Here is a 57101-nt window from a genome sequence, read left to right on the forward strand (position 1 = left end):
GCTGAAGCCTTGGGCATGACTGATTTGAATGGTGGCGCGCTCTTCAACGCTGAGTTCGGTATAAGACATAGGGGCAGCACCGTACCGGAAAGGTCAGGTGTTGCACTCAGTTTTTGCCGCCGCCGTTTATAAAAATTGCAATCCCCTCCCTCTTATTTTAGGGGGAGTCAAATAATGAGCTTCAAACTCCAAAATTCAACGGCAGGGTGCGCGTGGGCGGGCGCTGCAACAGCTTGTGACTGTCGCCGTCGGTCATCACTGCCAAAATCTCCATGGCGCTGTGCCCCTGTTCGATGGCAATGCCAAATTGCACGCTTTGCACCAGGCGTTTGAGGCGTTGTGGGTCGTTGCGCTGTTCGGCGCTGATCATGCGTTTGGCAACCACGCCGCTGTCGTCGGAGAGGGTCAGCATGATGCTGCCGTCCAGGCGCTGGATGCTCAGGTTGACCCGGTATTGGGGGGTGAACGTGTCGGTGATCAGCTGAAAAGGATTGTCCATGGTGCGTTACCGCCTGATAAGAACATGCACTGATTGACGACCGGTATGGCGATTGGTTCGTGTTGCCTGACCACCGGTCGCAAGCTCCGTTTTCCTTCATGGGGTGTACAGCAAGGGCCGTGCCGTACAGCTATCTTTCTGACAACGAGTTGTCCCTGTGGGAGCGGGCTTGCCTGTGATTGCGGTGGATCAGCCAACCATTGCGTGACTGATGCAGCGCTATCGCGGGCAAGCCCGCTCCCACAGGTTGACCTGTGCAGTGGGCTGTTTCAGGGCACCAGCGAGAAAATGACCGCAGACAGCGCAATCAGCCCCACCAACACCACAAACACATTCGACACCTGGCCCGAATACTGGCGCAAAGATGGCACGCGCCGGATTGCGTACATCGGCATCAGGAACAGCAAACACGCAATGATCGGCCCGCCGAGGGTTTCGATCATGCCCAGGATGCTTGGGTTGAACGTGGCCACGGCCCAGCAGCTGAGGATCATGAACACCGCGGTGCAGCGTTCCAGCCAGCGCGCCGACAGGGTGCGGTTGCGGCCACGCAGGGATTTGACGATCAGGCCCTGGAAGCCTTCGCTGGCGCCGATGTAGTGGCCGAGGAAGGATTTGGTGATGGCCACCAGCGCGATCAATGGCGCGGCGTAGGCAATAACCGGGGTTTGGAAGTGGTTGGCCAGGTAGGACAGGATCGAAATGTTCTGCGCCTTGGCGGCGGCGAGGTCGGCGGGCGACAGTGCCAGCACGCAACTGAAGCAGAAGAACATCACCGTCAGCACCATCATGCCGTGGGCCATGGCCAGGATGCCGCTGCTCTTGCGTTCGGCTTGGGCGCCGTACACGCGTTTCTGGTCCACGGCGAAGGCCGAGATGATCGGCGAGTGGTTAAACGAAAACACCATCACCGGGATCGCCAGCCACAGTGTCTTGAAGAACACCGGCAGGGGCATGCCCTCGCTGGCCGAGGCGAAGAACGCGCCGTTCCAGTTGGGGATCAGGCTCAGCGCCAGCAGCAGCAAGGCGGCGACGAACGGGTAGACCAGCACGCTCATGGCCTTGACGATCACGCCCTGGCCGCACCGCACAATGGCCATCAGACCGAGGATCAGCACCAGGGACAGGATCGCCCGTGGCGGTGGGGTCATTTGCAGTTGGTGTTCCATGAAGCTGCCGAGGGTGTTGGTCAGCGCGACGCTGTACACCAGCAGGATCGGGAAGATGGCGAAGAAGTACAGCAGGGTGATCAGCTTGCCGGCACCGACGCCGAAATGTTCTTCCACTACGTCAGTGATGTCGCCGGATTTGCCTGACAGCACAAAGCGCGTCAGCCCACGGTGGGCGAAGAAAGTCATGGGGAAGGCCAGCAGCGCCAGCACGATCAGCGGCCAGAAGCCGCCGACCCCGGCGTTGATCGGCAGGAACAGGGTGCCAGCACCGATGGCGGTGCCGTAGAGGCCCAGCATCCAGGTGGTGTCGTGTTTGCTCCAGCCGCTCGTTACGGTTTGTGTGGTAGAAGCGGGATTTTCGGCAGCAGGTGTACGTACATCGGTCATCGTTATTGCCTCGTTATTATTTTTGCGCGGGCTCACGTATGGGGCGGGTAGGCGTGCTCCTCAGCACTCCACCCAGCTGACCGCCAGGCCGCCCCGTGAAGTTTCTTTGTATTTGTCATGCATATCGGCGCCGGTATCGCGCATGGTGCGGATCACCCGGTCGAGGGAAATGAAGTGCTTGCCATCGCCGCGCAGGGCCATTTGCGTGGCGTTGATGGCTTTGACGGCGGCAATGGCGTTGCGCTCGATACAGGGCACCTGGACCAGGCCGCCCACGGGGTCGCAGGTCAGGCCAAGGTTGTGCTCCAGGCCGATTTCGGCGGCGTTTTCCAGTTGCTCGGGGGTGGCGCCAAGGATATCCGCCAGGCCAGCGGCGGCCATGGCACAGGCCGAGCCGACTTCACCCTGGCAGCCGACTTCGGCACCGGAGATCGAGGCGTTTTTCTTACACAGGATGCCGACGGCGGCTGCGGCCAGGAAGAAGTTGACTACATCGTCGTCGGACGCGTCGGCATTGAACTTCATGTAGTAGTGCAGCACTGCAGGGATGATCCCGGCCGCGCCGTTGGTCGGTGCGGTGACCATGCGCCCACCGGCGGCGTTTTCTTCGTTGACCGCAAGGGCGAACAGGTTGACCCATTCCATGGCCGACAAGGTCGAGGTGATCACATTCGGTTTGCCGATTTCCAGCAGGCTGCGGTGCAGCTTGGCGGCGCGGCGCGGCACATCCAAACCGCCGGGCAAGATGCCTTCATCGCGCAGGCCTTGCTCGACGCACTCGCGCATCACCGACCAGATATGCAGCAGGCCGCTACGGATTTCTTCGTCGCTGCGCCACGCGCGTTCGTTGGCCATCATCAATTCAGAAACACGCAGGCCATGCTTGTTGCACAGGGCCAGCAGTTCGACGGCGCTGGAAAAGTCGTAGGGCAGTTCTACATCGCTGGTGGGAGCAATACCCGACTCGGCTTCCGCAGCCTCGATAATGAAACCACCGCCCACCGAGTAGTAGGTCTGTTCGCTCAGCAGGCCGCTTTCGCCGTAGGCATGCAGGGACATGGCGTTGGGGTGGTAGGGCAGGCTTTCCTCCAGCAGCAGGAGATCGTGCTGCCAGTTGAAGGAGATTTCTTGGGTGCCGGCAAGCAACAAGCGGCCAGATTCGCGCAACTGCTGGATGCGCGGCCCGATGGAGGTAGGGTCCACTCGATCGGGCCATTCTCCCATCAACCCCATTACGCAGGCACGGTCGGTGGCATGGCCTACGCCGGTAGCCGACAGTGAACCGTACAGGCGCACTTCCACGCGCTGGGTTTGCTCCAGCAACTGTTGGTCGGTGAGGGCCTGGGCGAAGGTTGCCGCTGCCCGCATGGGGCCGACGGTATGGGAGCTCGACGGGCCAATGCCCACCTTGAATAGATCAAAAACGCTGATAGCCATGCTAAAGCCTTACAAGCAATGGAGTAGGAATCGCTGCCATGTTTTGTAGGACAAGCGGAAGTGGCGCGATACTGAGCCTCTAGATCGGCACTGACCAACGAATTATCCTAAGACACCCTTTAGCAGGACTAAACTCTATGGCTCGCCCGCTTCATGCCCAGACCTATGTCTGGTTGCACGTATTTGCCTGCGCCGCACGGCATTTATCCTTCACGCGCTGCGCCGAAGAACTGCACATCACGCCGGGGGCGGTCAGCCAGCAGATTCGCCAATTGGAAGAACGCCTGGGCTTTCGCCTGTTTCATCGCCGGGCGCGTGGCGTGGAGCTGAGTGCCGAGGGGCAGCGGTTGGCGATTACGGTGAGTGAGGCCTACGGCAGCATCGATGCCGAGTTGCAGCGCCTGGATGCGGGGATGATCAGCGGCACCTTGCGCCTGCGCTCGATTCCGTCATTTCTCGGTAAATGGCTGACACCGCGCCTGCCGCGTTTGCAGCAGCGTTTCCCGGATATCCAACTGCGCCTGGTGGCCGAAGACAGCAGCATTGCCCTGCACGAAGGCGACTTCGACCTGGCCATCGACCTTAACGACGGCAGCTATCCGGGTTTGTTATCCACAGCCTTGCTCGATGAGCAGATATTCCCGGTGTGCGCGCCGAGCCTGCTGCGCGGACGGCCGCCGTTGCACGGCCCGGCCGACCTGGCCCACTTCCCGCTGTTGCACGACATCACAGCCTGGCGTGGGAGTTATGAGTACGCCGAGTGGGAGTTTTACCTGAATGCTATCGGCTATCACGACGCCGACGTGCGGCGCGGGCATACCTTCAACCGCAACCACCTGACCATCGAGGCCGCCATTGCCGGCATGGGCGTGGCGATTGCCCGGCGCACCCTGCTCAATGACGAATTGGAGCGCGGCACCCTGATCGTGCCGTTCGGGCTCGCGGTGCCGAATCACAAGCGCTACGTGCTGTTGTATGCGCCAGGCGCGCTGAACCATCCCGGCGTGCGTGCGGTGCATGACTGGCTGGTGGAAGAGGCGGGGATTTTTCGCGGATTGCACCCCTTGGGAGAGGGGCAATTGTGAGGATTTGCCCGGGTGGGCGGGTGCACCCAACTCCCGACCATAACAGCGCTTTGGGCGATTGTCAGACTTAATTTGTAATGTAGGATTTATCTTTGAATAGGGGTTGAATTGTTCCCTCAGGTGCTCAATTGTGTAATCAAGAGGTCATGGTTTCACCGCATCGGTGTTGCAGTTGTGACCTCTGGCGAGCTAGCTGAAATAAGGGAAACACTATGCAAATCCTAGTCAACAGCGATAACCATATTGAAAGCAGCATCCGACTGGAGGAGTGGGTACGTACTACCATTGAGAGCACGCTCGAACGTTATGAAGAAGACTTGACCCGCATCGAAGTCTTTTTGAAGGATGAGAACGGCGACAAGCCGGGCCCACACGATTTAAGTTGCCGCCTGGAAGCGCGGCCAAAGGGTCATCAACCGATTTCGGTCATCCATAAAGCCGACACCCTGGAACAAGCCATCGACGGGGCGGCCACCAAGCTGGATAACGCGCTGGAGCATCTGTTCGGCAGATTGCAAGGCAAGCCGCGTGCAGAGAAACGCACGCCCAACAACCAAGTCGATGAAGCCGGGCTTGAAGAGGAATTCCTGGAAAACGAACAGGCTGCGCTTAACAGCTGATTGCTGAATGTTTTTCAACCCCATACAAAACGGGCCTGCAGATGCAGGCCCGTTTTTTTGTGGCGAATATATATCAAATGTGGGAGCTGGCTTGCCTGCGATGGCGATCTGCCATTTACTGAAGTTGCAGCTGACCCACTGCCATTGCAGGCAAGCCAGCTCCCACATAAGCCAAGAGTGTATTCAGGCTATTCGTCAGAACGCGACCGAGGTCTGCACATACACCGTGCGCGGCTCACCCACGTATTTGCCCTTGTTGTTATCGTCAAACGAACGGGTGAAGTACTGGGTGTTGAAGATGTTCTTTACCCCCACCGCCACATTCAAATCCGACAACTGCGGGCCGAAGTCGTACGCCGCGCGGCTGCTGAACAGCATGTAGCCGGGGATGCGCCCATTGCTGCCATCCACGCTTTCGGCCTGGGTGTTGGCGTTGTCGGCGAACTGGCTGCTCTGGTAGGTGCTGTCCAGGTTCAACTTCCATTGGCCCTCGGTGTAGCCCACGCCCAGGGTGCCTTTGTGCTTGGACGAGAAGGGCACGCGGTTGCCTTTGTTCGGGCCGTCTTCGCGGATGGTTGCATCGACATAGGCGTAGCTTGCGTACACATCAAAGCCGGCCAGCGCGGGGCTCAAGCCGTCGAGGGCGTAGTTGAGGCTGGATTCGATGCCCTGGTGCCGGGTTTCACCCCGGGCGATCACCGAGTCGTTGGTCTGGTTGCTTTCATACTGGTTGTCGAAGTTGATCAGGAACGCGCCGATTTCTGCGCGCAGCGCGCCATTGTCGTAGCGGGTGCCGACTTCCCAGGTGCGGGCCTTTTCCGGCTTGACCGCGCCGCTGCTCACACGGTTGGGCATTTGGCTGTACTGCACGCTGCCAAAGGAGCCTTCGGTGTTGGCGTACAGGTTCCAGTCGTCGGTCAGGTGATACAGCACGTTCAACGCCGGCAGGGCGGTGTTGTAGTCGCCCTTGTATTTGACGTCGGTCAGGTTGTTGGTTTGCTGGGACTTGATCATCTCGTAGCGGATGCCAGGGGTTACGGTCCACTTGCCGATATCGATGCGGTCGTCGATAAAGAATGCGTTGGCTTCGGTGCCGCCGCGGGTGTCGCGGTCGTTGCGGCTGTCGGTATTGGGCAGTTGCTGGTTGGCGCTGATCGGCGTGCGGTAGCGCAATTCGTGCCCGGCCTCGTTGATGTAGCGGTAGCCCACGCCCACCTCATGGCTGGTCGGGCCGAGGTCGAAGCCTTGGGCCAGGCGGGTTTCCAGGCCGCGTACCCAATACTCGCGCGGTGACAGCGAAAGGAAGCTGCCCTGGTCCAGATAGCCGCTGCGCAGGGTCTTGGTAAAGAAGCTGTTGACGGTGAATTCCCGGCGATCTTCCTGGTAGCGATAGCCCACGTTAAACATCGTACGGCGGCCCCAGAATTTGTCGTAGGGGCGGGTGGACTGATACGGGTCGGCCTTGTAGGCCGCCGTGCTCAAGCCACCGGGCATATCGGCCTGACCTTCGTAGTACTGGGCCATGGCATTGAAGCTGTTGGCTTCGTCCAGTTGGTAATTGCCCTTGAGGATCAGGTCGTCGATTTGTGTGTCGCTGTGTTCGCGCCAATCGCCGCCGCGGGTGCCGGAATACAGCAGCGCGCCGCCCAGGCCATTGTCGGCGGTGCCGCCGGCCAGCAGATTGCCGGTGGTCTTGAAGCCATCGTGGCTGGAAGACGGGCTGGTCTCGGTCTGCAGGCCGCCCTTGACCGTCGGTGCATCAGGAATTGCCCGGGTCACGAAGTTGACCACGCCGCCGACGTTCTGCGGCCCGTAACGCACCGCGCCACCGCCGCGTACCACGTCCACTGCATCCATGTTGCCCATGCTGACCGGCGCGAACGACAACTGCGGCTGGCCATACGGCGCGAAAGGCACCGGAATGCCGTCCATCAATACCGTCGAGCGCGACGCCAGGCGCGGGTTGAGCCCGCGAATACCGAAGTTCAGCGCCATATCGTGGCTGCCGGTGCCGTTGTTTTCCGGCGCGTTGACCCCGGGAATACGATTGAGCACGTCACGGGCCTGGGTCGCCCCCTGGCGCTCGAATTCTTCGCGGCGAATCACATCACGGGCGCCGGGGTGTTCGAAGACGTTGGTTTGCGCCGCGTCGCCCAGCCAGTCGCCCACCACATTGGAGGTGCCCAGCTCCAGGGTGGCCGGCGCGTTCAGTGGTTGCAGGCTGTAGGCATTGTTACCTTCGGCGCGGGCTTGCAGGCCGGTGCCCTTGAGCAATGCGTTCAAACCTTGCAAGGTGGTGTAGTTGCCCTGCAGGCCCTGGCTTTGCGCGCCGGCGGTCACTTCGGAACCAAACGAAATCAGCACGCCGGCCTCGCGGCCAAACTGATTCAGCGCCGCTTCCAGGGACGTCGGGGCGATGTGATAAGGCTTGGTCTCGGCCGCCATGGCGTAGGGCAGGGCGCTGAAACTGAGGCTGGCGCCCAGCAGCAAGTGGCGCAGCGTACGGGCAAGTGGCGTCAGGCGAGTCGGTTGCTGGGGCATGAAGAACGTTCCTCAGAGGTGGGAAACAGGGTGGCTTTCCCTCTCTGTCACGCGAGGTACGGAAAACGGCTCACGGGTGGCGAAAATAATTCAGGCGCGGGCTTCGACACTGACCCAATAGCGGGTAAAACGCCGAATTTTGACCGGCAGGCTGATTTGCAGCAGGTCGAGGATGCGTTCGCTGTCGTCCAGCGGGTAGCTGCCGGAGATCAGCAGGTTGGCCACTTGCGGATCACACTGCAATTGGCCCCGGCGATAACGGCTCAGTTCCTCGAGGAAATCTGCCAGGCGCATGTGCGACGCCACCAGCATGCCGTCGGCCCAGGCCCCGGTGTTGGCATCAGTGAGGCGCGGCGTATCCCAGCCTTTGCGGGTGAGGTTGGCCTGGCGGGATTTTTCCAGGGTCAGCGGTAAGCCGCTGTAGGACCTGGGTGCAATCTCGACCTGGCCATCCAGCACGGCGACCTGGGTGTGATCGTTGAACTGGCGCACATTCACCTGCGCTGCCCGGGCGGTGACGATGCCCTGGCCGGTGATGATCTGCAACGGGGTGCTGGCGCGCAGCAGTATCTCGCCTTCGAGCAGGCGGATCAGGCGCTGTGGGCCATCGAATTGCACATCCACCGCACTGGCGGTGTTGAGTTGCAGGTGGCTGCCGTCGGCCAGTTGGACCTTGCGCCGCTGGCCGAAGGGGCTGCGGTAGTCGGCGGTCAATGGCGCGATCAAGTGCTGCTGGCGCAAGCCCCAGGTCGCTGCCGAACCGGCGCCGAGGATCAGCAACAGCTTCAGCGCCTGGCGCCGACTGTTCGATTGCGGTGCGTTCAGTGCCGCGTGGGCCAGGGGCGAGGGCATTGCGCGCAAGCGCTGGTTGACCCGCTGTATATGCTCCCACGCCCGTTGGTGCTCGCTGTGGGCATCCAGCCAGCGCTGCCAGTTTGCCTGCTGGCGCGGGTTGAGCGGGCCTTGCTGCATTTGCATCAGCCACTGCACCGCCTGTTCGGCGACCTGGGTCGAGAAGTTCGCGGCGCGGTTCATAGGGCGAAATAGCAGCGCATGGCGGCTTTATTCAAATGTCGTTTGACGGTGGCGATGGAGATCCCAAGTTCGGCAGCGATTTGCCCGTAGGTCAGGCCGTCGAGCTGGGCCAGCAGGAAGGCGCGCTTGACCGGCACGGGCAAACCGTCGAGCAACTGGTCCAGTTCCATCAGGGTTTGCAGGATGATCGCCCGCTCTTCTTCCGATGGTGCCGCAAGTTCCGGCATTTGCGCCAAGGCGTCGAGGTAGGCGCGCTCCAGGTCCTGGCGGCGGTAATGGTTGAACAACACGCGCTTGGCGATGGTGGTGAGGAAGGCGCGGGGCTCGATCAGTGTCGGGGTTTCGCGGCCGCTCAACACCCGGATAAACGTGTCCTGGGCCAGGTCGGCGGCGCTGTGCGGGCAGCCGAGCTTGCGTCGCAACCAGCCGGTCAGCCAGTGGTGATGGTCGTGATACAGGACTTCGACGGTATTGGACGGCCGCAACGCGAACACTCCGGCAGCATCAGCATGCTTTAGATAACGAGAATTGTTCGCATTGTAGGGTGGGCGGGTGGCATTCGGCAATCAGCATAAGACCGATAGCCGCTTTTATCGCCACAGAACCCTGTGGGCTGGCTTGTGTGGGAGCTGGCTTGCCTGCGACAGCATCATCTTGTTCTGCCAGACACACCGAGGTGGCTGCATCGCAGGCAAGCCAGTTCCCACACAAGCCCCACCTCTGTTTTTGGTGCCCGCTTCATCCGTTCTCTTTTGCTTATGAGAATATTTATCATTAGACTCTCGCCCCTGACGAACCAGGCGCCACTGGCATGAAAAGCAAAGCATCACTTCCTCTTTCCTACCGGCTCGGTGTGACGTCGCGGCTGCTGGCGGCTGTTGTCGGCGGCTATGTGCTGGCGTCCCTGGCCAGCGTGTGCCTGACCTTCTGGCTGCCAATCTCCCGCGCCGATGCGGTGGTCAGCGGCATGCTCAGTTCCTTTGTGTTCTACCTGCTGGCGGTGATCTGGTGCTTTGCCTGCCGCAGTGCGGCCCGCGCCTGGTTCGGCGTGCTGGTGCCCTGCGCGATACTGGCCACCCTGGCTGGCCTGGCCTATTGGATGGCACGCCCATGAAAGAGGGTTTCCGTCAGGCCATGGCCTGGTTGCACACCTGGGCCGGGTTGATTTTCGGCTGGTTGCTGTTCGCGATTTTCCTCACCGGCACCCTGTCTTACTTCAAGGGTGAAATCACCCACTGGATGCAGCCCGAAGTGCCAGCCCATGCGGTGGACGATGCGCGCAGCGTGGCCGTGGCGCAAAGCTACCTGGAGCAGCACGCACCCACGGCGGCCCGTTGGTTTATCGGCTTGCCCAACAGCCGCGACCCTGGTTTATCGGTGATGTGGCAAGACAAGATCGACCCTGGCCGGCGCGGCAATTTCATCGAGAAAATGCTCGACCCGGTCTCCGGCGAACAACTCCAGGCCCGGGAAACCATGGGCGGCGAGTTCTTCTACCGGTTCCACTTCCAGTTGCAGATGCCTCATCCGTGGGGCCGCTGGTTGTCGACCATCGCGGCGATGGTGATGTTCGTCGCGCTGATCACCGGGATCATCACCCACAAGAAAATCTTCAAGGACTTCTTCACCTTCCGCCCGCGCAAGGGCCAGCGCTCCTGGCTCGATGGGCACAACGCGGTGGGCGTGCTGGTGTTGCCGTTCCACCTGATGATCACCTACAGCAGCTTGGTGATTTTCATGACCATGGTCATGCCTGCCAGCATCCTCGCGTCTTATGACGGCGACACCCGTGGGTTTTTCAATGAGTTGTTCCCGGCCACCGACAACGCCCCGGCCCTCGGCCAGCCGGGCAAGCTGCTGCCTTTGGCGCCGCTGGTGGAGCAGGCCCGGGCGCAGTGGGGCGGTGGTCATGTGGGGCGGCTGGCGGTGAACAACCCTGGCGATGTGAATGCCTCGGTCAACGTCTCCCGCGCCGGCTCTGACCGGGTGGTGCATGATTTCGGCAGCACCGTGTCCTTTAATGGCAGCACCGGCGAATTGCTGCGGGTCAGTGCCGAGCAGTCGCTGCCGATGGCAATCAGCGGCAGTTTCTACGGCCTGCATATGGGTCACTTCGCCGGCCCGGTGCTGCGGTGGTTGTACTTTATCTGCGGCCTGGCGGGCACGGCGATGATTGGCACCGGCCTGGTGATCTGGCTGGGCAAGCGTCAGCTCAAGCATGCCAAAACCGGGGTGATGCCGTTTGAGTTGCGCCTGGTGGAGGTGTTGAACCTTGCCAGCATGTCCGGGCTGGTCATCGCCATTGCTGTGTTTTTCTGGGCCAACCGCCTGCTGCCGGCGAGCTTCGCCGAACGTTCGGACTGGGAGGTGCAGAGCTTCTTTATCGCCTGGGGCCTGACCTTGCTGCACGCCATGCTGCGCCGTGGCCGCCGCGCTTGGGTCGAGCAACTGGGCCTGGGCGCCGTACTGTTTATGGCGGTGCCGCTGCTCAATGCGCTGACCACTTCCCAGCACCTGGGCGTGTCGCTGGCCAAGGGTGATTGGGCCATGGCCGGCTTTGACCTGACCTGCCTGGGCAGCGGCCTGTTCCTGGCCTGGGCCGCCTGGAAGATGCAGCACCGCAGCGCCGCCCAACCCCGTGCCGAGCGGGCCCGCCCACTGACCCTCAAAGGCGAGGTGCACTGATGTTGCTGGCCTTGTTGCTGTGCTACGCAGGCTTTGTTGCGCTGTGCCTGTCCCTGGACCGTCACCATGGCGAGTTGCTGCACAGCAAACCTTCGCCACGGCGGCGCCTGGGGTTGCGCGTGGCTGGCTGGCTGCTGTTGGGGCTGTCGATCTGGCCGGCGGTGCACCTGGCCGGCTGGAGCCGGGGCCTGGTGGACTGGTGCGCGGTGCTGATGCTCAGTGGGCTGTTGCTGGTGTTGCTGTTGCCGTATCGGCCAAGGCTGGCCTTGATCCTCGCGGGCGTTGGCCTGCTGGCCAGCCCCGTTGCGGCCTTCGCGACCCTCTGAGCACCGTTGATGATCACCACGCCGCCCGAGCCCCAGGATCACCCTCACGCTGAATCGTCGGGCGGGCGCGCACATTTCCTACAGGTGTTTTTGTCCCAGCGCTCACAGATGGAGGCGTTGGTCAGCCGCCGCGTAGGCTGCCGTGCGACGGCGGCGGACCTGGTGCAGGATTTGTTCCTGCGCTTCTGGCGCCGACCCCTGGTGCAGGTCGAAGAACTCAGCACCTACCTGCTGCGCTGCGCCGGCAATATTGCCATCGACCACCTGCGCAGCGAAAACGCGCGGGTGCGCGGCACTGAAGGCTGGTTGCCGCAGCAGCAGGATCATCATGGCTCCGAGCCCCAGGCTGCGCTGGAAGCGGGCAACGATCTGCGCCATGTGGAAGCGGCGCTGCGCAGTTTGCCGGAGCGTACGCGGCAGATCTTTTTGCTCAACCGCATCCACGGGCGCAAATACGCAGAAATCGCCAAGGCCATGGGCCTGTCCCAAAGTGCCGTGGAAAAACATATGATGCGTGCCCTCGAAGCCTGCAAAGCCAGCCTTCGGCAAGCCCATCCGCCACGCTCGCCAGGGAAAGCACCGTGAACGTCACCCCGACGCCCGCCCAGGAACAGGCCGCCCTGGCCTGGCTCAGCCTGTTGCACGATGCGCCCAGCAGTGGTGACCAGGCCACCTTCAGCCACTGGTTGCGCGCCGACCCGGCCCACGTCGAGGCGTATGCCCAGGCCCAGGTGCTGTGGGAATTGAGCGAAGTGCCGGCGCGCACCCTGGCCGCCGAAGACGCGTTGGCCCTGCAGCGTTACCTCAAGGCCATGGACGGCGCAAAACGCTCCCGTATGCGCCGCTGGTCGGCGGCACTGGCGATGGCGGCCTGCCTGGTGCTGATGGTGTCGATGGGCGCCGGTTGGCAGCCACAGCGCTGGGTCGATGACCTGGGCGCCGATTACGTCAGTGCGCCGGGTGAGGTCAAAACCGTGACCCTGGCCGATCAAAGCCAAGTCACCCTGGATGCCGACAGCGCGATTGCCGTGGATTTCAGCCACGGCGAGCGGCACATTCAACTGCGCCGTGGCGCCGGTTTTTTCAGCGTGACCCACACCGGGCAAGCCTTTGTAGTGCACGCAGGCAGTGGCGAAGTGCGGGTGTTAGGCACGCAGTTCGAAGTGCGCCTGCAACCGGCGGGCGCCCAGGTGACGGTGTTGTCGGGGCGGGTCGGGGTTACACCCTCGGCCCAGGGTACTCAGCAAATTCTGACGGCCGGCCAGCAAGTGGCCTACGCCGAGGGTGTGGCTGATGAGCGGCATGCGGTGGACAGTGAATCGCGCCTGGGCTGGCGCGACGGCTGGCTCAACTACTACAAGACCCCGCTGGCCGATGTGCTCAAGGACCTTGGCCGTTACTACCCTGGCCGCATCCTGCTGCTTGATGACGAACTCGGCGCCCGCCGGGTCAGCGGCAGCTTCCCGAGCAAGGACCCGGAGGCGGTGCTCAAGGCATTGCAAGCGGTGCTGGGTTTTGAGCAGCACAATGTGTTGGGGCGGTTGATCGTCGTCCGCTGAAAACCAGCCACCCCCTGTGGGAGCGGGCTTGCCCGCGATGGCGTCTGGAAGAGCAGCGCAACCCTTCAGGGGCCATCGCAGCATGAGCATCGACACAACTCGCTCTGTGTACATATCCATTCCTGCGGTCACGGCCACTTAGGGTTCCGCCCTTACGGCGGGTCACTTTTGGGACCCAAAAGTAACCAAAACGTCCTCGCCCCACCACTCGGTGCCTCGCCTAGGCTCGGCATGCCCGCAGTCAGGCATTGCTCCGTGGGCCCGCCGCGATCGGCCATCCCCGGCCGTGTCGCGGCTACCCCGGCATCCATGCCGGGGTGCCCACTGCGCAATACCTGCCTGCGGCCAGCGTGGTTTAACGGGGCGCCTGAGATCAAAAGCCAGATTAAAAGCACAGCAACAGCAACAGCAACAGCAGAGCCAGAGCGCGAAGCTGCGTTCCTGTGGGAGCTGGTTTAGGGGATGGTCCGAACAAAGGTTGATAACTATTCTTATTTGCATTTATGATATGTTATTACATCCCTATCAAGGAGCCACCCCATGAAAGTCCTGTCCTCACTCAAAGAAGCCAAGAACCGCCATCGCGACTGTCAGATCGTCAAGCGCCGGGGGCGGATCTATGTGATCTGCAAATCCAACCCACGCTTCAAGGCCCGGCAGGGCGGGGCGAAAAACAAGAACAAAGGCTGAGGGTGAAATTATTTTCAATTTCACCTGAGGTAAAACCCCGCGCCATTCGTGTAGTGCTTGAAACTGCGATCAATTCGCATTAACAGCGTTCTCTACACGGGTTCTCAAGTATGAAGTCCAGGGCAAAGTCGGCGGCAGGCAGTTCGGTTAAACAGTGGCTGGGAGCCTCCCTTCTGGCCGCTTCCGGCCTGGCATTACAGCCCCTGAGCCTGGCGCAAGCGGCGCAGGAGCAGAGCGCAGTCTTCAGTTTTGCACTGCCGGCCAAGCCGTTGCCCCAGGCGCTGAGCGATTTCAGCCGGGTGACCGGCATCAGCGTGGTCTACACCGACGAAGCTCCCTACAACCTCAACGCCCCGGCCGTCAGTGGGCGGATGAGCGCCGCCCAGGCCATGCAGCGCCTGTTGGGTAACTCCGGCTTGACCTTCCGCCAGATCGACGCCCGCACCCTGGCCCTGGAGCCGCTGCCTAGCGAAGGCGCGGTCAATCTTGGCGCCACCACCATCAGCGGCGTCAACCAGCAGCAAGCCACCAGCTACCAGCCACCGCCCACCAGCTCGGTCATGCGCTCCCAGGGCCTGTTGCTGGAAACCCCGCAAACCGTGAACATGGTGCCGGCCCAGGTGATGCGCGACCAGGTGCCGCGCAACCTCGACGATGCCTTGGCCAACGTCAGCGGCATCACCCAGGCCAACACCTTGGGCAGCACCCAGGATGCGGTGATGCTGCGGGGCTTTGGCGACAACCGCAATGGCTCGGTCATGCGCGACGGCATGCCCGTGGTGCAGGGCCGGGCGCTGAACGAAACCGCCGAGCGCGTCGAAGTGCTCAAGGGCCCGGCGTCGTTGCTGTATGGCATCCAGGACCCCGGCGGGGTGATCAATATCGTCAGCAAGAAACCCGAGCTGACCCCATCCACCGCCCTGACCGTGCGCGGCTCGACCTATGGCAGCGGCAAGAACGGCAGCGGCGGCAACCTCGACACCACCGGCCCGATTGGCGACAGCGGCCTGGCTTATCGTTTGATTCTCGACCACGAAGATGAGGATTACTGGCGCAATTTCGGCACTTACCGCGAAAGCCTGATCGCGCCATCCCTGGCCTGGTACGGCGACGCCACCAAGGTGTTGCTGGCCTACGAGCACCGCGAGTTTCTCTCGCCGTTCGACCGTGGCACGGCCATCGACCCCACGACCAATCACCCCCTGGATATCCCCGCCACGCGCCGCCTGGATGAGCCGTTCAACAATATGGAAGGCCGCTCCGACCTGTATCGCCTTGAGGTCGACCATGACCTGAACGACGACTGGAAGGCCCACTTCGGCTACAGCTGGAACCGCGAAACCTACGACGCCAGCCAGGTGCGCGTGAGCAAGGTCAACGCCAACGGCGTGCTGACGCGCAATATGGACGGTACCCAGGGCGCGCTGACCACCGACCGCTTCACTACCGTCAGCCTCGAAGGCAAGGTGGACGTGGCCGGCATGCGCCATGACCTGGTGTTTGGCCTGGATGACGAATACCGCAAAATCTACCGCGCCGACCTGATCCGCCAGGCCAGCCGCAGCGTGTTCAACTACAACGACCCGGTGTACGGCCGCGAAGTGGCGGGCACCACCGTCAGCGCGCCGGACAGCAACCAGACTGACCTGCTGCGCAGCGACTCGGTGTTTTTCCAGGACGCCATCCACCTGACTGACCAGTGGATCCTGGTCGGCGGTGCGCGTTTCCAGACGTACGACCAGTACGCCGGCAAGGGCCGCCCGTTCACGGCCAACACCGACAGCAACGGCCAGAAGTGGGTGCCCCGCGCCGGCCTGGTGTACCGCTACACCGATGAGCTGTCGTTTTATGGCAGCTACACCGAATCGTTCAAACCCAACTCCACCATTGCGCCGCTGGACAACAAGATGGTGATCGACGGCAGCATCGCCCCGGAACAGTCCAAGTCCTGGGAGCTTGGGGCCAAGTTCGATATGCCGGGGCGCATTACCGCCAACGTGGCCGTGTTTGATATCCACAAACGCAACGTGCTGGTGTCGATCACCGAGGGCGCGACCTCGATCTACAGCGTCGCCGGCAAGGTGCGCTCCCGTGGCCTGGAAATGGACCTGAGCGGGCAGTTGACCGACCAGTGGAGCCTGATCGGCAGCTATGCCTACACCGATGCCGAAGTCACCGAGCACCCGGCCTACAAAGGCAAAGGCCTGCAAAACGTGGCGAAAAATTCCGGTTCTGTTTCAGCCGTGTACGACTTCGGCACTATCGTCGGCGGCGACCAGCTGCGCGTCGGTGCCGGTGCGCGTTACGTCGGCGAGCGGGCCGGCGATGCACTCAATAGCTTCGACCTGCCGGGCTACACCGTGGCCGATGCGTTTGCCACCTATGACACCAAGGTCGACGGGCAGAAGGTCAAGTTCCAGCTCAATGTGAAGAACCTGTTTGACCGCACCTACTACACCTCGGCCGTCAGCCGGTTGTTTGTGTCCATGGGCGATGCGCGCCAGGTGTCGTTGTCCAGCACGTTGGAGTTCTGACCGTCGGCGATGACGCTGGCGGCCTGAGCTGCTAGCGTTGCGCTCTTTGAGGATTGCCGGGACGGTTTGATGCAGTTGGGACGATGGATACACACCAGCGCCATGCTGGTGGGCGTAAGCCTGTTGTTGGGTGGCTGTGCCAGCCCTTCGAAAACCGGCGAGCAGGCGCTGGAGCAATTGCTGGCCGATCCGGCCCTGGCCGGGGCCAGCGTTTCGTTGGTGGTGCGTGACGCCCGCAGCGGCAGCACGCTGTACCAGCACAACCCCCGCACGCGGCTGGTGCCGGCCTCCAGCCTGAAACTGCTGACCACGGCGGCGGCCATGGATGTACTGGGCCCGCAGTATCGGTTTTCTACGCAGTTGCTGAGCACCGGCAGCCGACAAGGCTCGCGCCTGCTGGGCAATCTGTACCTGCGAGGCCTGGGCGACCCGACGATCCAGTGGGCGGATTACCAGGCCCTGGCGGCGAACCTGGCCGCGCAGGGCATCCGGCAGATCGACGGCGACCTGGTGTTCGATGACAGCTGGTTCGACGCCGAACGCCTGGGTGTGGATTGGGCCCACGACGACGAAGACAAGTATTACGGCGCGCAGATTTCCGCACTGACCGTGTCGCCCAATGCTGATTTTGATGCGGGCACCTTGATCGTCACGGCCAAGGCGCCCATGGCGGTCGGCCAACCGCTGGGCGTCACCCTCAGCCCGCCTACTGATTATGTGCAACTGAGCAACCTGGCGCTCAGCGGTCCGGGCAACAGCTATGGGCTCAATCGCCAGCATGGCAGCAACCTGCTGCGCCTCAGTGGCACGCTGACGCCGGGGACGCAAAGCCGGCAATGGGTCAGCGTGTGGGAGCCGACGCAACTGGTGGCCAATCTGTTTGCCCAGGCCTTGGCGCAGCAGGGGATCAGCGTGCAGGGTCGGCGCGTGATCGGTGGTGTCAGCCCGGCCACCGCCACGGTGTTGGCGACGCACCAGTCGGCGCCGTTGCAGGAACTGATCAGGCCCTTGCTCAAACTGTCCAACAACAGCATGGCCGAAGCGTTGCTCAAGGCCATGGGACGTCAACAGGCGAATGCCGGCACGGCGGCGGCCGGTGTTGCGGCGGTGGCTGACTTTCTCAAGCGCCAGGGCCTGGACCCGGCAACATTAAGCCAGGTGGATGGCTCGGGTTTGTCGCGACGTAATCTGGTGTCGGCGCAGAACTTCACCGACCTGTTGCTGGCCATTAACAAGCAGCCGTGGTTCAACGCCTGGTACGACGCGCTGCCCATCGCCGGTAACCCGGATCGCCTCGGTGGCGGCAGCCTGCGTTACCGCCTGCGCGGGACTGCGGCGCAAAACAACCTGCAGGCCAAGACGGGGTCGATGGGTGGGGTGTCTTCGTTGACGGGCTACATCACCGATGCGGGGGGGCGGCGGTTGGTGTTTTCGATGCTGACCAACAACTATGTGGTGGAGGGGAGTCGGATCAAGGCGTTGGAAGATCGAGTGGCCGTGGTCCTGGCGCAAAGCCGCGATTGAACAATGTGGGAGCAAGCCCGCTCCCACAAAATCCCATGCCCACATTAGTTTTGTGTCAAGGCAACTAGGGTCGGAACGCCTGCCGATATTCCCCCGGTGTCGCTCCCATCGCCTGGCGAAACCGGTTGGTAAAGTGGCTGGCGCTGGAGAACCCGCATGCCAGGGCAATCTCCCCCAGCGGCATTGACCCGCTGCGCAACAGGGCCTGGGCCTGCGCGAGGCGGCGGGTCAGCACATATTGGTGGGGCGGCAGGCCAAAGCTTGTGCGAAACATCCGCGCAAAGTGGTATTCCGACAAGGCGCACAGCCCCGCCAGTTGCCCCAGGCTGATCGGCTCGGCCAGTTGCTGCTCGATGTAGTCCACTAACTGGCGGCGTTGATGCGCCGCCAATCCGCCCTTGAGCCGCAAGCCTTCGCGCAGGCCGACCTGGCTGAGCAGGGTGTGGCTGAGCATTTCATGGGCCAGGCTACTGGTCAGCAGGCGTTCGGCGGGTTCCTGCCAGTTCAGGCCGATGAGTTGGTGAAAGCGCCGGGCTTGCTGCGGGTCTTCCAAAAACGTGCTTTCGCGAAGTTGCAGCGCCCTGGGTTCGCGGTCCAGCAGGGTGATGCAACCCAGGGCAAATTGCTCTTGGCTGAAGTACACGTGGGCCAGGCGGATCTCGCCGTTGATCACCCAGGCCGACTGATGTTCGGCGGGCAGGATGCACAATTTATCGGGGCCGCCCTTGGTGCCGGGCTGGCCACGGCGAAATGTCTCGGTGCCGCCGCCCACGTAGCAGGACAGGGTGTGATGGCTGGGCGCTTCGTAGTCCTGGGAGTCGTGGTGGTTGCTCCACAAAGCCGCAGACAAGCCGTCACCGAGCTCGGCGCACAGCTCAAGGCGAGCGTTGGGCGAACTGTTCAGGGCTTTGAAGACTTGTAGGTTTTCCAGTGCAGGCATGGGGTTCTCTCCGACGCCTTGCATCCTACTCCCGGCGGCCGGCGCTGTGATCCCTCGGCCCGACAAAAGCGCAAGAATCTGCAAGTGCCTGGCAGCAAGGCGGGGTGAAACTGTGGCTCAACCACCGGAGTACGCCATGAACCTATCTTTGTATTTACTGACCGTGCTGATCTGGGGCACGACCTGGATCGCCCTCAAGTGGCAGTTGGGCGTGGTGCAGATTCCGGTCTCGATCGTCTATCGCTTCGGCCTGGCGGCGCTGGTGCTGTTTGTGTTGCTGCTGCTCAGCCGCAAATTGCAGGTGATGAACCGCCGTGGGCACCTGATCTGCCTGGCCCAGGGCTTGTGCCTGTTTTGCGTGAACTTCATGTGCTTCCTCACGGCCAGTCAGTGGATCCCCAGCGGCCTGGTGGCCGTGGTGTTCTCTACCGCGACGTTGTGGAATGCGCTGAATGCCCGGGTGTTCTTCGGCCAGAAAATCGCGCGCAATGTATTGCTGGGCGGTGGCCTTGGTTTGCTGGGCCTGGGGTTTTTGTTCTGGCCCGAACTGGCCGGGCATACCGCCAGCCCCGAGACGCTGTTGGGGCTGTGCCTGGCGCTGTTGGGGACCCTGTGTTTCTCGGCGGGCAACATGCTGTCGAGCCTGCAACAGAAAGCCGGGCTCAAGCCGTTGACCACCAACGCCTGGGGCATGGCCTATGGCGCCTCGATGCTGGCGCTGTACTGCGTAGTGCAGGGCATTCCATTTGAGATGGAGTGGAACACCCGCTACATCGGCTCGTTGCTGTACCTGGTGATCCCCGGTTCGGTGATTGGCTTTACCGCCTACCTGACCCTGGTCGGCCGCATGGGCCCGGAGCGGGCGGCGTATTGCACCGTATTGTTCCCGGTGGTGGCGCTGAACGTCTCGGCGCTGGTCGAAGGCTACCAATGGACCGCCCCGGCGCTGGCCGGGTTGGTGCTGGTGATGCTGGGGAATGTGTTGGTGTTTCGTAAGCCCAGGGCGGTTGCACCTGTGAGCCCACTTTTTCAGCCGAAGCAAACCTAATGTGTAAGAAGATCTAATGTGGGAGCTGGCTTGCCTGCGATAGCGGTGAATCAGCAATGCCTATGCTGACTGACCCACCGCTATCGCAGGCAAGCCAGCTCCTACAGGGTGATCCGCGTTACTTCAGGCCCAGGCGCTTGGCCATGCGCCCCAGGTTGGCGCGGTCCAGGCCCAGTTCGCGGGCGGCGCTGGCCCAGTTGTGCTGGTGGCGCTCCAGGCAAGCGCCGATGACTTGCCTTTGGTAGTGCGCGGTCGCCTGGCGCAGATCGCCGGTCACCGGTGCGAGTTCCACGGGCGCTTCGATCAATGGCGCAGACTCATTGGGTAGGTCGAGGTCCTTGGCACTGAGGCTGAGGATCTTCGGCCGCTCGCGGCAATTGCCCAGGGCCTTCAGCGCGCTGCGGCCAATCAAGTGTTCCAGCTCGCGTACATTCCCGGGCCAGCCATAGGCCAATAACGCCGCCTGGGCATCGCTGGTCAGGCGCAGGCTGCCCAGGCCCATGCGCGAGCGGTTCTGCTCAAGGAAAAAGCCTGCCAGCAGCAACACATCGCGCCCGCGTTCACGCAGGGCCGGCACTTGCAGGGGGTACACGCTCAAGCGGTGATAGAAGTCGGCGCGATAGCGGCCGTTGCGTACTTCCTCGGCGAGATCGCGGTTGGTGGCGGCGATCAGGCGCACGTCCACTTGGTGCTCCTTATCCGAACCGAGCCGCTGCAACTGCCCGCTTTGCAGGACCCGCAGCAGCTTGGCCTGGACCGTCAGCGACAACTCACCCACTTCATCGAGGAACAGGGTGCCGCCATTGGCTAATTCAAACTTGCCCCGACGCTCATTCAGCGCGCCGGTAAACGCGCCGCGCACATGGCCGAACAACTCGCTTTCCACCAGGGTTTCCGGGAGGGCGGCGCAATTGAGGCTGATCAGCGGTTTCTCGGCGCGGGGCGAGGCCGCGTGGATGGCCTGGGCCACCAGCTCCTTGCCAACCCCGGTCTCGCCGGTGATCAACACGGTCAGGTCGCTGCCGCCCACCAGTTTGATTTCTTCCACCAGGCGTTTGTGGGTCTTGCTCTGGCCGATCATTTCCTTGTGCTGCTGGCCGCTGGCCTGGCGATAGATTTCCGCGCGCTGGTGTTCGTCCTCGGCACGCAGGGCCAGGTGTTCCATGCGTTCGGCCACATTGACCGTGGCGGCGGCGAGGCTGGCGAAGGCCTGCAAGGCGTCCAGTTCGACGCGCTCGAAGCGTTCGGTGTCCAGGGCGTCCAGGGTCAGCAGGCCCCAGGGATGATCATCGACAAACAGCGGGCAGCCCATGCAGTCGTGGACCTCCAAGTGCCCGTGCAGGCCATCGACCAGGCCGTCGTAGGGGTCGGGCAGTTCGCTGTCGCTGTCGAAACGGGTCGGACCGGGGCCGCTCAGCAGCACGGCAAAGCGCGGGTGTTCGCTGATCTTGAAGCGCCGGCCCAGGGTGTCCGGGCTCAGGCCGTCCACGGCCAGCGGCACCAGCCATTCGCCGTCCAGGCGCAACAGCGCGGCGGCGTCGCAGGGCAGCAGGGTGCGCATGGCTTGCAGCAGGCGTCGGTAACGTTCGCCTTCCGGCAGTTCGCGGGACAGGTCAGCCACCAGTGGCAGCAGGGTGGTGAGCAGGGAGTGTGCAGTCATAATGACTCCTTGTAGTCCTAGTGACTATAAAGTGTAGGAGGTCATATTGACTACTTCTAAATTAAATCACTGATAAATATAGGTTTATTAGTTGGCACGAATACTGAGTGCTACAGGGTAATCATTCAGAAGCCCCAAAGGCTCAGGAGTCTCCCCATGCTTAGCGTTCAAGACCGTGCCATCGTCAAGTCCACTGTGCCGCTGCTGGAAAGCGGTGGCGAAGCCCTGATCACCCACTTCTACCGCATGATGCTGTCCGAATACCCCGAAGTGCGCCCGCTGTTCAACCAGGCCCACCAGGCCAGCGGCGACCAGCCCCGTGCCCTGGCCAACGGCGTGTTGATGTACGCGCGGCATATCGACCAGTTGGACCAGTTGGGCGACCTGGTGGCCAAGATCATCAACAAGCACGTGGCCCTGCAAATCCTCCCGGAGCACTACCCGATTGTCGGCAACTGCCTGCTGCGGGCGATTTCCGAGGTGCTGGGTGACGAAATCGCGACCCCAGAAGTGATGAGCGCGTGGGGCGCGGCCTATGGTCAGTTGGCCGACATCCTGATCGGCGCAGAAAGCGCGATCTACGACGAAAAAGCCCAGGCCGTTGGCGGCTGGCGTGGGGCGCGCCCGTTTTTGCTGGTCAAGCGTGTGGAGGAGAGCAGTGAAATCATCTCCCTGTACTTTGCCCCGGTGGACAACGGCCCAATCCTCGCTGCCGAGCCCGGCCAGTACATCGGCCTGAAGCTGATCCTCGATGGCGAAGAAGTGCGCCGCAACTATTCATTGTCGGCGCGCACCGACGCGGGCCTGTACCGCATCAGTGTCAAGCGCGAAGCGGGCGGGCGCGTGTCCAACTATCTGCATGATCAGATGCATGTGGGCGCGACCATCGACCTGTTCCCGCCATCGGGGGAATTCACCCTGGTGCCCAGCGACAAGCCCCTGGTGCTGATCAGCGGCGGGGTGGGCATCACTCCCACCCTGCCGATGCTGGAAGCGGCGCTGGCCACCGAGCGCCCGGTGCACTTTATCCACTGCGCGCGTAATGGCGGCGTGCATGCGTTTCGTGATTGGGTCGATGCCCTGGCTGCACGTCATCCGCAATTGCAGCGCTTTTACTGCTATGCCGAAGACGACGGCATCAGCCCGGCGGCGGACAAGCTCGGCATGCTGACTCAGGAGCAACTGGCGGCCTGGTTACCTGAGGAGCGTGATGTGGATGCCTACTTCCTGGGGCCGAAGGGCTTCATGAGTGCGATCAAGCGTCACCTCAAGGCGCTCGGTGTGCCTGAGAAGCAGAGCCGGTATGAGTTCTTCGGGCCGGCGGCGGCGCTGGAATAAGCGGCAGGTCTTTAAACCGCATTGGCTTCATCGCAGGCAAGCCAGCTCCCACAATTTGATGTGTGAATACATTCAAATGTGGGAGCTGGCTTGCCTGCGATGGCGTCCGAACCCCCCCACATTAATGTGTCGTTAACCCGCCTGCGCCTAAGATGCCGACGCCTACTGCTAAATTTTCACCTCCTGTGTGTAAACTTGCGGCCATTGGCACACCCATCATTAGGCAAAGGGAAACGGGGATGATTGACGAAATGCGGTTGGGGCGGGAGCGGCGCTTCCTGGTGTTGCTGGGGATCATCTGCCTGGCGCTGATCGGTGGCGCACTCTATATGCAGATAGTGCTGGGTGAAGCGCCATGCCCGCTGTGCATCCTGCAGCGCTATGCCTTGCTGCTGATTGCGCTCTTTGCCTTTATCGGCGCGGCCATGCGTACCCAACGCAGTGTCACGATCTTTGAAGTGCTGGTCGTGCTCAGCGCCCTCGGCGGTGTCGCTGCCGCCGGGCATCATGTGTACACCCAGTTCTACCCGGCCATCAGTTGCGGCGTCGATGTGCTGCAGCCGATTGTCGATGACCTGCCCCTGGCGAAGATCTTCCCCCTGGGCTTCCAGGTCGATGGTTTCTGCAGCACGCCATACCCGCCGGTGCTGGGCTTGTCCCTGGCGCAGTGGGCGCTGGTGGCGTTCGTGTTGACGGTGATCCTGGTGCCCCTGGGCATTTACCGCAATCGCAAGCACAGCGCTTAAATCGTCCTACAAAACGCCCCGGTCCTGCTGATGCAGGCCGGGGCGTTTTTGTGTGCGGGGATTTTGTGAAAGGACCGTGACGCCGGACAAGATTGGCGGCGCGCAACGTGCGACACGTTGTCACACTGAGGGCGTCGCAGGACGTTTCCCACCCCGCGCCAGGGCGCTTAATCGACCATTGGTCGGGGGCTGCTGCCTGTCACTTTCCACCCCGGCCGACCCCGCGCACGGCGTGCTCTCGAGAACTTCTGGTGATCGGCGAATGCCTTGTTTTTAGCGGGCTTGCCTGGGGTTTGGCGACCCTGAAAGGGGCCTTGAGGTGCGACACATTAGGCAATAACACAGCATTTTTTGTGGTTTTTGTTGAGAATCAAACGCGATAGGATCCCGAACCTTTGCAACAATGGCGCAGGATTATTGCTGGAATCGATAAAAATTATTTCTTTATAAGTCATGGTTTATACATCGCTAGCTAACTACAATCGCCCGCACTGAGTGTCCGGTGCTGCTCAACCCTGAGCAAATAGGGCGGTCGAGAGGCGAAAACATTGCTTCATGCGACCCCAGGTGCCGGCAGCCTTTCAACTATCCGCACCAAATGGAATTGGTCTGTAACAAGGCCTTTGACCAACGAAATCGAATAAGAATTCACCGCCAGACCTGGACGTGTCGATCAGCGCATGAAGCGCCGGGCAGGCCCTTATTCAATCGAAGAGAAATGCCAACCCTTGGCAGGGTGAAGTGTTGGCGATCAAAACCCAACTGCATTGCGCAAGCTGCTTTAGAGGTCGTGAGATGAGTAAAAACAGGTACACCCGATTACTAGGCATAGTGCCGCTTTTCGGCATGTTATTGCTGGGAGGCTGCAACTGGACGCTGCTCGACCCTGTGGGTCAGGTCGGCGTGGAGCAACGTAACCTGATCATCACGGCCACTTTGCTGATGCTGTTGGTCGTGGTGCCGGTGATCGTGATGACCTTCGCGTTCGCCTGGAAATACCGCGCGTCCAACACCAAGGCCACCTACGCGCCGAAGTGGTCGCACTCCACCAAGATCGAGATCGCGGTGTGGCTGGTACCTGTACTTATCATCATCGCCCTGGGTTACATCACCTATAAGTCGACCCACGAGCTGGACCCTTACCGTCCGCTGGAATCCGACGTGCCGCCAATCACTATCGAAGTGGTCGCGCTGGACTGGAAGTGGCTGTTCATCTATCCCGAGCAAGGGATCGCCACCGTCAACAAGATCGTGTTCCCGGCCAACACCCCGATCAACTTCAAAGTGACCTCGGATGCGGTGATGAACTCGTTCTTCATCCCGGGCCTGGGTGGCCAGATCTACGCGATGGCGGGCATGCAGACCAAGCTGCACCTGATTGCCAACCAGAACGCCGAGCTCGACGGTATCTCCGCCAACTACAGTGGCGCGGGTTTTACCGGCATGAAATTCAAAGCAATCGCCACCACCCAGGAAGACTTCAATGCCTGGGTACAAGAAGCCAAGAGCTCACCAAAACAGCTTGAAAAAGCTGAATACGAAGCCCTTGCCAAGCCAAGCCAGAACAACCCTGTAGAGCTGTACTCCTCGTACACGCCGGACCTGTTTCAGAAAATCATCGATAAGTATGAAGGGATGAAACCAGGCAAGCCGGTCAAGCACGAGAAGAAAGAAGTGGCTGCTGTGGAAGGGACGGACGCAAATTCGCATTCAGCTGCCGGGGCAGAGGAGTAAACGATGTTTGGTAAATTAAGTTGGGAAGCGGTCCCATTCCACGAGCCGATCGTGATGGTGACCATCGCCATGATCGCGCTGGGTGGTCTGGCGCTGTTTGCGGCAATCACCTACTTCAAGAAGTGGACCTACCTGTGGACCGAGTGGCTGACGTCGGTCGACCACAAGAAAATCGGCGTGATGTACATCATCGTCGCCATGGTCATGCTGCTGCGTGGTTTTGCCGACGCCATCATGATGCGTACCCAGTTGGCCATGGCCACCGAGGGTTCGCCTGGCTACCTGCCGCCTGAACACTATGACCAGATCTTCACCGCCCACGGTGTGATCATGATCATCTTCATGGCGATGCCTTTCTTCACCGGCCTGATGAACCTGGCAGTGCCGCTGCAGATCGGTGCGCGTGACGTTGCGTTCCCGTTCCTCAACTCCCTGAGCTTCTGGCTGCTGGTTTCCGGCGTCGTGCTGATCAACCTGTCCCTGGGCGTCGGCGAATTCGCCAAGACCGGTTGGGTTGCCTATCCGCCATTGTCGGGGCTGCAATACAGTCCGGGCGTGGGGATGGATTACTACATCTGGGCGCTACAGCTATCCGGGCTGGGTACGACGCTGACGGGGGTCAACTTCCTGGCCACCGTGCTGAAAATGCGTACCCCAGGCATGAAGCTGATGGACATGCCGATCTTCACCTGGACCTGCACCTGGGCCAACGTCCTGATCGTGGCTTCGTTCCCGATCCTGACCGCTACCCTGGCCCTGCTGACGCTTGACCGTTACATGGATTTCCACATTTTCACCAATGAACTTGGTGGCAATCCAATGATGTACGTGAACCTGTTCTGGGCATGGGGTCACCCTGAGGTGTACATCCTGATCCTGCCAGCGTTCGGTATCTTCTCCGAAGTGATCTCGACCTTTACCGGCAAGCGCCTGTTCGGTCACCACTCGATGGTCTACGCCTCGGGCGCGATCTCCGTACTGGGCTTCATGGTCTGGCTGCACCACTTCTTCACCATGGGTTCGGGGGCCAGCGTCAACGCCTTCTTCGGCCTGGCGACGATGCTGATTTCGATCCCGACGGGGGTGAAGCTATTCAACTGGCTGTTCACCATCTATCACGGCCGCCTGCGCTTCACCAGCCAGGTTCTGTGGACCCTGGGCTTCATGGTGACCTTCGCCATCGGCGGCATGACCGGTGTACTGCTGGCCATCCCGGGTGCTGACTTCGTGCTGCACAACAGCCTGTTCGTGATCGCGCACTTCCACAACGTGATCATCGGTGGTGCGGTATTCGGCTACATCGCTGGCTTCAGCTTCTACTTCCCGAAAGCGTTCGGCTTCAAGCTGCACGAAGGCTGGGGCAAGGCTGCATTCTGGTTCTGGATCACCGGCTTCTTCGTCGCGTTCATGCCGCTCTACGCACTGGGCTTCATGGGCATGACCCGTCGTCTGAACGCCACTACCAACCCTGAGTGGGTGCCGTACCTGTACGTGGCCATGTTCGGTGCGGTGATGATCGCTGTCGGTATTGCCTGCCAGTTGATCCAGCTGTACGTGAGTATCCGTGACCGCAAGCAAAACGCCTGCGACTCCGGCGACCCATGGAATGCACACACCCTGGAATGGTCGACCTCGTCGCCACCGCCGTTCTACAACTTCGCCGTGCTGCCTAAGGCCGAGACCATCGATCCGTTCACCGAAGCCAAGGAAAACGGTACTGCGTACCAGCGTCCTGTGCGCTACGAGCCGATCCACATGCCGAACAACACCGCCACTGGCGTGGTGATGGGCGCGCTGTTGACGGTCTTCGGTTTCGCGATGATCTGGCACATCTGGTGGCTGGCCATCGCAAGCCTGGCTGGCACCGTGATCTATTTCGTGATCCACGCGGCTCGTGATGATCAAGGCTACATGGTGCCGGTCGACGTGATCGAGCGCATCGAAGCCGAGCAGCACGCTCGCCTGGTAGCCGAGAAGAAGATTCCGGCCAACCGTGTTGAAACCTCGTTGGAACAGGCTTAAACCATGTCGAACTTAGTGACCAATGCTGGACACGCCCATGTCGATGACCATGGGCACGATGACCATCACCACGACTCGGGCGAGATGACCGTATACGGTTTCTGGCTCTACCTGATGACCGACTGCATCCTGTTTGCATCGATCTTCGCGGTGTACGCGGTACTGGTAAACAACGTAGCGGGTGGCCCGTCGGGCCACGACATCTTCGAACTGAATTACGTACTGGGCGAAACCGCCTTGCTGCTGTTCAGTTCGATCACCTACGGCTTCGCCATGCTGGCGTTCTTCCGTGGCAACAAGGCGGGCGTGCTGAAGTGGTTGGGCCTGACCTTCCTGCTCGGCCTTGGCTTTATCGCCATGGAGATCAACGAGTTCCACCTGCTGATCTCCGAAGGCTACGGCCCTAGCCGTTCCGGCTTCCTGTCGGCGTTCTTCACCCTGGTCGGTACCCACGGTCTGCACGTCACCGCCGGTCTGATCTGGATGGCGATCATGATGTACCAGGTCAACAAGCATGGCCTGACGTCGACCAACAAGACCCGCCTGAGCTGCCTGAGCCTGTTCTGGCACTTCCTGGACGTGGTCTGGATCTGCGTCTTCACCGTTGTCTACTTGATGGGGACTCTGTAATGGCTAATGCACACTCCCATGACAGCCATGATGCGAGCCACGGCAGCGTAAAGTCTTACGCTATCGGCTTCATCCTGTCGGTGATCCTGACGATCATCCCGTTCGGCCTGGTGATGTACCCAACCTTGCCGAAGGCCACGACACTGGCCATCGTGCTGTTGTTCGCGGTGATCCAGGTGGTTGTCCACCTGTATTACTTCCTGCACCTGGATCGCTCCCAGGCCCAGCGCAACAACGTGATTGCGTTTGTGTTCACGGCCATTGTGATCCTGCTGCTGGTCGGCCTGTCGTTGTGGATCATGTTCAGCATCCACACCTACATGATGGCGAAGTGAGGTAAGACCCGATGTCGCTCAAGCACTTTATCCAAATCACCAAACCGGGGATCATTTTCGGTAACGTGCTTTCTGTGGCAGGCGGTTTCTTCCTGGCCTCCAAGGGGCATGTCGATCTGGCCATCTTCCTGGCGGCAATGATCGGCACTTCCCTTGTTGTGGCATCCGGTTGCGTGTTCAACAACTGCATCGACCGTGACATCGATATCAAGATGGAACGCACCAAGAATCGTGTGCTGGTCCAGGGCCTGATCTCCCTGAAACTGGCACTGATCTTCGCGACCGTCCTCGGTGTTGCCGGCGTGGCATTGCTGTACACGGTGGCCAATCCGCTGGCGGCGTTGTTTGCCGTGATCGGCTTTGTCATCTACGTCGGCCTCTACAGCCTGTACCTCAAGCGCAAGTCGGTTCACGGCACGCTGGTGGGCAGCCTGTCGGGGGCGATGCCGCCGGTGATTGGTTATGTCGCTGTGACCAATAGCTTCGACATGGCTGCGCTGGTGCTGCTGGTGATGTTCAGCCTGTGGCAGATGCCGCACTCCTACGCCATTGCGATCTTCCGTTTCAACGATTACCTGGCGGCTTCGATTCCGGTATTGCCGGTCAAGCGCGGCATCCAGGTGGCGAAGAAACACATCCTGCTCTACATCCTGGCCTTCCTTGTGGCGACCTTGATGTTGACCTTCAGTGGCTACGCCGGCATGAGCTACCTCGCCGTCGCCGCGGCCATGGGCATGTACTGGTTGTACATGGCCTGGACCGGCTACAAGGCGGTGGATGACACTGTCTGGGCGCGCAAGTTGTTCGTCTTCTCGATCTTCACCATCACGGCCTTGAGCGTGATGATGTCCCTGGATTTCCAGGTGCCGAAAGAGTTGCTGCTGACTTACGCCCACTGAGTTGGGATGCAATGAAAAGCCCCGCCTTCGAGAGAAGCGCGGGGCTTTTTTGTGGGGGTGGTTTGGTATGAGTACATATCCATTTCTGCGGTAACGGCGGCCTAGGGTTCCGCCCTGACGGCGGCTCACTTTGGAAAAGCCCCAAAGTAAGCAAAGGGCTCTTGCCCCACCACTCGGTGCCTCGCCTAGGCTCGGCATGCCCGCAGTCAGGCATTGCTCCGTGGGCCCGCCGCGATCGGCCATCCATGGCCGTGTCGCGGCTACCCCGGCATCCTGCCGGGGTGCCCACTGCGCAATACCTGCCTGCGGCCATCGTGGTTTAACGGGGCGCCTGAGATCAAAAGCAACAGCAAAACCAGAGCGCGGAGCTGCTTACCTGTGGGAGCGGGCTTGCTCGCGAAAGCGGTGTATCAATCAACAAATAAGTGACTGACACTGCGCATTCGCGAGCAAGCCCGCTCCCACATTTAGAGGGGGTAGGGCTTATTGCTGGGCGATGCTGTAACCGTCAAACGCAGTCTGCTGTTGCAGCGCGGTGACGATGCTCTTGCGCGTCAAAGGCTGCTCGACACCGGAGTTATCCACAAAGCTCTCACTCTCAAGCTCCGCTTCATCCCCTTCGCCCACAAAGCTGAACCCCAAAAACTCCAGCGCCTCGCGGTCGACATTGAGCTTGGAGCGCGGCGTGCGCAGCGGCAGGGTTACGCTGACCCCGTCCTTGCTGATCACAAACACTTCCAATTCCTTCTTCGCCCGCGCGGCCTTGCCCTTGCCGGCGCTCGGGTTGCTGATGGCCTGGTGGGTCTGGTTCAGCACCTTGAGTGCCAGGCCATACACCAGTTCCTGGAACTCGGGGTCGTCCTTGAAGCTGGACAGGATGCGGCTGATCGAAAACTTGCTGCTCAGGTCTTCCAGGGCGGCGTTGTCGGCCGCTTCGGCGTCCTTGAGCTGTTTGAGCTGGCCCATCAGGTCGTAGGCCTGGTCATCGTCGAAGGCGTCGTGGGCCTGGCGGATGGCGATGCGCAATTCGCGGATCTGGTCGCTTTCCTTGGAGGTATGGAACGCGTCCAGCACCATTTCACTGATGTTCTTGGCCGCTGGCACATGCTGTGAAAGATTGATGGCGTTTTCGTATTCAGCTTTGGATTGCAAGGTGACTACGGATTCTTCAGTACGGGAATCGGACATTGAAATTTCACTACTTCTGTAAGCGGGGAGACGAAAAAGCGTCGGGCATTTTCAAGGGCCAGGGTAGCAAGGTCAAGGCGGCACTCTGCCTTCATCGTCATCCGCGTCTACAGGCCCTGTATCTCTTGCAGTTGTGTCTCCAGCCGCTCCCGCAGCTCGCTGCCACGTCGGGCGATGAACACCAGTTGCGATGAATCCTGCGCATGCTCGCCGCCGGCCAGGGTGAACTGGCTGCGGTTGCCCACATGTTGCAACCAGAAGGGTTGGTCGTTGCCCTGTAAATGCACCAGGCCTTTGAGGCGGAACAAATCCTTGGGCAGTTGCCCCAGCCAATCGCGCAGGGCTTTGGCCGGCAGGGCCTGGGTGCCCTGCCAGGTCCAGCTTTCGAACAGTTCGTGGTGCGGCGCCGGCACCGGCGTCAGGCCGTTGCGTGGGTTGCGTTCGCCCAGCAGCAGGGCGTCGGGGATCTGCGCCTGGACGGTACTGATCACCCGCGTACGCGCTCCGATCTCGGTGCGCAGGCGCTGCAGTTCGGCGGCGCTGACCAGGTCGGCCTTGTTCAGCAGCACCAGGTCGGCACACGCCACCTGGGCCCTGGACAAGCGCGCGAATTCACCTTCCAGGGTGCTGTAGCCGCTGGCGTCCACCAGGGTGATCACCGTATCCAGGTACAGGTGCGCCTTGAGTTGTGGATAACCCAGGGTTTGTACAATGCGTTGCGGGTCGGACACGCCGCTGCACTCGATCACGATCCGATCCAGGCGTGGGCGCATCTGGTTCAGGCTCACCAGTTGCGCCAGCAGGTCCTCTTGCACGGTGCAGCAGATGCAGCCGTTCTGCAGGCTGAACACGGCGTCGGTGACTTCGGCGATGATCGCCGCATCGATATTCAGCTCGCCGAAGTCATTGACGATCACCGCCATGCGCCCATGTTGCGGCTGCTGGGCGATACGGTTGAGCAGGGTGGTCTTGCCGGCGCCGAGAAAACCCGAGACTACCGTGACCGCAATACGCTCGCTATTCATTCGATCACCGGCGGCAGGCCTTGCCACACGGCTTGCAGCGCCGTGCCTTCAAAAGTGTTGAGGCGGTCGTACACCGGCCGCCCATCGACCAGGGTCAGCAGCACCTGGGTCTGGTGGATGTAGTTGCGCGCGGGCTGGGCGAAGAGGTCGCGGTCGATCACGATCAGGTCGGCGCACTTGCCCACCTCCAGGCTGCCGGTGGAGTGCTCCAGGCCCATGGCGTGGGCGCCGTTGAGGGTCGCCACTTGCAGTGCCTGCTCCAGGGTGATCGGCTCGCCGAAGCAGTCCGGTTCCTGGTTCCAGGGGTTTTGCCGGGTGACCATGGTTTCCAGGGCCAACCACGGGTCAATCGAGGCCACCGGCCAGTCGGTGCCCATCACCGCCAGGCCGCCTTCGGCCAGCACGCCTTTGAAGTCGTAGATGCGCTTGAGGCGCTCGGCGCCGTAACCGGAGCGGGCGCCGCTGGCAAACGGCGTCGGGTACCAGGCAGCCGGGGAGAACTCGGCGATCACGTTCAGCGCCTTGAAGCGCTTGAGATTGCCCGGATGTAGCAGGGTGCTGTGGGCACATTGGTGACGAATGCCGCTGTCACCGTTGACCCGCCGCGCCTCGGCTACCGCATCGAGAAATACATCGGAAGCGCCGTCGCCGGTGCAATGGGCGATCACCCGCAGGCCGCGCCGGTCCATGTCCACCACCATGTCGGTGATATGTTCCGGGGTCAGGTTGAGCTTGCCGCGCCAGGTGGAGTCGGCTGCCCAGGGGGTCATCAGGTACGAAGACTTGGGCTCCACGGTGCCGTCGAAGTGGAACTTCACCGCGTTGGCGTTCAGCCGCGCGCTGCGATAGTAGTGACGCTCGCCGCCGAGCAATTCCCAGCGCCGGCGCACCGGGAAGATATCGTCCTGCCAACTGATCGCGGCTTCCACGCGCAGGCTCAATTCGCCCGCATCGTCCAGCTCCTTGAGGGCGTCCAGGCGTCGCTCGCAGACGTGAACATACTTGGTCGCGGTAACGCCACGCGAGCTCTGGAAATGCACGCCGTCGCGATAGGCCCGGCGCAGCACCGCCACCGGGGTCGGCGGCATGGCCGCGTGGATCAGCGCGTAGGCACCGTCGATCATCAGGCCGTTGGGCTCGCCGCTGAGTTCGTCGCGCTCCATATAGCCGTTGCGCGGGTCGGCGGTGTGGCGGTCGATGCCGGCCAGTTTCAAGGCGCAGGAGTTGACCATCATAGTCCCCCACATACGGTCCAGCAGCGCCACCGGGCGGTCCGGCATGATGCTGTCGAGCCACTCGCGCCCTGGGGTCAGGCCGGCTTCGCGGAAGGTATAGCGCACCCAGTACTGGCCGTAGATCCAGCCATCGCCTGGGTGGGCATCGGCGTAGGCGTGGATCGCCGCCGCCAGTTGTTCGGGGGTGGGATCTTCGATGCCCACGTCCAGGTCATCGCTGTAGCGTGGCGCCAGGGCGAGGTCCGGATGGGTGTGCATGTCGTGCAGGCCGGGCATGCAGAATGCGCCCAGCAGGTCATGCTGGCGGGTCTGCGGGCCGATCAGGTGTTGCAGGTCGGCGAGTGTGCCGACTGCGATAAAACGTCCCCCGCGAATCGCCACCGCGTCGGCCCATGGCTGGGCCGGGTCGAGGGTGTAGAAACGGCCGTGGTGCAACACCAGGTCAGCGTGCTCGCCGACAACGGAGTGGGTGGAAGTGAATTGGTCGGAAGCGGTCACGGGGGAAACCTCAATATTCAGAAGCGGCGACGATCAAAGGGTGGGAGCTGGCTTGCCTGCGATGGCATCACCGCGGTGTGCCTGTGGGACCGAGTTGCCCGCATCGCGAGCAAGCTCGCTCCCACATAAAACTCAGCGGTTGGCGCGCAGGCCCTCGACAAACCCGGAAATCCGCTGGCAAGCGTCTTTGAGGGTGTCGTCGGCGACGGTAAAGGAGATGCGCACAAAGCCTTCGGCACTGGCGCCAAACGCCTGGGCATCGAGCACCGACACCCCGGTGGCGCGGAACAGCTGCCAGGCAAAGTCCATGCTCGACAGCCCCGTGCGGCGCACGTCCACCAGCATGAACATCCCGGCCTGCGGTACCCGGCAATCAAGGTCGGCGATGTCACCCAGACCGGCCACCACCAGGTCACGCCGGCGGCGATACACGGTGCGCGCGTCGCTCACCACCTCGTCATCCAGTTCCAGGGCCTTGATCGCCGCTTCCTGGATAAACCCCGGCAAGCCATAGAGCATGCACAGCAGCAGGTTATCCAGGTGGCCCACCAATGCGGTCGGCGCCACCACCCAGCCCACGCGCCAGCCGGTCATGGCGTGGGTTTTCGACAGGCTGTTGAGCACCACGGTGCGCTCGGCCATGCCCGGCAGCGAGGCGATGCTCAGGTGCGGCTGGTCGTAAGTGATCTGGCCGTAGACCTCATCGGAAATCACCCACAAGTCATGCTCGCGGGCGACTTCCGCCACCAACTCCAGCTCTTCACGGCTGTAGACGTTCCCGGTGGGGTTGCACGGCGTGGCCAGGGCAATGCCCCGGGTCTTGGCGCTAATGGCTTTTTCCAGGGCCGCGCGGGTCAGGCGAAAGCCGTTGGCCGCCGGTTGCTCGATGGTCGCGATGCGCGCACCGGAGGCGTGGATGCACGCCTCATAGGTCAGGTACATCGGCTCCGGCACCAGCACTTCGTCGCCATGGCTGAACAGGCACAACGAGGTGGCGAACAGGCCGTTTTGCGCACCGGCCACCAGGGCCACGTTATCGGCGTGTACGGCGATGCCTTGCAGACGGCTTTGCTTGGCCGCAATCGCCTCGCGCAGGGCCGGTCGGCCGAGGACGTGGGTGTAATGGGTGTCGCCGGCGCGCAGGGCGTCGACGGCGGTTTCGCAGATGGCACTGGCGGTGGCGAAGTCGGGATCGCCGACGCTCAACACAATCACATCTTCGCCACGGCCACGGGCTTCGACGGCCGCGTAGTGAATATCCCAGGCGCTGACGGACTCGCCACTAATGCGCTCGACAAACGGTGAATAACGCATCCTTGTTCTCCTAAAATTGATTCAAGCCTGGCGCTGCGGGACTTTGCCCCAGCGCGAGAAGACGTGTTCGATCACGAACGCCAGGACAATGTAGATCACCGCCACCGCCAACAGGGGCTCATACACCCGCAGCGTCTGTGCCCGCACCAGGTTGGCGGCGCCGAGCAGGTCGGTGACGGCCACGGTGGAGGCCAGCGCAGTCGCCTTGAGCAGCAGCACGGTTTCGCCCACCAGCGTCGGCTTGACCAACTCCAGGGCCCGTGGCAACCAGACCCGGCGCAGCACCATCAGGCGCTTCATGCCAAACGCCCGCGCCGCTTCCAGTTCGCCCCGTGGCACGGCGCGCAGGGCACCGCGCAGTACTTCGCCGACATAGGCGCCGACACACAAAATCAGCGCCAGGGCCACGTACCAGAAACCTTCACGCAAGTACGGCCAGAGGAAGCTGCCGCGAATCAGCGGGTAGCTGGCAAACACGCTGCCCACGCCGTAATACAGGATGTAGATCTGCACCAGCAGCGGCGTGCCCCGGAATACTGCGGTATAGGCGCGCAACGGCCCGCTGATCAGTGGGTTGGACGACAAGCGCCCCAACGCCACCAGCACCGCCAGCAAGAAGCCAAACACCCCGGACAAGGCCAGCAACTTCAGGGTGATGCCCAGGCCGTGCAGCAGTTCGTTGCCAAAACTGTTGATCCATGAAAAGTCCATCGGCTGCGCTCCTTAGTGCTGCGGCATCCAGCGGTTGATCCGTCGCTCGAACACCCGGAAGGCGCCGTTGGAAATCAGGGTGATGATGAAATACACCGCCGCCACCGCCAGGTAGAACACCAGGTAATGCTTGGTGGAACCGGCCGCCTGTTTGCCCACCGAGAGCAACTCGCTGTAGCCGACGATGCTGATCAGCGCGCTGTCCTTGACCAGCACCAGCCACAGGTTTGACAGGCCGGCCATGGCAAACGGCAACATGCTCGGCAGCAACACCCGGCGCACCAGCAGCCAGCGCTCGATGCCAAAGGCCCGCGCCGCTTCCAGTTGGCCCACGGGAATGGCCTGGATCGCGCCGCGAATGATCTCTGCCGAATACGCGCCCTGGACGATGCCCAGCACCAGCACGGCGGCGATAAAACCGTTGACCGTCACGCTCTCGCGGCCCATGGCGGCCATCGCCATGTTCAGCAGGTCGGTGCCGGCGTAATACAGCAGCAAAATCAGCAGCAGCTCCGGCACCGCGCGGTACAGCGTGGTGTACAGGTTGGCCAGGCGCACCATCCAGCGTGGGCCCTTGAGCTTGATCATGGCCACCAGCAGGCCGATGCCCAGGCCCAGCACAAATGCCCCGGCGGAAATCTGCAAGGTCACCACCGCCCCCTGGAGCAGGGCGTTGAGCCAGCCATCGGCGACGAACAGCTGGGTGAGTTCGGACAAAGAAATCATGGCGCGTTCCGTTGGACGTTATTGCGCGGAAATATCGACGCTGAAATAGCGGCTGCGAATTTTGTCGTAGGTGCCGTCAGCCTTGAGCGCCGCCAGTGCGGTGTTGAGCTGCTCGCGCAGGCTGTCGTCACCCTTGCGCACAGCGGCACCGATGCCGGACCCAAACAGCGGGTCTTTGGGCGCCAGGCCCTTGTCGGCCAGGCCGCTGCCGGCATCAGACTTGAGCATCGGCTCGATGGTCAGCGCGTCTGCGAGCATCACGTCGATCCGCCCGCTTTGCAGGTCGGCGGTCATGTCGTCCTGGGTGTTGTAGTAGCGCAGGGTCGAGCCCTTGGCGTAGTAGGCCTTGAGGTAAGTGGCGTTGGAGGTCGAGCCCTGCACGCCGATCAGCTTGCCCTTGAGGCCTTCGGGGGTGGTGACCAGCTCCAGGCTTTTGTCGGCGACCCACATGGCCGGGGTCTGGTAGTACGGGGCGGTAAAGGCGATGACCTTTTCGCGCTCCTCGGTGATGCTCAGGGAGTTGAGGATCACGTCGATCTGGCTCGATTGCAGCGCCGGGATCAAACCGTCCCAGGACACTTCCTTGAGCGGGCACTGGGCTTGCAGGCGTTCGCACAGGGCCTTGATCAGGTCCGGCTCGAAGCCGCTCCAGGCGCCATTGCCGGCTTTTTCGGAGAACGGCGGGTAGGGTTCCAGGGCGATGCCGAAGACGATTTTCTCGGCGGCAATTGCACTGTGGGACAGCACGGCGAGCACGCAGCCGGCGGCGAGGGATTTCAGAGAGTTATGCATGGCTTGACCCTTTCGAAGTTATTGTTTTGAAGGATGGAAGCGGCAGTTCAAACGCGATTGTCCTGGGCCATGACGAACTGGCGGCAACGCTCGCTGGTGGGGTTGTGGAAGACTTGTTGGGGCGTGCCTTCTTCTTCAACCAACCCTTGGTGCAAAAACATGACCTTGCTCGATACATCGCGGGCAAACGCCATTTCGTGGGTGACGAGGATCATGGTGCGGCCTTCTTCGGCGATGCCCTGGATCACCTTCAGCACTTCGCCGACCAGTTCCGGGTCGAGGGCCGAGGTGGGTTCATCCATCAGCAACACGCGCGGGCGCATGGCCAGGGCGCGGGCGATGGCCACGCGCTGTTGCTGGCCGCCGGACAGGAAGGCGGGGAAGGTATCGCGCTTGCTGGCCAGGCCGACTTTTTCCAGCAGGTGCTCGGCGTGGGCGATGGCGTCCTTGCGGTCTTCACCCAACACATACACCGGTGCTTCGATGACATTTTCCAGCACGGTGCGGTGGGGCCACAGGTTGAAGCTCTGGAACACCATGCCCAGTTGCGTGCGCAGGCGTGCCACCTGGTCAGGATCGGCGATCAGCGGGTTGCCGGCGCGGTCCTTTTTCAGGCGCACTTCTTCGCCGTTGATGCGCAGGCTGCCGCTGCAGGGGATTTCCAGGAGGTTGATGCAACGCAGCAGGGTGCTTTTGCCCGAACCGCTGGAGCCGATCAGCGACACCACATCGCCTTCATTGGCGCGCAGGGAAATGCCTTTGAGAACATGGTGCGCGGCATAGCTCTTGTGCAAAGCATCGATGGCGACCACCGGGGTGACTGGGTTCAAGGGTTTTCCCTCTTTATTTTTGTAAATTGATCAACCTGGACACCGCCCCCTGTAGGAGCTGGCTTGCCAGCGAAAAACGCCAGAACACCGCATTTATCCAGAATGCCCACGTCATCGCTGACGACCATCGCCGGCCAGTCTTGGAATGCCGTGATGCAGGTCGAGAATAGCCACTGGCCACTTGAGGTCAATCGAGCATTTTTCGCTCGATATTGAAATTTAATTCAACTGTCCCGCGCGCCGGCGGCTATGTCTCAGGCGCGATTGCGGCTATGGTGCGGGTATCTTTGAGCAGGTGAACATCCATGCGTTACCCCTCCATGACCGCCTTGCGGGCGCTGGACGCGGTGGCCCGGCTGGGCAGCGTGTCCGAGGCCGCGACCGAGCTGAACCTCACCCCCAGCGCCATCAGCCACCAGATCAAGAGCCTGGAACAGACCCTGGGTTTTGCCCTGACTGAGCGCACCGGGCGCAATATCCGCATCACCTGGCAGGGCGAGCGCTATGCCCGGGATATCCACGGGCTGCTGGCCAATATCCTCGAGGCCGGGCAGCGTTTCGATGGCCAGCAGGTCAGCGGGCGCCTGTGTATCAGCAGCCCGGCGGGGTTTGCCACCTATTGGTTGTGCACCCATATCGCCGACTTCCAGGCACTTTATCCACAGGTCGAACTGCACCTGATTTCTCCGCGCACCCCGGACGACACCAGCGACCACGGCGCCGACCTGTTTATCGCCTACGGCATGGGCGACTGGCCCAACCAGCATGTGCAGAAGATCGTCTCGCTGCGCTACTTCCCGGTGTGCAGCCCGCGCCTGGTCAACACCATGGGCGGCCTGAAGAACCCGGAACACCTGGCCGGTGCGCCGTTGCTGCATATGATCGACTACTCCGACTGGCGCGTTTGGCTGGCCGCCGCCGGGGCGCCGAATGTGGACGTGCAGCGCGGCATCGTGTTTGCCGATGCGCACTTTGTGCAGTCGGCGTGCATCGCCAGCCAGGGTATCGCCATGGGCGACAACCTGATCAGCGGCGAGGCCCTGGCCAGGGGCTTGCTGGTGCGGCCGTTCGAGACCGAGATTGAGTCCAACCGTGGCTATTACCTGGTGGCCGATCACCAGAAAGTCGAGCGCCCGGTGGTACAGGCATTTGGCGAGTGGGTGAAATCGCAGCTGGGTGGCGGGCTTTGACGCGCGGCAATCCGTGAATTTTTTTTGCCAATGGCCGGTAAATTTTTTGCTTGTCCGCCCTCCGAGCGCGCCCTAAGGTCTGGCCAATCGACACAGAACAATAAGAAGGAAATGAGCAATGACCACCTGCGCCCAGTCCCTGGTTCGCCTGCTGGAAGGTTATGGGGTAGATACCGTGTTCGGCATCCCCGGCGTGCACACCGTCGAGCTCTATCGCGGCCTGCACGGCAGCCGCCTGCGCCATGTCAGCCCGCGCCATGAGCAGGGCGCCGGCTTTATGGCCGACGGCTACGCCCGCGCCAGCGGCAAGCCGGGGGTGTGTTTCATCATCACCGGCCCCGGCATGACCAATATTCTGACCGCCATGGGCCAGGCCTATGCCGACTCGGTGCCGATGCTGGTGATTTCCACCACCAACCGCCGCGAACACCTGCGCCTGGGCCACGGGCACCTGCACGAGCTGCCGGATCAGCGCGCGATGGTCGCTGGTGTGTGTGCGTTCAGCCATACCCTGCAATCGCCGGAGCAATTGCCGGAATTGCTGGCCCGCGCCTTCGCCGTGTTCAAGTGCGCCCGCCCACGTCCGGTGCATCTGGAAATCCCCCTGGATGTGCTGGACATGCCCGCCATCGACCTCAACCTGATGCCCCGCAGCCTGCCAGGCGCCCCGGCTCCGGCGCCGGCCTCGCTGCGGGCGGCGTTGAGCCTGCTCAATGAGGCGCGGCGGCCGCTGATCCTCGCTGGCGGCGGCGCCCGTGATTGCGCCGAAGTCTTGCAGCAACTGGCCGAACGCCTGCAAGCGCCGGTGGCCCTGACCACCAATGCTCGTGGCTTGCTGCCCATGGGCCACCCGTTGTTGCTGGACGGCGTGCAGTCTTCCAGGCACGGCCGCTCGTTGTTTGACGAGGCCGATGTGATCCTCGCCGTGGGCACTGAACTGGGAGAGACCGACTACGACTTCTTCGGCCTTGGCCCACTGAAATTCAAGGCGCCGCTGATCCGCCTGGATATCGACCCGATGCAAGTCATGGGCGTGCAACGCGCCCATGTCGGGCTGGTGGGCGATGCCCGCGAAGGGTTGCAGGCGCTGCTGGATGAGGTCCGTCCGCCGGCGCCGAGCGGGCGTTGGGCGCAGGACAGCGTGCAGCGCGTCAACCGCCTGGAGCGCGAGACGTGGAATGCCAAGCAGCAGGGGCTGCAAGGCTTGCTGGACCTGCTGCGCGACAGCCTGGTCGACCCGCTGATCGTCGGCGATTCGACCCAGCCGGTGTACCAGGGCGCGGTGGGCTACCAGGCCCCGGCTGCCAACAGTTGGTTTAATGCCGGAACCGGCTACGGCACCCTCGGCTACGGATTGCCAGCGGCAATCGGCGCCAAGCTGGCCAAGCCCGAGCGATCGGTGGTGGCGCTGGTGGGCGATGGCGGCCTGCAGTTTGCCAGCAACGAACTGATCGCGGCCCGCGAGGCCGGCATCGGCGTGATCCTGGTGGTGTGGAACAACCAGTGCTACGGCGAGATCCGGGACTATATGCAGGCCCGGGAAATCACGCCGCTGGGGGTGGATATCCTGACCCCGGACTTTGCCGCGATGGCCCGCAGTTGCCACGTCGCCCACCACATGGCCGACACGCCACAGGCCTTGCACGCGTTGTTGCAAAGCCTGGCCGCCACCCCTCAGCCGGTGATGATCGAACTCGACGCTGCGCACTACCTGCAAAACGCCTGAAGCGCTTCGGCCCTGATCCATATCAACGGGCCACCATCGAAAATCCGCTACAACACAACCGGGGCTTACCCAGCCCCGGTTATCCGCCTGATGACCTCATAAAAACGAAGACAAAACCTGTACCCAGGGGCCAACCCCCAGGCCAGGTTATTAAAGGAATAATGCGATGGCCCTTTCTCTGTCACGTTTGGCCTTGATGGGGGCGACGCTGTGTCTTGCGCTTCCCCTGCACGCCAACGAACCCGCCAAACCCGATACCGAACTGATCGCCCAGGGCAAATACGTTGCCCAACTGGGTGACTGCATCGCCTGCCACACCGCCAAGCAAGGCGCCGAGATGGCGGGTGGCCTGGAGCTGAACACGCCCATGGGCACCATCTACTCCAGCAACATCACCCCGGACCGTGAGACCGGGATTGGTCAATACAGCTTCGAACAGTTCGACCGCGTGATGCGCGAAGGCGTGACACCGGCCGGCATGAACCTGTACCCGGCGATGCCGTATCCGTCCTACGCGAAGATGAGCGAAGAGGACATGCGGGCCCTGTTCGCCTACCTGATGCAAGCCGTCGAGCCGGTGAAAAAGGTCAACCTTGAGGCAGACATGGGCTTCCCGTTCAACCAGCGCTGGGGCCTGGCGTTGTGGAATTTCATGTTCCTCGACAAACAACCGTTCCAGCCCGACCCGGCCCGGGATGCAGTGCTCAACCGCGGCGCCTATCTGGTCCAGGGCCTCGGCCACTGCGGCTCGTGCCATACCCCGCGGGGTATCGCCTTCCAGGAAAAAGCCATGAGCGACACCGGCAGCGGCGGCGAGCACTACCTGGGCGGGGAAACCGTCGAACACTGGCGTGCCTTGAGCCTGCGTAACCTGTGGACGGTGCCAGACACCGTGCAGTTGCTCAAGACCGGGCAGAACCGCTTTGCCACCGTGTCGGGCAACATGGTGGACGTGATCCGTCACAGCACCCAGCACTTCACGGATGCCGACCTGACGGCCATTGCGACGTATCTCAAATCCCTGCCACCGGGCAAGGACGACTTGCCGATGCCGGCTGTCGCCAAAGGCCCTGTCGAACTGCCCAAGGACTTGTTCACCAGCCGGGGCGGCCTGGGCTATATGCAGTTTTGCAGCGATTGCCACCGCAGCGACGGCGCGGGCGTGAAGGGCCTGTTCCCGGCATTGGCCGGCAACGCCGGCGTGGTGGCCAGCAACCCGACCTCGCTGCTGCACATCACCCTCACCGGTTGGGAAACCGCCGAGACCGCCGCCCATCCCCGGGTCTACACCATGCCGGGCTTCGCACGCCTGGGGAATAACGAAGTAGCGGAAATCCTCACCTTTGTGCGCACGCGCTGGGGTAACGAAGGCACGCCAATCAGCACCGCCCAGGTGAAGAAAATGCGTGACCAGCTCAACCCGGTCAGCACCGACTCCTCGGCGTTCGAGACGCCGCGCCTGGCCAACCTGCTGGCGGCGCCGAATGCCGACCAGGTGGTACGCGGCATGCGCCTGCACCTGCAAACCAAGGAACTGCTGCCCGAGAATGTCGGCAACTCGCTGAACTGCACCAGTTGCCATCTCAACGCTGGCACTGTGGCTGATGGTTCGCCGTTCGTGGGTGTGTCGGCATTCTTCCCCAGCTACGCCCCGCGTGCTGGCAAGGTGGTGAGCCTGGAAGAGCGCATCAACGGTTGCTTCCGCCGCTCGATGAATGGCAAGCCCGTGCCACCACAATCGGCGGACATGCAGGCGATGGTGGCGTACTTCGACTGGATGAAAAACAACACCAAGCCCGAGGACAAAGTCCCCGGCCGTGGCGTAGGCAAGATCGACCCGGCCATCAAGCCCGACCTGGCCAATGGCGAGCAGGTCTACGCCAAGCAATGCGCGGTGTGCCACGGCAACGACGGCGAGGGCCTGGCCCGCGCCGACGGCAGCCTGGTGTACCCACCGTTGTGGGGCGATCAGTCCTTCAACATCGGCGCCGGCATGGCCCGCACCTACACGGCGGCAGCGTTCGTCAAACGCAACATGCCGATCGGCTTCCACGAGAAATTCCCGCTGGGCCAGGGCGGCTTGTCGGACCAGGAAGCGGTAGACGTCGCTGCCTACTTCTCACAAAAACCACGCCCGGACTTCCCGGACAAGGTGAAGGACTGGCCGAACGGCGGTAAGCCGGTGGACGCGCGTTACTGATCTGGGCTCCTACAGTCTGGTGTAGTGCGGACTGTCGGAGCCTGTGCGCGGTTACTGTGAAACCCGGTCCTTGCCCGCTGCCTTGGACCGGTACAGCGCCTGGTCTGCCCGGGCCATCAGGTTGGTGGGGGGCTCGTCAGGGAGGCGTTGCGCCAGCCCCAGGCTCAAGGTCACCTTGAAATCGCCCACGGGGGGGATGTCGTGAATGGCCTGGCGGATGCGCTCGGCCAGCTTCCTGGCGGTTTCCATGGTGCTTTTGGGCAGGACCACCATGAACTCATCGCCTCCCCAGCGCGCGAGCAGGTCGCCCTGGCGCACGCAGTGTTCCAGGCGTTCGACCACCCGCAACAGCGTGGCATCACCTACGGCGTGACCGTGCTGGTCGTTGATGGGCTTGAAATCATCGACATCCATGGCAATCACCGCCAACGGCAGGCGAAACCGCTGGGCGCGCTCGCACTCCTCGAACAGGACTTTTTCCAGGCGATAGCGGTTGGCAATCCGGGTCAAGGTATCGCGCTCGGCCAGGGAGCGGTTTTCGTCCAGTTGCAACTGCAGTTGCTGGTTGACCCGCGACAGTTCGCGGGTGCGTTCGGCTACCAGCGCTTCAAGGGATTGGTTGCGCCGCTCTAGCTGTTCCAGGGAACGTTTGCGTTGATGAATGCTGCGGTGGGCGCCGACCATGCGCCACACCGAGCCATCGGGGTTGTGGGCGATGATGTAGCCTCGGTCTTCGATCCACAACCAGGTGCCGTCTTTTTTGCGACAGCGATATTCGGCCTGATAAAGGGGGGTGCGACTGTTGATGTAGTCGTCGAAGAGTTTCATCACATGGGGGTAATCGTCGGGGTGGATCACGCTTTCCCAGGTGAAAACCGTGTTTTCCAGGGAGTGGTGATCGTAGCCCAGCATTTCGTACCAGCCGGGGTTGCGATAGACAAACCCGGTGTTGGCATCCCAGTCCCAGATTCCATCGCTGACCAGTTCCATGATGGCATGGACCAGGTCGGCGTTGACGTCGAAAAGCTCACTTTTCAACGGATCAAAATCGGATGTATCGCCCATCTGCGCGCTCCCTGCGAGGATGCTGGCTCACTGTGGCCAGTCAGGTGTTAACGCCGATACTCCGTGGCTGCGCGTACTGTACAACGAGGTTTGCCGGCTTAGAAGGGGCGATGAAAGTGTGGCTAAACGCCATTATTGGCGCCGGCTGGGCTATTGCGGTTCCAGCATGCGCGTGGGTGGCGTCCCGTTGGCGTTGTGCTGGTAAATCGCCTCGGGCTGGCCCTGCTCGTTGAAAAACACCTGGCCAATGCCCGCACTGTTCCACAGGCGTTCGCCGGCTTCGGCATGTGCCGGGATGTACGGCACCACCTGCATGCGGCGACGGCGGGTGAGCCAGTTCAGGGGCGAACGGGGTGAGTACAGCCAGCGATTGAGGCGATCGAACCATTCCAGCAGGCGCGGCGGGAATTGGTTCTTGATGCCACTGCTGGTGATCTGCCAGATGTGCGGCCCGGCATTACGCTGGCGGATCAGTACTTTGTAGACGAACGAGTAATGCACATCCCCCGACAGAATCACGTAGTTACCCGGGGTTCGGGAGTGGCGGAAGATATTCAGGATCACCTGCGCGGCGCCCCGGTGGGCCATCCAGTTTTCTGCATCGACCAACAGTGGGTAGCCGCACCAACTGAAGACTTTCTGCACCGTCTCGATCAGCTTGACGCCGAAGATCGGCGCGGGCGATACGATGATCGCCGAAGGGTGGTCGAGCAGTTCCTGTTGCAGCTCGCTCAAGGCTTCCCAGTCCAGCAGGCCGGAGGGTTGCTTGAGCGTGGATTCGCTGCGCCAGCGCCGTGTGCGGGTGTCGATGACCACCAGCGCCGGGGTGGTGGGCAGCACGTAGTGCCACTGCTGGAACTTCAGGAGGTCTTCGAGCAACTGGTCCTGGGCGGGCGCGGACAAATGGTTGGCGTGGTCCTGGGCAGTTGCCGCCAGGGCCAGGGTTTTTTCCACGAGTTGGGCGAAGGCATCGGGGTTATTGCCCCAGCCCTGGCAGAGCATATAGGCGAGCAGCGCGTTGCCGATGATGCGCTTGGAGAACGGGTGGCCATAGGCGGTCTGTTCCCATTGGGCGCTGAGGTTCCAGTCATCGGTGATGTCGTGATCATCGAAGATCATCAGGCATGGCACATGGGCGAACACCCGTGCCACTCCACCCAGGCCGTCGCGAAACTTATCCACAGGCACCTGCTCGCGGGCGTAGCGCTCCTGTTCCTTGGGCGTGAGCCCGCTGGGAGGTTGTGCGGCGATCAGGGTCCAGGGTGTCGGCGACCAGGCCAGCAGGTACATCGCCACGAGTTCGGCAAAAGTCACCAGGTGGTTGTCGGCGGTGCTGCTGGTGAAGATGGGTTTTTTCACCCCGCCAAAAAAGCGTTCGCGCAGGGTCTCGTTGCTTTCCAGGGCCGGCAGCAGGTCCGCGCGATGGTAGTAGCTGGCGGGGTGGTCGTAGAGCGTGGTGCTGTCGTCCACCACGGCGCCATCGAGGTGCTCGTCGAACAGGCCCAGGCGCGCAATCAGCCCATGGATGGCGCGCAGCATCGGCCCGGCCACATCGTCGGCGTACACCTGGTCGCCACTCATCATCAGCAGGGCTGGGCGCTGGGCCAGGCTGCGGTTTGCGGCCAGCAGGCGATCGGCACAAAGCAGGCCTTCATCGGCGTAATGGTGCGGTTTGCGGCAAGAGCCGTGCAGCAACTGGTGGATACGGCTGTGCAGGATGAAATCCGGGGTCTTGGCACCTGGGTACAGCAGGTGCGGGGCCCATTGGATGATACCGGCTCCATCATTGATCAGCAGGTCGTAGCTGATGGGGACGTCCTGGGGCAGCGGCGTGGCCAGCGGTACATCGATCAGGTGGATAAAGGCTGCGCGGCCCACGGGGATCACCTGGCAGCGGGTGGCGTCGAGTTCAATATCCAGAACGCATGGGTGCTGGTCCTGGCTGAACTGCAGCCGCAGGGTCAATGCCAGCGCGCGACTGCCCACCAGCCACAACACCAGGCGCCCCGGCTCCAGGCGGCGCAACAGGGGGCCGGCGAGGACGGCGGGCAAAGTCTCGGGTTGCAGCATGAAAACATGGCTCTGTGCGGGATTGGACTGGCTAGGTTAACGCAGTGGATGTCGGTGTTTTGTCAAAGCAACCAACACCTGTAGGAGCCGGCAAGCCGGCGCCTGCAAAACGGTCAGCACAAGCCCGCCACCTTGGGTACGGTAAAGCGAAACTCGCTGCCTCGCCCCAGTTCGCTTTCGGCCTCGATCCGCCCGCCGTGGGCCTGGACGATGCCCTGGCTGATGTACAAGCCCAGGCCAGTGCCCGTCGGGTTGTTTTCGCCCTTGGTCCAATAGCGGTCAAACACGTGGGGCAGTTGGTCAGGGGCTATGCCTTCACCGGAGTCGCGCACCGCAAATACAATCTCCTCGCCATTGCTCATCGCCGAAATCCCGATATTGCCCAGGCGTGGGGTGAACTTGATGGCGTTGCCGATCAGGTTCGACAGCACCTGGAACAGGCGCTCCGGGTCGGCATTGATTTGCAGGCCGGGTTCGGCGTTGAACGACAGGTCGACGCCCTTTGCCAGAGCCAGGGGCGCGAGCAGCGCATAGGCCTCTTCAAAGATCTGGCTGACCTCCAGTCGCACGGGCCTGACGGTGTAGCGACCGGCCTCGATCTTGGAGGTGTCGAGCAAATCTTCGAGCAACACATTCATGCGTCCGGCGGCTTGCTGCATGGTGTCGATGGCCGAGGAAATACGCCGCGAAGAATGGGTGCCATCGGAGCTGAAGGCCTTTTGCATCATGCCGCAGAGCATCGAAATGATGGTCATCGGGTTGCGCAGGTCGTGGGACACCACTGCCACCAATTCATCACGGGCACGCACTGCCTGCTGCTCGCGCAGGACCTGGCGTGACAGGTCGTTTTCCAGGGCTGAACGGCGCAGGTCGTTGGCGGCAAAACGGTCGCCGTGGCTCCACTTGGTGGAGATGCCGGCCATTTCCACTTTCCAGATTTCAAACGAGGTGCGTGGGCGCAGGCGCAGGCCCGTGTCGGATTTTTCCAGGGCCAACGGTTTCTTCGGGTCGCCACTCCACTGGATGTTCTCTTTGACTTCCGGACGGAACCACAGCACGCCATTGTCCACCGGCTTGGGCAGGCTCATGGCGAGGACGCCGCTGGCCACTGGCTGGTAGTCCGCCGCCGGCGGGTAGAGCGCTGACAGGTGGTGGCTGGCAAACACCGGTTGCCCGGTTTCCTGTAGCCATTTGTGCAGCGAGCGGATCTGCGCCGGCTCCGGGCAGTGGCCGTAGCGGTGCAATTGCTGGCCGTCAATGATCGCCACGCCACCGGCCTGCACCAGGTCCATCAACACTTGCGGGTATTGGGCCAGGCCATCGAACACATTGTCGGTGGCAGCGTTCATCGCCTGGTTGAGCACGCCCAGTGCCGCGACCTTTTCCTCGCGCTGGCGGCTGGTGTCCAGGGCTTCCATGGCGCTGATCTGCAACGACAGCACCTGGCCGATGGTCTGGCAGGTGGTGCGCAAGTCGTTGGGCACGTGCAGTGGCGTGCGGTTGCCGCAACTGATCAGGCCCCACAGCTTGTCGCCCTTCATCAGGGAAATGCTCATGGACGACAGCACGCCCATGTTCTTCATGTATTGGCAGTGGATCGGCGACACGCTGCGCAGGGTCGAGAAACTCAAGTCCAAGGGTTGCCCGGTGTCCGGGCGTAGCTTGGGCAGCAGTGGCACCGGCTCGTAGTCGGCATTGGGGATGATCCGCAGCCAGTTGGTGCGGTACAGCTCGCGGGCCTGTTCCGGGATGTCGGACGCCGGGAAGAACAGGCCGTTGAACAGTTCCATGGACGGCGCGGATGCTTCAGCGATGACCTGGCCGTGGCCTTCCTCTTCGAAGCGATAAATCAGCACCCGGTCGTAGCCCGTCATGGCCTGGATTTCACTGACGCTGATTTCGTACAAGGCTTGCAGGGTTTTCGCCGACTGCAAACGTTGCAACATCTTGCCCAGGTTGCTGGTGCGGCCATTCTGGGGCTTGGGCTGGAAATGCTTGTGCAACGGCTCGAACTCCAGCACCAGCACGCCCTGGTGGCGATGCAGCAGGCCCTCGAACTCGGCACCGTTGAGTGTGACGTGCAGCGCCGGGGCGTCGATGAAACTGGATTGGCTGGCCATCTGCTGCACGAGGTTGGCATTTTCCGCTCCCAGCAGCGTGTCCAGTGTCTGGCCGAGCAAGGCATCGGGCTGGTGATTGAACAGGCTGGCGACGTTGGCACTGACCTGCACGATCTGCAGGTCCGGTTCGCGCAGGGTCAGCAGCACGCCATGGGGCTGGATCGCGCCGGGAAAACGAATGGGCTCGTCGGCGCAGTTGGCAAGTAATTCTTCAAAATCCTGGGGTTTCACAGCAATACCTCCTGGCCGTCGAGCCATTGCTCAAAGCAGCGGAATGTCGAGCAGGCCGCGTCCACCGCCTGCTGACGGCCGAGGTCGTCCAGCGGGACGTGGCCCAAATAGTCGAGAAAATCTTTCCAGCGCCGACCGGTCTCGGCACCGTATACATTGAGAAAGGCCCCGCCGTTGCTGGCGTCCAGCGCCAGGCGTTGGGCCATCTCCCGGCGCAGCACCTGGCCGCCGAGGGTCGCGCCTTCCAGCACATACAGCGCCCCCAGGCAGGCGGCCGGTGTGTCGAGGCGGGGTAGCGCAGGGCAGACGGGCAACCCGGCAATTGCCTGGTTGGCCAAGCCCAAGGCGTTCAGGTCGGTGTGCAAGGTCGGCGTCTTTACCCGCAGGGCCTGGTCGAATCCCACGGGAATCAAGCCACTGTCGTACAGTCCCAATTCCATTGGGCGGTAAAAACCGTAGTAAGCCTCAAGCAATCGCAGATACCAGCCGGCATCCAGTTGTGCAGAAAAGAACGGCAAGCGCTTTTCCAGGGCCACGTGTAGCAAACCTGTGCCTGAACGCAGGGCTTCAAGCAGGGAGGGCACACCAACGTCATGGGCCTGTGGATGCATTCAATAAGCTCGAGCTGGTGGGCCAGGGCAGGCCATGGCTGGCGCGTGGATAAGGGTGGGGCGCAATTCTATACAACCTATAGTCTTTATCTGATGGGATGTATTGATAAATCTGACATTGGCGTCAGAAATATCAAAACTTACCCAAAGAAAGACCTCACGGCTTAGCGCGAAGTTCGATTGTGTAGGTGTCGCGATGCCATTAGTGCAGGGAAGGGCCCTGTTCCAGGGCGGTTTGCACGCAGTGCAGCAGCCTTTCGGTGCTCCATGGCTTGGGCAGGAACTTCACCGTATTGCCCAACTGCGCCGCCATCACCGTATTGCCCGACGTCAGCACGACGGGCAAGGACGGCCAGCGATGGGCCACCACCTTGCTCAGGTCATAGCCATTGAGCAGGCCGGGCATCTGGATATCGCTGACAATCAGGTCCACCGGGTCACTGGTGCGCTCGAGGAAAATCATCCCTTCATCGGCTGAAGAAAAAGACGTCACCACCGCGCCGAACTCCTCCAGCACATCCACCATCAACGAGCGAATGATCTCGTCGTCTTCCAATACCAATATCGATGGCTGAGCCATGATCACTACTCCACCATCCGGGTTGAGTAAGGTGGAGTGGGCTGTCAGCGGATAGGTTCGATTGGATGTTTTTTATTCGATGGGTGGTCATTTGATCGTATTAGATGGCGCGATAAACCGCCGTTGCTTGCGGATTACGCGCGGGATAAGCCAGGATGTGCAGCGCGAAAATTCACCGCAAGGGATGCCAGTGTGAAAGAACTGATCGGGGCGTTGATCGTCGTTTCCACCGTTTTGTTCGGGTGTACCGGGGTGTTGGTCGCCGTTGCGTTCGGCACCAAGAAAAGTCGCCTGCAAATACTCAAGACCTTGAGTGGCATGAGCCTTGGTCGCGACCGGTTTATCGGGATCGCCCAGTTGTGGGCCAACCTCTTCCAGCGGGTGTTCGGGAGTACGTTCCTGGCCCGGCGCCAACTGATCAGCATCCCGCTGTACACCTTGCTGGTGTCGCTGGTGTTTTTTGTGGTGTGGCTGCTGGATCTCTACCTGTTTAAAAATCCCGAGCACGTGTTCAATGTGCCGCCGCCGCCGAACGTGCTGCAAGCCATCAAAGACTTCTATGGCAAGGGCCTGCTGGTGGCGATTGTGATCGACTGCGTGACCATCCAGTTGACCAAGTGGAGCATCAACGTGGGTATGCGCCGCGGGTTTGGCTCGTGGCGGTTCCTGTGGTGTTTTTCGGCGACGATTGCCTTGGCCTACGTGCTGTTCAGCGTGGCGGTCTACTGGTTTCGCTGGTCGGACGCGAACGAGCTGTACGCCTTGCTGCCCGCTGACGAAGTGCGGCCAACCATAGCCTTCGACCCGTTGCGCAATGTGCTGTATGCGATAGCGCTGTTTCAGCCCGTGACGTTTATCTATGCCACGTCCGAAGGCTTTATCTCCAGTTACTTCATGCCCGAGCCGATCCTGTTTTACTGTGCAGTCACCGGAACACTCTCGCTGCTGACCATCACCGTGGCCTACCAGTTCGCCAGGGGCGCCGACCTGCTGCGACGGTTGTGCATGGGCTTTGTCAGCCACGTCGGCACGCCCCGGACCAACGCCATGAGTGTGGTGTTCATGATGCTGTTGGGGCTGGTGTTGGTGCCGTTGTGTCTGATGGCTATTTATTTGGCCGTCTGAAGATTCGGCTCATTCAGTCAGAAGCGCTCATCCATCAGGGCCGGCAAGGTCAGTTCCTTGACGAAACTGGCCGATGACAGGCTCAACGCCATGCGCACCACCTGCACCACGTCGTGTACCGGGATCAATTGCCCGTCGCCGCGCTGCTCGGCCTCAAGCCGGGAGGTGCTCAATGGATCCTCGGTATTCAGGTAACCCAGGTTCAGGCAGGTCACGCCCAGGCGCTGGTGCCGATAACCTTCGCGCAAGGCATCGGCCATGCCGCGCAAGGCGAACTTCGACGCACCGAACGTCACCTCCGGGCGCCCACTCTGGGGCAGGCCTGAGGTCGAGCCGGTAAAGATGATGCGTGGGTTGGCGCTTTTTAACAGCACGGGTAGCAGGCGCTTGATCAACAGCAGGGGCGCGGTGATGTTGCAACTGACGATGGCTTCCAACTGCGTGTCTTCATCCTTGAGGAAGCTGTAGGCCGCATCGAATGCCTGTTCTTCCCAGATACCCAGGTTATAGATCAGCGTGTCCAGGCCGTCCTGTGCCACTGCCTGCTCGATGAACTGCGCGGCCTGCGCCGGTTGGCCAAGATCGGCTTCTACCCACGACACTTCGGCGCCGGTGCTGGATAGCAGGTCGGTTGGACGGCTGCGCGAGACACCGATCAAGGTATCCCCCACGCCGCCCAGACCCTCCATAAAAGCCCTGCCCAAACCCTTGCTAGCACCGACCACCATGGTTCTCATCGATCTCTCCTGAACTGACGTGCTGATGGAAAGTGCGCATGCAAACAGAGGGCGAGAGTGATGGCAATTGAATGGCTGTATCCAAATGTTTACCGAGAGGCCCTTCAACAACCTGCACGAGAACAAGTAAACCGCAGGCATAATTGCTGCCTCTACTGCCTGAAGCCCCGACCTGGAGCCCCTGATGAAACCCGCTGCCTTACTGACCCTGTTGTTCACTGCCATGCTTTTCAACACTTGGGCGGCGGCAGCAGGCGACGCCGAGGCAGGCGCCAGGCTGTTCACCAAGACCTGTGGCGGTTGCCACAGTGTCGGGCTGAATGCCCGTGGCGGCTTCGGGCCACAGCTCAATGGGGTGATCGGGCGGCTGGCGGGCACCACGGCGGACTATCAGTATTCCGACGCGATGAAAAATTCGGGCGTGGTATGGACCCGGGAAAAGCTCGCGGCCTATATCGAGAACCCAAAGAAAGTGGTGAGTGGCACGCGCATGATTTTCTGGGGGATCAGCGATCAGGAGAAGATCGGGAATCTGCTGGCGTATCTTGAGACCTTCCAGGGGCAGTAGCCGGGTACAGCCAAATCCATTGTAGGAGCCAGCAAGCCGGCTCCTACAGGTCAGGTGTCGATTTCAACTGCCTTGTGGGGTTTCCCCGCGCGCCAGCCGCGCATTGATGTCGTCGATCACCGCCGGCAGGTCGACGATGGTATCGATCAGGTAATGCGGCCGCGACCCTTCAAACATCTGGCTAATACGCTCGCGCTGCTGCGCCAGCTCGGCGGCTGGCAGCGCCTGGTATTGCGCGTAGGTCAGGCCCAGGGCGTTACCGGAGCAGGTCAGCGCCACCGTCCACATGCCGGCACTGCGCCCTTCCAGGATCCCCGGCCAGGTGTCATCGACCTTGACGCACGCCGCCACATCGCTGATGCCCAGGGCAATCACGTTGGCCAGGGCCTGGGCCGGATGCGGGCGGCCATTGGGCACTTCGTCAGTGGCCACGACATGGTCGGCCACGTAGCCATTTTGCCGCGCCAGCTCGACCACCTTGGCCATCACCACCGCCGGGTAACCGGAGCACGAGCCAATCTTCAAGCCCTTGCCTCGCAGGGTTTCAATCGCCTCCAGCGCGCCGGGAATCACCGCCGAGTGCAGGGCGATCTTCTCGATCTGCAGCGGCATGAAGCGCTCATACAGGGCGGTGACGTCGTCGTCGGTCGGCTGGCGGTTGAACACCGCACGATAGCGCTCGGCAATCTGCGGCTGATTGCACAGGGTGCGGATGTGATCCCACTTGCCCATGCCCATCGGCCCGCGCGCTTCCTCCAGGGATACGGCGACGCCGAACTCGGCAAAGGCCTCGACGAAAATCTGCGTGGGCGCAAACGAGCCGAAGTCGACAACGGTGCCGGCCCAGTCCAGGACCACGGCTTGCAGCTTGGAAGGTGGTTGGTAGTTCATGGTGGATCTCCATTTTCGGGTATGAGCAGGCCGTCCCTCGATAAATGAGGTAAGCCGGTTGAGTGCAAAAAGGGTGAAGCCAATCAGGTAGCCGGTATGGGGCTGGCCTCGAACAGTTCGGCGATCATCGGGCGGTTGCGCCGGATGCCCAGGCAACACAGGTGGTAGTCGATGGAAAACGGGTGGTCGACAAAGGTGATCGGTGTAGTGCCCGGTGTTTGGGCATATTCCACCGCCGACACAAAGCCAATGCCGATGCCCTTGGCGATGGCGTGCACGATCGCCTCGCGGCTGTTGAGCTGCATCACGCAGTTGAGGTCCACCCCCAGGCGCTTGCAGCTTTCTTCCACCAGTTGCCGGGTACGCGAGCTGCGTTCACGCATGACCCAGCGCTCCTGGCTGATTTGCGCGACGTGCACCTCTTTCTGCGCTGCCCAGGGATGGTCGTCGCGCACCACGGCGATGATCGGGTAGCGCCGGTACAACTGCGTATCGAAGCGTTGGTCAAACTCCGAGAGGGCCAGGATTGCCACGTCGATATCAAAATTGAACAGGCGGTCGAGGGTCTCCTTCTCTGGGGAAAACGAGGTTTCCAGCTCGATATCCGGATGGCGCTGCATCAACTCGTACGTCAGGTTCATGGCGATCGGCGGCGAGACCGCGCCCAGGCGCAACATCCCGGTCTTGCGCTGCTTGAAGCTGTGCAGCAATTGCATGGCTTCATCCTCCTGGCCGAACAGGCCCTGGGTGATCCCGTAGAGCGCATGGCCGGCCGAACTCATCTCGATAAAGCGCCCACGGCGGTGGAACAACTCCACCGAGAACTGCTTTTCCAGGGCATTCACCTGTTCGCTGACCGTTGGCTGGCCGACGCTCAGATACTCGGCGGCGAGGGTGAAACTGCCGGTCTTCGCCACCGCATGAAAGGAACGTAGCCACTTGTGGTACTGGTACATAACGCATCCTGTTCCAGGGGCATCAACGGCGGATAAACAGGGCCACCACCGCGCTGCACAGGCAGGCCGAGGTGACGACGATGAAGATCAGCGACGTATTGCCGGTACTGTCGAGCATACTGCCGATCAGGGGTTCCGCCAGGCCAGCAAACAGATAAGACGAGAAGTTCATCACACCCGTGGCCGTGCCTGCGCGCTTGGCGCCCACCAGGTCCGGGCACAGCGCCCAGAAGCTGGACGCCGGGCCGTAGACAAAGAACCCGCAGAGAAACAGCGCCACCAGGCCGATCGCGCTATGGGGCGGCAGGCTCCACATCCACAGGCTGGTGGCGGCGCCGAGGAACATATAGAGCATGATCGCCAGGTAGCGTTTGGAGCCGAATAGCTTGTCCGACACCCAGCCATTGCTCAGGGCGCCGACGGCCATGCCCACCGGCAGGGCGACGGTGATCCACTTCGGATCGACCATGCTGTCGCCGCTTTTCCAGTTGGCGCCGAGGAAGTGCACCGGCACCCACACGATCAGGCCGTAGCGCGCAGCGTTCTGGAAACCCAGGGACACGGCGGCAATGATCAGGCGTGCGTTTTTCAGCACCGCCTTGTAGCGCTGGGCCGAGGTTTCTTCTGCGCCGTGGGCCACTTCATGGCCCTTGTCCGCGGCGTTGGCCACACCGGTATCGGCCAGGGGTTCGAAGCCCAGGTCCTGCGGGCGTTCGCGGGCCACCAGGTAAAACAGGATGCCGCCGGCCAACATCAGCAGGACCGGCAGGCGGAAGATCCAGCGCCATTCCAGTTGCAGCACCTCCAGCACCACGATGGAGGTCACATAAGACAGCACCGACGCACAGCCCGCGGCGAATACATAGAAGCCATAGACCCGGCCGCGCTCGCTGGCACTCCACCAGTTGGAGATCAGGCGGCTGCCCGGCGCCCAGCCCAGGGCCTGGAAGTAACCGTTGATGCCCCACGGCAAAATCAACCCGGCAAAACCACTGGCAAAACTGGTGACCCAGTTCGCGCCACAGGACAGCACGGCGCCCAGGGTCATGATGCGCCGGCCACCGAACTTGTCGGCCAGGTTGCCGTTGATCGCCTGGCCGATGGCATAGGACCAGAGCATGGCGGCCGAGATCCAGCCCAGCACTTCCTTGGTCAGGCCGAACTCGGCTTGTATCCCAGGGATGGCGAAACCAAACGTCTGGCGCCCGGTGTAGAAAAACAGGTAACAAAACATCGCCGCCAGCAGCATGCGCCACTGGGCAACACGGAACGACGCCGAGCGAACGGCAGGGACAGGCAGGGTGTGTGCACGATTCATGATGTTTTCCTTATTGTTATTCGCCCCCGAGGCCGCAGCGACGGGGAGGCACCCTTTACAGGTGCAAGAGGAAAGACTGAATTGCGTTGAGCCTAGGCGGCTTGGGTACCGATAAAGTTCTTGCCGCGCGCGCCTTGCAGGGCGAAGCGGATCATCGCGGCGGCCTCGGTGGGTGTGACGCCGTAGTCGGCAAACTCGGTTTTTACCTCCAGGCTGTGCAGGAAGTTGCGCAACCGGGTCTGGGCTTTATCCAGGTCATCGCCGAACACCCGTTGCAGGGTGCGATCCCGGGACGCGTCATGCCCCCACGCCAAACCCAGGACCAGCGGCAGGGTGAAGGAGCAGGCGATGCCATGGGGCAGGCCGTGGTGCAGGGTCATCTCGTAGGAAATGGAGTGGGCCAGCGCAGTCTTGGTGTTGGAAAACGCCAGGCCGGCCTTGAGCGCGGCCAGGGCCATGCGTGAGCGTAATTCCTGATTGCCGAGGTCTCGCCGCAGTTGTGGCAGGCACTCCAGGATGTCTTCGATGGCCGATACCGCGAAGGTGTCAGAAATCGGATTGGCGTTGATGTTCCAGATCGCCTCCAGGGCGTGGGACAAGGCGTCCAGTCCCGTCGACACCGTGACCCCGGCCGGTACGGTCAGCATTAGCTGTGGGTCGACAATCGCCACCTTCGGCCAGGTGCAATCCAGGTGCAGGGAATACTTCTTGTGGCTGGCCGAATCCCAGATCGTCGCCCAGGGCGTCACCTCACTGCCGGTGCCCGCAGTGGTCGGCGCTGCGATCAGGGTCTTGCAGTGTGCCGGCACAAACGGCTGGCCGGTCGCCAGCAATGCCAGCAACTCATCGAACTGCCCGGACTCGGTGCCGACAATCAGCGCCTTGGCCGTATCAATCGCACTGCCGCCACCGACGGCCAGCACCACATCGCAATCCCCGGCTTGCAGCCAGAAGCGCTCGTAGGTTTCACGCAACTGCGCGACATCGGGATTGGGCTGCACATCCTCGACGACATACACCAGACGCTCGCCCAGCAATGCCTGGATCCGCTCCACCAACCCCAGGCCACGGGCCTCCGGGAAGGTGACAAGGGCGACGGTCTGCTGCGCGGTGATACTGGCCAGGTCTTGCAGGCAGCCCCAGCCGAAGCGGGTGTCTACCGGGTTGTGGAATCGGGCGGTCATGGCGGGTTCCTGGTTTTTGTTGTAGGAAGTGGCGCCAATAGTCGGGGAGGGTGGGGGAGAGCTCAAATCGATAGATTGGGGGGATGGATTGGTTGGGCCGATAGTGGGACACACAGCTGCACTGGGGCAGTGCCCAGGTCTTTTTAGCGGTTGACCTTCCAGGGCGGGTTCAAGCGGTTTTCACCTGCCCAATAGAGTTTGATGCAGTTGCCTGACGGGTCATGAAGGATTGCTTCGCGCCACAGGTAGGGCATATCGGTGGGTAGTTGATCGAAGGTTATCCCCTTACTGATCAGGTCACTCACCCAGCGATCCAGCGGCTCATGCTCGAAGTAGATTACCGCGTTGTTACCCCCTGCGGTTTCAACCAGGGATAAGGAAAATGTCGCTCCATTGCCGGGGCACGAAAATCGGCAGTAGTGATCGGTGGAGACTATCTGGGTGAAACCCAGCGTTAAATAGAACGCGACGGCGGCCGGCATATCCGTCACGGGCAAGGTCACTTGGTTCATATTCATCGTTGATTCCTCAGGAAACGCTGAAAAGTCCAGCGATGACCGCTGACGACCTGTGTGCTTGCGAAGGTCGTATACCTCAGCTAGCTTGCTCAGCGTCGGTTCGCAATGATCAGGTTACATCAGGAGCTATGAGAGTGCATGGATGCCCAGTGCTTCGTAGAAATACAGGTACCACCAGGTACTGGCCTTCATCCTTCAGTGCACGAAGCAGTGCTGTTTCATCAGTGCAGTTGGCCATAATTCAAA

General features: G+C 61.8%; 50 protein-coding genes and 1 pseudogene. 23 read left to right on the plus strand and 28 right to left on the minus strand.

Features of this window, described 5'->3' with window-relative positions; genetic code table 11:
- Window positions 1–181: 181 nt before the first annotated feature.
- The 3 genes from AC19YY_RS27705 to AC19YY_RS27715 form a co-directional block, all read right to left on the minus strand.
- Window positions 182–499 carry a DUF3509 domain-containing protein gene (locus tag AC19YY_RS27705; protein ID WP_500605145.1) on the minus strand — a complete coding sequence of 106 codons (318 nt, stop codon included), beginning with the start codon at window positions 497–499 and terminating at the stop codon, window positions 182–184.
- A 269-nt stretch (window positions 500–768) separates the two neighbouring features.
- The gene (locus AC19YY_RS27710; protein ID WP_432755064.1) at window positions 769–2058 is read right to left on the minus strand and encodes a serine/threonine transporter; all 1290 of its coding nucleotides are present in this window, start codon (window positions 2056–2058) and stop codon (window positions 769–771) included.
- 60 nt (window positions 2059–2118) lie between these two features.
- Window positions 2119–3495 carry an L-serine ammonia-lyase gene (locus AC19YY_RS27715; RefSeq protein WP_500605146.1) on the minus strand — a complete coding sequence of 459 codons (1377 nt, stop codon included), beginning with the start codon at window positions 3493–3495 and terminating at the stop codon, window positions 2119–2121.
- Between the two features lie 137 nt (window positions 3496–3632).
- Here AC19YY_RS27715 and AC19YY_RS27720 point away from each other — a divergent pair, with 137 nt between their 5' ends.
- The gene (locus AC19YY_RS27720; RefSeq protein WP_032857665.1) at window positions 3633–4580 is read left to right on the plus strand and encodes a LysR substrate-binding domain-containing protein; all 948 of its coding nucleotides are present in this window, start codon (window positions 3633–3635) and stop codon (window positions 4578–4580) included.
- Window positions 4581–4792: 212 nt separating this feature from the next.
- Window positions 4793–5200, plus strand: a complete 408-nt coding sequence (locus AC19YY_RS27725; protein WP_099167987.1) for an HPF/RaiA family ribosome-associated protein — start codon at window positions 4793–4795, stop codon at window positions 5198–5200.
- A gap of 195 nt (window positions 5201–5395) precedes the next feature.
- Here the strand turns inward: AC19YY_RS27725 and fecA are convergent, their stop codons facing one another.
- The 3 genes from fecA to AC19YY_RS27740 all read right to left on the minus strand — a co-directional run bounded on the left by fecA (window position 5396) and on the right by AC19YY_RS27740 (window position 9261).
- A complete protein-coding gene (gene fecA, locus AC19YY_RS27730) occupies window positions 5396–7741 on the minus strand; it encodes a TonB-dependent Fe(3+) dicitrate receptor FecA (RefSeq protein ID WP_500605147.1) in 2346 nt (781 codons plus the stop codon).
- 90 nt (window positions 7742–7831) lie between these two features.
- Entirely contained in the window at window positions 7832–8776 is a 945-nt protein-coding gene (locus tag AC19YY_RS27735; RefSeq protein WP_500605148.1) for a FecR domain-containing protein, read from the minus strand.
- Window positions 8773–9261 (minus strand): sigma-70 family RNA polymerase sigma factor, encoded by a 489-nt coding sequence (locus AC19YY_RS27740; RefSeq protein ID WP_170043006.1) that lies wholly within the window; start codon window positions 9259–9261, stop codon window positions 8773–8775. Before AC19YY_RS27740 ends, AC19YY_RS27735 begins: the two co-directional genes overlap by 4 nt.
- Window positions 9262–9587: 326 nt before the next feature.
- Here AC19YY_RS27740 and AC19YY_RS27745 point away from each other — a divergent pair, with 326 nt between their 5' ends.
- From AC19YY_RS27745 to dacB, 8 genes are all read left to right on the plus strand, one after another.
- Complete coding sequence (locus tag AC19YY_RS27745; RefSeq protein WP_169954920.1) at window positions 9588–9890, plus strand: DUF3649 domain-containing protein; 303 nt, start codon at window positions 9588–9590, stop codon at window positions 9888–9890.
- Window positions 9887–11461, plus strand: a complete 1575-nt coding sequence (locus AC19YY_RS27750; protein WP_432755069.1) for a PepSY-associated TM helix domain-containing protein — start codon at window positions 9887–9889, stop codon at window positions 11459–11461. The genes AC19YY_RS27745 and AC19YY_RS27750 overlap by 4 nt, the downstream gene beginning before the upstream one ends.
- Window positions 11461–11787 (plus strand): DUF3325 domain-containing protein, encoded by a 327-nt coding sequence (locus tag AC19YY_RS27755; RefSeq protein WP_500605149.1) that lies wholly within the window; start codon window positions 11461–11463, stop codon window positions 11785–11787. The genes AC19YY_RS27750 and AC19YY_RS27755 overlap by 1 nt, the downstream gene beginning before the upstream one ends.
- A 6-nt stretch (window positions 11788–11793) precedes the next feature.
- Entirely contained in the window at window positions 11794–12372 is a 579-nt protein-coding gene (locus tag AC19YY_RS27760) for an RNA polymerase sigma factor (protein WP_169954923.1), read from the plus strand.
- The gene (locus tag AC19YY_RS27765; protein WP_500605150.1) at window positions 12369–13346 is read left to right on the plus strand and encodes a FecR family protein; all 978 of its coding nucleotides are present in this window, start codon (window positions 12369–12371) and stop codon (window positions 13344–13346) included. The genes AC19YY_RS27760 and AC19YY_RS27765 overlap by 4 nt, the downstream gene beginning before the upstream one ends.
- Window positions 13347–13886: 540 nt before the next feature.
- A complete protein-coding gene (ykgO, locus tag AC19YY_RS27770) occupies window positions 13887–14036 on the plus strand; it encodes a type B 50S ribosomal protein L36 (protein ID WP_020297337.1) in 150 nt (49 codons plus the stop codon).
- A 110-nt stretch (window positions 14037–14146) separates the two neighbouring features.
- On the plus strand, window positions 14147–16570 hold the full coding sequence (locus AC19YY_RS27775; RefSeq protein ID WP_500605151.1) for a TonB-dependent siderophore receptor: 2424 nt from the start codon (window positions 14147–14149) through the stop codon (window positions 16568–16570).
- Between the two features lie 69 nt (window positions 16571–16639).
- Window positions 16640–18094, plus strand: a complete 1455-nt coding sequence (gene dacB, locus AC19YY_RS27780) for a D-alanyl-D-alanine carboxypeptidase/D-alanyl-D-alanine endopeptidase (protein ID WP_170043000.1) — start codon at window positions 16640–16642, stop codon at window positions 18092–18094.
- Between the two features lie 64 nt (window positions 18095–18158).
- Here dacB and AC19YY_RS27785 read toward each other — a convergent pair whose 3' ends face one another.
- On the minus strand, window positions 18159–19034 hold the full coding sequence (locus AC19YY_RS27785; protein WP_432755073.1) for a helix-turn-helix domain-containing protein: 876 nt from the start codon (window positions 19032–19034) through the stop codon (window positions 18159–18161).
- 136 nt (window positions 19035–19170) lie between these two features.
- On the opposite strand from AC19YY_RS27785, the gene AC19YY_RS27790 reads away from it, so the two are divergent.
- Window positions 19171–20082, plus strand: coding sequence for a DMT family transporter (locus tag AC19YY_RS27790; protein ID WP_500605152.1), 912 nt, complete (start codon window positions 19171–19173; stop codon window positions 20080–20082).
- Window positions 20083–20200: 118 nt separating this feature from the next.
- On the opposite strand, the gene norR is transcribed toward AC19YY_RS27790, so the two are convergent.
- Window positions 20201–21742, minus strand: a complete 1542-nt coding sequence (norR, locus tag AC19YY_RS27795; RefSeq protein ID WP_500605153.1) for a nitric oxide reductase transcriptional regulator NorR — start codon at window positions 21740–21742, stop codon at window positions 20201–20203.
- A 156-nt stretch (window positions 21743–21898) separates the two neighbouring features.
- Between norR and hmpA the strand changes: the two genes are divergently transcribed.
- Both hmpA and AC19YY_RS27805 read left to right on the plus strand, forming a co-directional pair.
- Complete coding sequence (gene hmpA / locus AC19YY_RS27800; protein ID WP_169954930.1) at window positions 21899–23080, plus strand: NO-inducible flavohemoprotein; 1182 nt, start codon at window positions 21899–21901, stop codon at window positions 23078–23080.
- Window positions 23081–23319: 239 nt separating this feature from the next.
- On the plus strand, window positions 23320–23826 hold the full coding sequence (locus AC19YY_RS27805; protein ID WP_169954931.1) for a disulfide bond formation protein B: 507 nt from the start codon (window positions 23320–23322) through the stop codon (window positions 23824–23826).
- 553 nt (window positions 23827–24379) lie between these two features.
- Here the strand turns inward: AC19YY_RS27805 and AC19YY_RS27810 are convergent.
- Window positions 24380–24594, minus strand: a pseudogene (locus AC19YY_RS27810) (hypothetical protein).
- Between the two features lie 27 nt (window positions 24595–24621).
- Here AC19YY_RS27810 and cyoA point away from each other — a divergent pair.
- From cyoA to cyoE, 5 genes are read left to right on the plus strand one after another with little or no spacing between them, the layout of a single operon-like run.
- Window positions 24622–25560 (plus strand): ubiquinol oxidase subunit II, encoded by a 939-nt coding sequence (cyoA, locus tag AC19YY_RS27815; RefSeq protein WP_029300208.1) that lies wholly within the window; start codon window positions 24622–24624, stop codon window positions 25558–25560.
- A 3-nt stretch (window positions 25561–25563) separates the two neighbouring features.
- Window positions 25564–27582 (plus strand): cytochrome o ubiquinol oxidase subunit I, encoded by a 2019-nt coding sequence (cyoB, locus tag AC19YY_RS27820; RefSeq protein ID WP_057444528.1) that lies wholly within the window; start codon window positions 25564–25566, stop codon window positions 27580–27582.
- 3 nt (window positions 27583–27585) lie between these two features.
- Complete coding sequence (cyoC, locus tag AC19YY_RS27825; protein ID WP_038446230.1) at window positions 27586–28212, plus strand: cytochrome o ubiquinol oxidase subunit III; 627 nt, start codon at window positions 27586–27588, stop codon at window positions 28210–28212.
- Window positions 28212–28547 (plus strand): cytochrome o ubiquinol oxidase subunit IV, encoded by a 336-nt coding sequence (gene cyoD, locus AC19YY_RS27830; RefSeq protein WP_029300215.1) that lies wholly within the window; start codon window positions 28212–28214, stop codon window positions 28545–28547. Before cyoC ends, cyoD begins: the two co-directional genes overlap by 1 nt.
- Before the next feature lie 11 nt (window positions 28548–28558).
- Window positions 28559–29446, plus strand: coding sequence for a heme o synthase (gene cyoE / locus AC19YY_RS27835; protein WP_029300217.1), 888 nt, complete (start codon window positions 28559–28561; stop codon window positions 29444–29446).
- 483 nt (window positions 29447–29929) lie between these two features.
- Here cyoE and AC19YY_RS27840 read toward each other — a convergent pair whose 3' ends face one another.
- From AC19YY_RS27840 to AC19YY_RS27875, 8 genes are all read right to left on the minus strand, one after another.
- Entirely contained in the window at window positions 29930–30634 is a 705-nt protein-coding gene (locus AC19YY_RS27840; protein ID WP_500605154.1) for a hypothetical protein, read from the minus strand.
- A gap of 107 nt (window positions 30635–30741) precedes the next feature.
- Window positions 30742–31659 (minus strand): CobW family GTP-binding protein, encoded by a 918-nt coding sequence (locus tag AC19YY_RS27845; protein WP_500605155.1) that lies wholly within the window; start codon window positions 31657–31659, stop codon window positions 30742–30744.
- The gene (locus AC19YY_RS27850) at window positions 31656–33392 is read right to left on the minus strand and encodes an amidohydrolase family protein (protein ID WP_169956224.1); all 1737 of its coding nucleotides are present in this window, start codon (window positions 33390–33392) and stop codon (window positions 31656–31658) included. The genes AC19YY_RS27845 and AC19YY_RS27850 overlap by 4 nt, the downstream gene beginning before the upstream one ends.
- 132 nt (window positions 33393–33524) lie before the next feature.
- Window positions 33525–34706, minus strand: a complete 1182-nt coding sequence (locus AC19YY_RS27855; protein ID WP_500605156.1) for a pyridoxal phosphate-dependent aminotransferase — start codon at window positions 34704–34706, stop codon at window positions 33525–33527.
- Between the two features lie 21 nt (window positions 34707–34727).
- Window positions 34728–35417 carry an ABC transporter permease gene (locus AC19YY_RS27860; RefSeq protein WP_057437876.1) on the minus strand — a complete coding sequence of 230 codons (690 nt, stop codon included), beginning with the start codon at window positions 35415–35417 and terminating at the stop codon, window positions 34728–34730.
- A gap of 12 nt (window positions 35418–35429) precedes the next feature.
- Window positions 35430–36143: an ABC transporter permease gene (locus tag AC19YY_RS27865; protein ID WP_169902072.1), complete on the minus strand. Its 714-nt coding sequence runs from the start codon at window positions 36141–36143 to the stop codon at window positions 35430–35432.
- An 18-nt stretch (window positions 36144–36161) separates the two neighbouring features.
- Entirely contained in the window at window positions 36162–36935 is a 774-nt protein-coding gene (locus AC19YY_RS27870) for a transporter substrate-binding domain-containing protein (RefSeq protein WP_169956230.1), read from the minus strand.
- A gap of 47 nt (window positions 36936–36982) precedes the next feature.
- Entirely contained in the window at window positions 36983–37765 is a 783-nt protein-coding gene (locus AC19YY_RS27875; RefSeq protein ID WP_076962773.1) for an ABC transporter ATP-binding protein, read from the minus strand.
- A gap of 305 nt (window positions 37766–38070) precedes the next feature.
- Between AC19YY_RS27875 and AC19YY_RS27880 the strand changes: the two genes are divergently transcribed.
- From AC19YY_RS27880 to AC19YY_RS27890, 3 genes are all read left to right on the plus strand, one after another.
- Window positions 38071–38955, plus strand: coding sequence for a LysR substrate-binding domain-containing protein (locus tag AC19YY_RS27880; protein WP_029300234.1), 885 nt, complete (start codon window positions 38071–38073; stop codon window positions 38953–38955).
- Window positions 38956–39073: 118 nt separating this feature from the next.
- Window positions 39074–40681: a 5-guanidino-2-oxopentanoate decarboxylase gene (locus tag AC19YY_RS27885; RefSeq protein WP_500605157.1), complete on the plus strand. Its 1608-nt coding sequence runs from the start codon at window positions 39074–39076 to the stop codon at window positions 40679–40681.
- Between the two features lie 166 nt (window positions 40682–40847).
- Window positions 40848–42881: a c-type cytochrome gene (locus AC19YY_RS27890; RefSeq protein WP_500605158.1), complete on the plus strand. Its 2034-nt coding sequence runs from the start codon at window positions 40848–40850 to the stop codon at window positions 42879–42881.
- A gap of 51 nt (window positions 42882–42932) precedes the next feature.
- Here the strand turns inward: AC19YY_RS27890 and AC19YY_RS27895 are convergent, their stop codons facing one another.
- From AC19YY_RS27895 to AC19YY_RS27915, 5 genes are all read right to left on the minus strand, one after another.
- Window positions 42933–43946, minus strand: coding sequence for a sensor domain-containing diguanylate cyclase (locus AC19YY_RS27895; protein ID WP_500605159.1), 1014 nt, complete (start codon window positions 43944–43946; stop codon window positions 42933–42935).
- Between the two features lie 150 nt (window positions 43947–44096).
- Entirely contained in the window at window positions 44097–46016 is a 1920-nt protein-coding gene (locus tag AC19YY_RS27900; protein ID WP_432755079.1) for an alkaline phosphatase D family protein, read from the minus strand.
- Window positions 46017–46129: 113 nt separating this feature from the next.
- On the minus strand, window positions 46130–48367 hold the full coding sequence (locus tag AC19YY_RS27905) for an ATP-binding protein (RefSeq protein ID WP_432755080.1): 2238 nt from the start codon (window positions 48365–48367) through the stop codon (window positions 46130–46132).
- A complete protein-coding gene (locus tag AC19YY_RS27910) occupies window positions 48364–48978 on the minus strand; it encodes a biliverdin-producing heme oxygenase (RefSeq protein ID WP_500605160.1) in 615 nt (204 codons plus the stop codon). Before AC19YY_RS27910 ends, AC19YY_RS27905 begins: the two co-directional genes overlap by 4 nt.
- A 202-nt stretch (window positions 48979–49180) precedes the next feature.
- The gene (locus AC19YY_RS27915; protein WP_170042986.1) at window positions 49181–49558 is read right to left on the minus strand and encodes a response regulator; all 378 of its coding nucleotides are present in this window, start codon (window positions 49556–49558) and stop codon (window positions 49181–49183) included.
- 192 nt (window positions 49559–49750) lie between these two features.
- On the opposite strand from AC19YY_RS27915, the gene AC19YY_RS27920 reads away from it, so the two are divergent.
- Complete coding sequence (locus tag AC19YY_RS27920) at window positions 49751–50683, plus strand: hypothetical protein (RefSeq protein WP_169956255.1); 933 nt, start codon at window positions 49751–49753, stop codon at window positions 50681–50683.
- A 17-nt stretch (window positions 50684–50700) separates the two neighbouring features.
- Here the strand turns inward: AC19YY_RS27920 and AC19YY_RS27925 are convergent, their stop codons facing one another.
- On the minus strand, window positions 50701–51420 hold the full coding sequence (locus AC19YY_RS27925) for an SDR family NAD(P)-dependent oxidoreductase (RefSeq protein WP_172314388.1): 720 nt from the start codon (window positions 51418–51420) through the stop codon (window positions 50701–50703).
- 184 nt (window positions 51421–51604) lie between these two features.
- Between AC19YY_RS27925 and AC19YY_RS27930 the strand changes: the two genes are divergently transcribed.
- Window positions 51605–51988, plus strand: coding sequence for a c-type cytochrome (locus AC19YY_RS27930; protein WP_500605161.1), 384 nt, complete (start codon window positions 51605–51607; stop codon window positions 51986–51988).
- A gap of 63 nt (window positions 51989–52051) precedes the next feature.
- On the opposite strand, the gene phnX is transcribed toward AC19YY_RS27930, so the two are convergent.
- From phnX to AC19YY_RS27955, 5 genes are all read right to left on the minus strand, one after another.
- On the minus strand, window positions 52052–52879 hold the full coding sequence (gene phnX / locus AC19YY_RS27935) for a phosphonoacetaldehyde hydrolase (protein WP_500605162.1): 828 nt from the start codon (window positions 52877–52879) through the stop codon (window positions 52052–52054).
- Between the two features lie 83 nt (window positions 52880–52962).
- Window positions 52963–53835, minus strand: coding sequence for a LysR substrate-binding domain-containing protein (locus tag AC19YY_RS27940; protein WP_169956265.1), 873 nt, complete (start codon window positions 53833–53835; stop codon window positions 52963–52965).
- 22 nt (window positions 53836–53857) lie between these two features.
- A complete protein-coding gene (locus tag AC19YY_RS27945) occupies window positions 53858–55153 on the minus strand; it encodes an MFS transporter (RefSeq protein WP_169956267.1) in 1296 nt (431 codons plus the stop codon).
- A 92-nt stretch (window positions 55154–55245) separates the two neighbouring features.
- On the minus strand, window positions 55246–56337 hold the full coding sequence (gene psrA, locus AC19YY_RS27950) for an iron-containing alcohol dehydrogenase PsrA (protein ID WP_170058282.1): 1092 nt from the start codon (window positions 56335–56337) through the stop codon (window positions 55246–55248).
- 143 nt (window positions 56338–56480) lie between these two features.
- Entirely contained in the window at window positions 56481–56855 is a 375-nt protein-coding gene (locus AC19YY_RS27955) for a VOC family protein (protein ID WP_169956271.1), read from the minus strand.
- Window positions 56856–57101 lie beyond the last annotated feature (246 nt).

The organism is Pseudomonas sp. MF09156, assembly GCF_059862305.1.

What these genes read in the sequence shown, in the direction of transcription:
- AC19YY_RS27705 (WP_500605145.1), bottom strand. Translation starts at nt 499, where the DNA reads ATGGACAATCCTTTTCAGCTGATCACCGACACGTTCACCCCCCAATAC.
- AC19YY_RS27710 (WP_432755064.1), bottom strand. Translation starts at nt 2,058, where the DNA reads ATGACCGATGTACGTACACCTGCTGCCGAAAATCCCGCTTCTACCACA.
- AC19YY_RS27715 (WP_500605146.1), bottom strand. Translation starts at nt 3,495, where the DNA reads ATGGCTATCAGCGTTTTTGATCTATTCAAGGTGGGCATTGGCCCGTCG.
- AC19YY_RS27720 (WP_032857665.1), top strand. Translation starts at nt 3,633, where the DNA reads ATGGCTCGCCCGCTTCATGCCCAGACCTATGTCTGGTTGCACGTATTT.
- AC19YY_RS27725 (WP_099167987.1), top strand. Translation starts at nt 4,793, where the DNA reads ATGCAAATCCTAGTCAACAGCGATAACCATATTGAAAGCAGCATCCGA.
- fecA (WP_500605147.1), bottom strand. Translation starts at nt 7,741, where the DNA reads ATGCCCCAGCAACCGACTCGCCTGACGCCACTTGCCCGTACGCTGCGC.
- AC19YY_RS27735 (WP_500605148.1), bottom strand. Translation starts at nt 8,776, where the DNA reads ATGAACCGCGCCGCGAACTTCTCGACCCAGGTCGCCGAACAGGCGGTG.
- AC19YY_RS27745 (WP_169954920.1), top strand. Translation starts at nt 9,588, where the DNA reads ATGAAAAGCAAAGCATCACTTCCTCTTTCCTACCGGCTCGGTGTGACG.
- AC19YY_RS27750 (WP_432755069.1), top strand. Translation starts at nt 9,887, where the DNA reads ATGAAAGAGGGTTTCCGTCAGGCCATGGCCTGGTTGCACACCTGGGCC.
- AC19YY_RS27755 (WP_500605149.1), top strand. Translation starts at nt 11,461, where the DNA reads ATGTTGCTGGCCTTGTTGCTGTGCTACGCAGGCTTTGTTGCGCTGTGC.
- ykgO (WP_020297337.1), top strand. Translation starts at nt 13,887, where the DNA reads ATGAAAGTCCTGTCCTCACTCAAAGAAGCCAAGAACCGCCATCGCGAC.
- AC19YY_RS27775 (WP_500605151.1), top strand. Translation starts at nt 14,147, where the DNA reads ATGAAGTCCAGGGCAAAGTCGGCGGCAGGCAGTTCGGTTAAACAGTGG.
- dacB (WP_170043000.1), top strand. Translation starts at nt 16,640, where the DNA reads ATGCAGTTGGGACGATGGATACACACCAGCGCCATGCTGGTGGGCGTA.
- AC19YY_RS27785 (WP_432755073.1), bottom strand. Translation starts at nt 19,034, where the DNA reads ATGCCTGCACTGGAAAACCTACAAGTCTTCAAAGCCCTGAACAGTTCG.
- AC19YY_RS27790 (WP_500605152.1), top strand. Translation starts at nt 19,171, where the DNA reads ATGAACCTATCTTTGTATTTACTGACCGTGCTGATCTGGGGCACGACC.
- norR (WP_500605153.1), bottom strand. Translation starts at nt 21,742, where the DNA reads ATGACTGCACACTCCCTGCTCACCACCCTGCTGCCACTGGTGGCTGAC.
- hmpA (WP_169954930.1), top strand. Translation starts at nt 21,899, where the DNA reads ATGCTTAGCGTTCAAGACCGTGCCATCGTCAAGTCCACTGTGCCGCTG.
- AC19YY_RS27805 (WP_169954931.1), top strand. Translation starts at nt 23,320, where the DNA reads ATGATTGACGAAATGCGGTTGGGGCGGGAGCGGCGCTTCCTGGTGTTG.
- cyoA (WP_029300208.1), top strand. Translation starts at nt 24,622, where the DNA reads ATGAGTAAAAACAGGTACACCCGATTACTAGGCATAGTGCCGCTTTTC.
- cyoB (WP_057444528.1), top strand. Translation starts at nt 25,564, where the DNA reads ATGTTTGGTAAATTAAGTTGGGAAGCGGTCCCATTCCACGAGCCGATC.
- cyoC (WP_038446230.1), top strand. Translation starts at nt 27,586, where the DNA reads ATGTCGAACTTAGTGACCAATGCTGGACACGCCCATGTCGATGACCAT.
- cyoD (WP_029300215.1), top strand. Translation starts at nt 28,212, where the DNA reads ATGGCTAATGCACACTCCCATGACAGCCATGATGCGAGCCACGGCAGC.
- cyoE (WP_029300217.1), top strand. Translation starts at nt 28,559, where the DNA reads ATGTCGCTCAAGCACTTTATCCAAATCACCAAACCGGGGATCATTTTC.
- AC19YY_RS27840 (WP_500605154.1), bottom strand. Translation starts at nt 30,634, where the DNA reads ATGTCCGATTCCCGTACTGAAGAATCCGTAGTCACCTTGCAATCCAAA.
- AC19YY_RS27845 (WP_500605155.1), bottom strand. Translation starts at nt 31,659, where the DNA reads ATGAATAGCGAGCGTATTGCGGTCACGGTAGTCTCGGGTTTTCTCGGC.
- AC19YY_RS27855 (WP_500605156.1), bottom strand. Translation starts at nt 34,706, where the DNA reads ATGCGTTATTCACCGTTTGTCGAGCGCATTAGTGGCGAGTCCGTCAGC.
- AC19YY_RS27860 (WP_057437876.1), bottom strand. Translation starts at nt 35,417, where the DNA reads ATGGACTTTTCATGGATCAACAGTTTTGGCAACGAACTGCTGCACGGC.
- AC19YY_RS27865 (WP_169902072.1), bottom strand. Translation starts at nt 36,143, where the DNA reads ATGATTTCTTTGTCCGAACTCACCCAGCTGTTCGTCGCCGATGGCTGG.
- AC19YY_RS27870 (WP_169956230.1), bottom strand. Translation starts at nt 36,935, where the DNA reads ATGCATAACTCTCTGAAATCCCTCGCCGCCGGCTGCGTGCTCGCCGTG.
- AC19YY_RS27880 (WP_029300234.1), top strand. Translation starts at nt 38,071, where the DNA reads ATGCGTTACCCCTCCATGACCGCCTTGCGGGCGCTGGACGCGGTGGCC.
- AC19YY_RS27885 (WP_500605157.1), top strand. Translation starts at nt 39,074, where the DNA reads ATGACCACCTGCGCCCAGTCCCTGGTTCGCCTGCTGGAAGGTTATGGG.
- AC19YY_RS27890 (WP_500605158.1), top strand. Translation starts at nt 40,848, where the DNA reads ATGGCCCTTTCTCTGTCACGTTTGGCCTTGATGGGGGCGACGCTGTGT.
- AC19YY_RS27895 (WP_500605159.1), bottom strand. Translation starts at nt 43,946, where the DNA reads ATGGGCGATACATCCGATTTTGATCCGTTGAAAAGTGAGCTTTTCGAC.
- AC19YY_RS27900 (WP_432755079.1), bottom strand. Translation starts at nt 46,016, where the DNA reads ATGCTGCAACCCGAGACTTTGCCCGCCGTCCTCGCCGGCCCCCTGTTG.
- AC19YY_RS27910 (WP_500605160.1), bottom strand. Translation starts at nt 48,978, where the DNA reads ATGCATCCACAGGCCCATGACGTTGGTGTGCCCTCCCTGCTTGAAGCC.
- AC19YY_RS27915 (WP_170042986.1), bottom strand. Translation starts at nt 49,558, where the DNA reads ATGGCTCAGCCATCGATATTGGTATTGGAAGACGACGAGATCATTCGC.
- AC19YY_RS27925 (WP_172314388.1), bottom strand. Translation starts at nt 51,420, where the DNA reads ATGAGAACCATGGTGGTCGGTGCTAGCAAGGGTTTGGGCAGGGCTTTT.
- AC19YY_RS27930 (WP_500605161.1), top strand. Translation starts at nt 51,605, where the DNA reads ATGAAACCCGCTGCCTTACTGACCCTGTTGTTCACTGCCATGCTTTTC.
- phnX (WP_500605162.1), bottom strand. Translation starts at nt 52,879, where the DNA reads ATGAACTACCAACCACCTTCCAAGCTGCAAGCCGTGGTCCTGGACTGG.
- AC19YY_RS27940 (WP_169956265.1), bottom strand. Translation starts at nt 53,835, where the DNA reads ATGTACCAGTACCACAAGTGGCTACGTTCCTTTCATGCGGTGGCGAAG.
- AC19YY_RS27945 (WP_169956267.1), bottom strand. Translation starts at nt 55,153, where the DNA reads ATGAATCGTGCACACACCCTGCCTGTCCCTGCCGTTCGCTCGGCGTCG.
- psrA (WP_170058282.1), bottom strand. Translation starts at nt 56,337, where the DNA reads ATGACCGCCCGATTCCACAACCCGGTAGACACCCGCTTCGGCTGGGGC.
- AC19YY_RS27955 (WP_169956271.1), bottom strand. Translation starts at nt 56,855, where the DNA reads ATGAATATGAACCAAGTGACCTTGCCCGTGACGGATATGCCGGCCGCC.